Origin of the sequence: Dawidia cretensis (genome assembly GCF_018598175.1) — a bacterium.
GTDB classification, from domain to species: Bacteria; Bacteroidota; Bacteroidia; order Cytophagales; family Cyclobacteriaceae; genus Ohtaekwangia; species Ohtaekwangia cretensis.
This window is the reverse complement of record NZ_JAHESE010000016.1, coordinates 57,206-114,876: the sequence shown is the minus strand read 5'-3', so window position 1 is coordinate 114,876 and position 57,671 is coordinate 57,206. Positions and strand designations below refer to the sequence as shown.

Sequence of the window (57,671 nt, the reverse complement as noted above, 5' to 3'; positions counted from 1 at the left end):
CAACCTAACCCTGCAAGTACGTGCACACACGTTGCTGGCGGAGGTCTATACGCAGATGGGCCAGGGCATTCCCGCGGCACAGCAACTCAAGCGGGTAAGTATCTTAAAAGATAGTTTGTACAATGCCGAGAAGAGCCGGCAAATCCAGGAGATGCAATCGCTCTATGCACTGGAAACAAAAGATCGTACGATCGAAACACTGGCCCAGAAGAATATGGTCCAGAAGCACCGGGTGGAAATTCAGCGCATGCTGATGATTGTGCTGGGGGTCGGTGTTGTTTTGCTGGTGGTGGTTATCCTGTTGCTGGTGCGCCTGCGCATTTCGCAACAACGTGTTAACCAGGCGCTGGCGGAGCGCAACCTGGCCATTGAACAACAAAAAGAGGAGGTCGAGTCACAGGCGGAGTTTCTGCAACAGCTTAATCAATTAAAGTCGAAACTGTTTTCGGTCATCAGCCACGACCTGCGCGGGCCCGTTGCCAACCTGCAGTCGCTGCTGCACCTGCTGACGGCAAACATCATGACGCCGCAGGAATTTATCGCGGTATCCGACAAACTGAAAACCAACCTTAACAGCACCCAGCGCACCTTAGAGAATTTGCTCAGCTGGTCGCTAAGCCAAATGGACGGCATTCGCACCGAAAAGAAGACCCTCGCCGTACAGCAGGCAGTCGATGAAGCCTGCGCGCTGCTGGCGGAATTCGCCGAACGCAAGCACGTGACGCTGGAAAAACAAATCGGAGAAGGGTTGGACATTCTCGCCGACGCTAACCAACTGCAGCTTATTCTCCGCAACTTGTTGCATAACGCAATTAAGTTCTCCAAATCGGGTGGCACCGTGGTGGTCTCGGCCGTGGGCCAGGGCACGATGTGCGCGGTGCGCGTGCGCGACTATGGTATCGGCCTTACTGCCGATGAAAAAGCGCGTTTGTTAAACAGTCACGAATATTTTACGAAGTCGGGCACGCAACAAGAAAAAGGCACGGGATTGGGCTTTTTGCTATGCCAGGAATTTATCAGCCGCAATAACGGCACCCTTCACCTTTCGAGCACACCCGGCGAAGGCACCGAGGTGAGCATCAGCCTGCCACTTGCTCCCTGCCGTCCCGGCATGCCGGAACCGGAATCGGTTTTATAGAACCCGAAACCCCTTAATTTCGTTTGTTATTATGTCGAATTGGCAGACCTTAGGGTTTGGCGCAAACCTTGATGCTTAGCCTGTTTGAGTAAATAGAAATAACCTTTTTAAATCAATAGAATACACATGGGAGCTTTCGTTATTGGTATTTTCTTCATGATCATTGGCATGATTGTCAGTGCCCGGATGAAAAGCAAGTTTGCAAAATATTCACAGACGCATCTCACGCGCGACCTGACCGGTGCGGAAGTGGCACGACTGATGCTGGCTGACAACGGCATTCACGATGTCCAGGTCATTAGCGTAGAAGGCGAGCTGACGGACCACTATAACCCGGCGACAAAAACGGTAAACCTGAGTGAGGGTGTATACCACGGTCGCAACGCCGCCGCAACGGCCGTATCCGCGCACGAATGCGGTCACGCTGTGCAGCACGCACGCGCCTACAGCATGTTGGAGTTTCGTTCGGCCATGGTGCCGATCCAGAACATCAGCGCGCGCGTGATTAACTTCTTGTTTATGGTGATGATATTCGGATCTATGTTTGCCTCGCACGTCCTTCCCTGGAACCTGGCGTTGCTGATCATCATTGCGTGTTACGGTGTGTTTGCACTGTTTGCGCTGATTACTCTGCCGGTGGAATTTGACGCCAGCAAGCGCGCACTGGCGTGGGTGCAATCCCGCGGTATTGTAAACAATGCCGAATATGATATGGCCAAAGATGCGCTGAAATGGGCCGCTATGACGTACGTAGTAGCCGCCATCGGTGCGCTGACAACGCTGTTTTACTACGTGATGCTGTTCCTCGGTCAGCGCGACGAGTAATATCTTATCAAGACTATACTATCCAAAGCCCGGGTCTTCCGCCCGGGCTTCTCTTTTTTCGGCGTTCTGCCTATAAAGAAAAAGAAACACACAGTATATTGCCTGTCTATCATTAACCCATACGCTATTATTTTATGAATTTTCAACTTACTGAAGAGCACCTGGCGGTACAGCAGGCAGCACGCGATTTTGCACAGAATGAGCTTCTACCAGGGGTCATCGAACGAGACACCGAACAAAAATTTCCGAAGGACCAGATAAAAAAAATGGGCGAGCTCGGCTTTATGGGCATGATGGTTGACCCGAAATACAACGGCGGCGGCATGGACAGCATTTCGTATGTGCTGGCCATGGAGGAAATTTCGAAAATAGATGCGTCGGTGTCCGTATGTATGTCGGTTAACAATTCCCTTGTTTGCTGGGGACTGGAAAAATACGGTTCAGAAGAACAGAAAGAAAAGTACCTGAAGCGCCTGGCAACAGGCGAGCTGATTGGCGCCTTCTGTCTCTCCGAACCCGAAGCCGGTTCCGACGCTACCAGCCAACGCACAACGGCCGAAGATAAAGGCGACTATTACCTCCTGAATGGCACCAAGAACTGGATCACCAACGGCAACAGTGCAAGTGTATATATTATCATTGCACAGACCGATGCTGCGAAGAAACACAAAGGCATCAATGCGCTGATCGTCGAGAAGGGCATGCCTGGTTTTGTGGTGGGCAAGAAAGAAGATAAGATGGGCATTCGCGGGTCGGACACGCACTCACTGATGTTTACCGACGTAAAAGTGCCAAAGGCCAACCGCATTGGCGACGACGGTTTTGGCTTTAGCTTTGCCATGACCACGCTCAACGGTGGGCGTATCGGTATTGCCTCGCAGGCGCTGGGCATTGCTGCCGGTGCGTACGAGCTGGCACTGAAGTACTCGAAGGAACGCAAAGCGTTTGGCAAGAACCTGTCGGAACACCAGGCTATTCAATTTAAGTTGGCGGACATGGCTACCAAGATCGATGCAGCACGTTTGTTGGTACACCAGGCGGCGTGGCGCAAAGATCAAAAGCAAGATTTTGTAAAGGCCGCCGCCATGGCAAAACTGTTTGCTTCGCAGATCGCCCAGGAGGTAACATCGGAAGCTGTACAGATTCACGGCGGTTATGGCTATGTAAAAGAATATCATGTAGAGCGGCTCATGCGCGACGCCAAGATCACACAGATCTATGAAGGCACCACCGAGATTCAGAAAATGGTGATCTCGCGCGAGCTGTTGAAGTAAGTAATCACGCTATCACTATCATGCGACTTCTCCGTCCTATCTTACCAGCAGTTCTGTCATTTTACGGGCTGCTGGTTTTTACTGTTTTTGTGTTGCCGGTAGCATTCAGCGCATGCTCGCGCGATAGCGCCTGGTGTACATTTATGTATTGGATGACCGAGTCGGGCGGCCAATGGGGCACGACCATCATTGTACTGTTGGCAGCAATCTTATATGCCGGTTCGTTTAGCTCGCTGACGCAAAAGGCCAGGGTATTTTTTCTGACGGTGTTAACGCTTGGAGCAGTGCTCGCGTCGTTTGCTTATCTCAATGAGAACGTGATCAAGACGCTCATTCGCGTACACCGGCCAAGCCATACCTATATTTTACGCGAGTCGAAATCTACCGCCGACCTGGATTCGCTTTATTCATTGACGGAGCCCGAGCGCCGGAAGTTTTATGAAGACCTGATCTTGCCGGATACTGTTACTTTCCGGAACATGGATCCGCGTGTCGTGGCGCACTGGATTAACGAGGTAGGGTATTCTTTTCCGTCGGGGCATTCCTTTAACACCTTCCTACTCGGTACGATCCTCGCATTCTTTCTCTATCACCTGGCTGGAAAACGATTCCGTTGGCTGCATGTGCTTCCGTTGGTTTGGGCTATGTTGGTGGCAGTGTCGCGCGTGGCTATGGGGGTGCATACAGCGCGGGATGTTAGCGCCGGCGCGGCCCTGGGCATACTGCTGGCGAGCCTGGTGCTATCGATACCGGTGGTGCGTGGAGCAGTGTTGAAAAAAGAAAGTGACACGGGAGGGTTGCCGTAACGTCCCTCGTTCGGTAACATTGCCGACATGAAAATTATCGATCTCTCCAAGACCATCCAGTACAACCCAGGCGACCCTTTCTTTATGAAGGTCAGGATCAAACACAAGCCGCACCGCAAAGCGCGTTGGCTGATCCGTTACCTGGGGTTACCGTTCCGCTTGTTCCCCAAGAACTTTATTGGCTGGGCTGACGATTCGATTCAACAGATGGGTGTTCATTCCACCACACACCTGGATGCGCCGTGGCACTATGCGCCTACCAGCGAAGGCAAGCCGGCTAAAACAATAGACCAGGTGCCGCTGGAGTGGTGCTATGGAGACGGCATTGTCATTGATATGAAACACAAGGCCGACTTCGAGGCCATCACGGTCGAAGATATACAGCAATTCCTTTCGAAGAACAACCTGTCGCTAAAGCCCGGACTGATCGTACTGATCAAAACCGGTCGCGACAAGCATATGGGCACAAAGGAGTTCTTTGAGCGCGGCACGGGCATGAGCGCGCAAGCAACGGCCTGGCTAATCGACCAGGGCATCAAGGTGATGGGCATCGACCAGTGGGGTTGGGACCTGCCGCTGCGCTACATGGTGCAAAAGGCCAGGGAGAGCGGCAATGCCGAGCTCTTCTGGGAAGGCCATCTCGTGGGCCGTGACAAAGAGTATTGCCACCTCGAGCAGCTTACCAACCTCGATGCGTTGCCCTACCAGGGTTTTAAAGTGGCACTCTTTCCGCTAAAGATCAAAGGCGCGTCGGCGGCGCCGGCGAGGGTGGTCGCGATTATGGATTAAAGGGTATAGGCAACGCCAAAACGCACGGTGTATATGTCCTGGAAGAACGTATGCTCCGTGCCCGCGTTGGTCTGGGCTCTCAAGGAAGCACCTGGATTGTCAATGCGCTGTTTACTTCTGTAGATGTCGAATACATTTACAGGAACATTCAACTCCAGGCTGAGTCTATCCGTCAATTGGCAGCTCACGCGGGGAATGATGTTGATCGTTGCTCCTGTGATCTGTACATTTCGTTCGAAAACATTGCGCTCGTGCGGCTTAAACTCCATATTGATGTGGTATGGATTGACGGCAAGGCCGAGGTTCAGCACAAACCGTTTGGTGACGTTGGTGATATCCTGATTAATTTCATAGCGAAAGGAATACGCGCTGATCACATCGGTTGTCAACGCGCTGCGGCTTAACCCAAAGTTTCTTGGGAATTGAATACCTTGTGCTGATCGATCGATCTGCGGTACGAAGAGCTCAAACTCGTGATGAAACCCACCGCGGAGGGATATGATGCTGAAAGCCACTGAAAATGTACCCGTCGTGAAATGCCTATCCCCACTCTTCTCATCCGGGACAGCGCTACTCGGGCGTTGATATACTGTTTCCAGCGAAGACGTATGCTGGTACAGTTTGATCCGATACTCGTGCTGGGCGAAGGCACCGGCGGAGATCGTTAAGAAGGCAAGCAGAACTATAAAGCGACAGAGGAAGGTTAGGGATTGGGTCATCTTTAGTTGGGTGTTATCAAATTGTTAATGGGGTTTAGTTTTCTATCTATACTCCAAACCTATTCACGGGCGCAATATTGTCGTATTGACACTGCAATGTCAACTATATCTGCATGTTATTTAGGGAAATGTTATGAATGGTTTTAAATTCCCCATTTTTCCACAATGTGTGGTATAGTATATTTCCTCGAAAACCTTTGCGGTCGAACTGTGCTGTAGAGGGAATTACCGGGCCAGTGGGGAAATAGCCGTATGCGCTCTCGCTTTCACACTCACTCTGTTTTATGGTACATGTAGTCGACCGTGACGTTTAGCATGGCTCTGAGGCCGGTAAGCATGCCGCGTTCGTCCATCATGAAGTCGGGGGTGTGATGTGAGGGAGCCTTGGCGGGGTCTGTGTCGGGCGGGCAGGCGCCTACAAAGAAGAAAAAGCCAGGGATTTTCTGCTGATAGTAGGCGAAGTCCTCGGCGCCGGTGTCGGCGGGAATGCGGGCTACATTTTCTTCACCGGCGGCTTTTACGAGGCTGGCGACCATTTTCTCGGTCAGGGCGGGGTCGTTGAATGTTACCGGGGTCTTGCGGTCGATCGTTACCTCGGCGGTGGCACCGGCACTTTCGGCGATGAGCGTAGCGGTGCGCTTGAGCCTCTCGTGTATATCTTGTTGCATAGCGGGGTCGAATGTGCGGATCGTGCCGCTCATTTCGGCTGTTTCGGGAATGATGTTCTGACGCACACCGGCATTGATCATGCCGACAGATATAACGGCCGGTTCTTTTGTCAGCTGGGTTTGCCGGCTCACAATGGTCTGAATACCGTTGATGATTTGCGCTGACACAACGATGGGATCTATACCGAGCCACGGTGCAGCACCGTGTGACTGTTTGCCTTTTACTTTGATGGTAAACCAATCGGAGGCGGCCATCATGCCGGCGGGTTTATAGGCGATCTGGCCAAGCTTGCGAATGCCCTGGATGTGCAGGCCGAAGATTACCTCTACCTTGGGATTGTCGAGCACGCCTTCGCGCACCATGAGGTCGGCTCCCCCCTCCTCGCCTTTGGGTGGTCCTTCTTCGGCGGGCTGAAAAACAAACTTAATGGTCCCTTTGAGGTCGTTTTTATTTTTGCTGAGGATTTCGGCCACGGCCATGAGAATTGCCACGTGCGAGTCGTGACCACACGCGTGCATGACGCCGGTCTCCTGGTCATTAAAGATGGCTTTCTCTTTGGAAGCAAATGGCAGGCTGTTGCGTTCCGTTACGGGCAGTGCGTCCATGTCGGCGCGCAACGCGATGACGGGTCCGGGCTTGCCGGTGCGCAGCAGCGCCACCACGCCGGTGTGGGCTATACCGGTCTGTACTTCGAGACCCAGCTTGCGTAGGTGCTCAGCGACATAGGCGGCGGTCTTTATTTCGCGGTTGGACAGTTCAGGATATTGGTGCAGGTGGCGGCGCCACGTGATGACGGACGGTTCGAGCTGGCGGGCTTGTTGTTCGAGCTTAGCCTGCAGCTTGGGGTTTACCTGGGCGATGGCGCCCGAGGCAAGGGCTAGTAAAAGTAGACTACAAACGCGTATCTTCATCATAGGATCGGATGTGGGGGAGACAAGATATTGATTCCCGGTCTGGCAACCAACGACAAAGAATATGGAGTGGATCAAAATCTTTTCCAACACCGTGGAGGCAAGAGAAAAATTACTGTCTGGCAAGCCGCGGTTGCTCGTAGTGTATGGTCGGCGCATTACACTGGTGCATTATGGCGACGACTTTTATGCCGTGCAAGATGCCTGTACCCACAACCAGGAGTCGCTTAGCAAGGGGCACGTCAACCATTTGGGAGAGATCATTTGCCCGTGGCACAATTACCGTTTTGAGCTAAAAACCGGCCGGGCGATGGATTCCAGCTGCCGCGCCCTGGCAACTTATCCGATTAAAACGGACGAAACAGGTTTTTTTATTGGTATTTAAAATACATTCGTCGCTATTTGCGTTTTTAACCCATGCTGCCGATGCCCCCTGTGACCAAGGACCTGCGCTTTCTGTCTGCGTGTTTCCTGCTTGTTTTGTATACCGGCCTGTTTCAACCCGCCGCTGCCCAAAGTTATTTTACCCCCGACAATTGGATCGACCGGCTGAACCTCACCGGCCCACTGCCCGAGAAGCTGTTGGCTACACGCACGGCGGTCTTTCACGACTATACCCTCACGGAAAAAGAACTGCTGGTCGCTCAAGAATATTTTCAGCGGTCGGGCATCGACGCAGTGGCATACTTCGACCTGGATATGCTCATGGCCGGCAACGACATTACCCGCGCGTTTGGCAATTACCTGCTGAAGCGCGAGTTCTCCAACCTGGTGTTTATCGAGAAGGACAGTATACGTTATCGCATCACGATCACGGTATTCAATGGCAAGGAGACGGTGCTCGATGGTAAGCAATCAGCGTGGTCGGTGACGAATAGCAACCTTACGGAAGCGCTGAAAACGTTATACCGCACCAGCTCCAGCGGTTTAAAGAAATTAAATCTGCTGATCAATGATCAGCCCGAGACGGGACTGACGGTGAACCCTATCCTGGGTAAGCGCAATGAGTTCTTTGCCATGGACCTGAAAGTAGATCCCCTGGCGGTGCCGAAGTTTGGCGACGAGGCGCTGGATAAAGAACTGGAGCAGATCTTTAAAGACAACTATACCCTCAAGTATAAAATGACGGAGCCCGGTGTTTCCGAAAAGGATCTGCGCAAGCAGGGCTCGTTGTATGTGCTTTGTATTGTGCGTACACGCGGCAGCGTGGCCAAGGAACTGCTGGGCTATGAGGTGAAACCCGGTGAGACTGCATTGGTATCGGTGGCGTATCCTGGTCCGCAGCAAGAGCTCAGAAATATTCCATCCGACGAGATCGTGTACAAGATATATTTCAAGCACATCGACTCGGGCAATGTGTTCCTGGGCACCAAGTGGGATGCCGATACAACGTGGCAGCAGGCACTCTTAAACCAGCTGCGCGGCATGAAGGCCGAGCTGCGCCTGAACTGACAAGATAAAAAAAGGAGCTCCTGTAACGGAAACTCCTTTCTTCGGACGGGCTATTTCTTTGCGCTACGCGTCTGAATATATTCTAAATTCTCACTGCACCATTTTAGCGATCTGTGTTACGGGAATGGTGTTGGCCAACCGCAGCACATCGGCTTCGTTGCTTTCGTTTACAGTAAAGGTGAGCAGCGCGGAGTTCAGCGGCACCTGCAAAGTAAAGTTCTCTTTGTTCGTTTCCGTGTCCGTGCTCTTTTGTAAGATCCCTTTATAGCCTTGTACTTTCACAACCTTCTGCGTACCATCGCTTGAATTTCCCACGAATGGTATGGATAAAATGGCATTAACGGAACCGATAAGCGGCGAATTGCTCATGATGTCGACTGTTGCGTTTTTTGTGCCGGTTCCATACGTGCGTTGAACCTGCGCGCCTGCTATACCGGTGTTAGCCGTTACCTGATCTTCTTTGGGGTTGGAAGCGAGGGCATCCATCTTCGCTGGCAATATTTTGATGATCTCTTTTCCGACCAGCACGTCTATATCGTTCAGCATTTGCTGCATGGCGAAGCGGGCGTCTTCGAGCTTGCCGCCGCTATAGGCTGTGCGTGCAGAGGCAAGGTCTTTGTTAAAGTCCTGTGCGTAGGCCACGAGGGGCAGCAACGCGACAATTAGTATCGTTAGTTTCTTCATGAGAATCGTTGTTAAAGAGGTTAATGAACGGGCTATTGTTCGCCCAGGGTCTTGATGAGACCGTCTATGTCAAACGCATTGGCGGCGGTCATGACCTCTTGTTCAGTGGCGAAGTTGACAGCTTCCCATACAATGAGCGATGTTTGCCCCAGCGGTACGCTGAGCTTGTAACCACTCGACTCATCGTATTCAATCACGGCGCGATGGCCTTTTACTTTGGTTTGTTTCCAGTTCTGCTCGCCGCCGGTGGTTTGCGCATAGCCACCGTTGGCCAGGTAGAGGTTGATGGCCGACATCCACGCCGAGTTGTTGGCAATGAGCGTGCGCAGTTGCTTATCGTCTTTGAGGTATTCGCGTTCGATGGTGAGACCTACCCATCCCCAACCGGTAGAGGTCACTTTGTCGGACGGTTTCTGGAAGGGAAGACCACTGACGGTCTCGGGCAGCGATAACAAGACTTTGTTACCGATCTCCATTTCCACGCCAAGCATGGCTTGCTGTACGGCATAACGTGCTTCGCCATAGCTTGTCGCTTTGAACGCTGTTTCGGCTTCGGCCAGGTTTGCTTTTACGTCGGGGGGTGTTGTCACCAGACCACCACCGCCTTTATTGCTGGGATTGCCGGAGCTGCTGCTACCAGACGAGCTCGTGCTTTGTGTGTCTGACCAGCCACCGGTGTTTACGCCCGTCTTCTCCTGTGCTTTTTTGTCCAGCGCTTTCTCGGCCGCTTGTTCAGCCTTCTGCTTGAGCTTGTTCATGAGCCCCTGCGCGCGCACTGGCATGGTCCACGCCAGGGATGCTGCGCCCAGCAGCCCTACCAGTAAAATTTTTGATTTCATAGAGTGGGATGTTTGAAAGCTAAACAACGAAGAAAGCAGGCTGAGGTTTCGGTTTCACAGGAGCTCCCCCATGCTTATGGGGGAACTCCCGACGTAAGCTGGTCCAATCCAGTTTGAGTCGAAAATTCGTTTCATAAAAACTTTCCGCCTGACTATACCTGTATGAGAGACACATTGCCAATATTTGCGGGCGTATGGAATTGAAGTTACAAACCGGCTATCGGTCTATTTTGGGCATGGCGTTACCGATCACGCTTTCGATGTTGGTACCGCAGATCAATTTCATTACAAACAACATCTTTCTGAGCGGGCTGGGTGAACAAGAGCTCGCCAGTGCCGGCATTACGGGTGTGTACTATTTGATCTTTGCGGTGATCGGCAGCGGCTTGAACAACGGTCTGCAAGCACTCATTGCCCGCCGGGCTGGTCAGAATCTACCGCATGAAATAGGCCGGCTGTTCTTGCACGGGGTGTGGATCGCCCTGGGCATCGCCGGGCTTGGCATTCTGATCACGTATATGCTGGCACCGACGGTGATGCGGACTGTAATTCACAATCCAATCATTGCGGAACAAGTGATCGACTTCCTTCTGATCCGCATTTGGGGGCTGCCGCTGTTATATCTGTATGTGATGCGCAACGCATTACTGGTGGGCACCAACCAAACGCGTTTTCTGGTGTGGGGCACGCTGAGCGAGGCCGTCGTGAATATTTTTCTCGATTATACTTTAATCTATGGCAAGCTCGGTTTTCCGGAACTTGGGTTTAACGGGGCGGCCTATGCCTCGATCATCGCAGAAGGCATAGGCCTGTTGGTGATCTATGCGGTAATCCGACTGAAAGGTTTACACCGGTCGTTTGCCTTCTTTGACGACACTTCGGCCAATTGGCCCATGACAAAACTTATCCTGACGCAGTCGCTGCCGTTGATTCTACAGTATGCGATCAGCATTGCCAGCTGGGAGTATTTTTACCTCCTCATCGAGCACCACGGCGCACGTGCGCTGGCCATCTCCAACACCATGCGCAACATCTTTGGACTGTTTGGCATCTTTTCGTGGGCTTTTGCATCCACAACCAACACGATGGTGAGCAACATTATCGGGCAAGGAAGAACCCCCGAGGTGGTGCCGCTCATCAAACGCATCTCAGGCATCAGCTTTGCGATCTCTTTGGTGATCTTTATCTGTTTAAACCTGGTACCGCACTGGTTCCTGTCATTCTATGGACAAGGTGACGACTTTATACGTGAGGCTATACCAGTGGTACGTATTGTTTCGATCGCGTTGCTGCTCATGTCGGTTGGCACGGTGTGGCTGAATGCTGTAACGGGTACCGGCAACACCGTGGTGAACCTGCGCATCGAGTTTATTACAATCTTTATTTACTGCGGGTATGTATACATCGTGCTTGAATATCTCAATCTGCCCATTACCTGGGGGTGGGGCTCGGAGTGGGTGTACTGGACGTCGATGTTCAGCATGGCCTTCTTCTACATCCGCTCGGGCAAGTGGAAAGCCAAAACTATTTAGCGGCTTTTTCGTCGCGACGCTTGTAAAAATATAAATAAGTCTTCTTGCCCGGGTTGCGCTCGCTGAGGGTATAAAAGCCGGAGCCATCGCGGCGCCAGGTCATGGCTTCCCCCTGAGGCTCTTCTTCGTACGGAATGATGGAAGGATCCTGCTTTAATAATTCTTCCAATGGCTTATGGGTGGGATTGTCCCAATAGAACACCCGCCGGTAATTTTTCAACACCACGGAACCGTCGGGACGGATGTCACCCCCAACGATCATGGTCAGGGGTAACTCGGCCACGATGGGCACCACCAGTGTATCGGCGTTGTCGTACGGATATTTTAAAGTATAAATGTGTACGGGATTCTCGCGCTTGGAGACGACGTATAGGTTTTTTGTGGTGGGATCCAGCAACAAGGTTTCGGCATCTTTTACGCCATCGGGAAACCGGAATACGATGCGGGTCACATCGCTTACGACGAGTTGGCCGCGTTTGGCGTCGGCCAGCAAGGGCTCTTCAAAGCGATAAATAATTTTGTAAGGGAACAACGCCAGGTTGTCGCCGATCTCGGCCACGTAGAGGTACGACTTGCCGGGCTCGGGGCCGGGACCTACAGCAATATCCTCCCAATCGCGGTTGACGAGCTTTTTCCCAAAGCCGACGATGAGCTTGATGTTGAGGCTGTCGTTCATAAGCAACACTTCGGCCGGGTTGCCGCTGTCGTTCAAGCCCCACAGGTAGCCGGGGTTGCGGATGCTGGCAGCAATGCCAGAGATCTCTTGCAGCTTGGGGGCCTTGGATTCTGCCAGCCGCTGGCCGGGCAAAAAGAAGGTGGTGTCATAAAAGCTATGGATTTGTGCCGGGGCTACCCAGGGGGTGCCTAGCAACAGCAGAAGCAAGAGCTTTTTCATGTCGGAAGGTTGAGAGGATTTATTTGCGCGCGTAGAAGTACAGGTACGTTTTTTTCTTGCCTTTCGTTTCACTCAGCGTGTAAAATCCGTGGCCGTCGCGACGCCAGGCAATGGACTCGCCCTGGGGCTCTTCCTCGTATGGTATTTCCTGTGGCAGCTCGGCCAGGGCCGACACCGGTGGCAAGTGGGACTCGTTAGGCCAGTAGTATATCTTCTTGTAGTTTTTTAGTACGATCTCGCCGCCGCTGCTCAGGATGTCGCCGGCCACCAACTGGGTTAACGGTAGGGCTGCCACATTGCGGGCCACCAGCGTATCGCCGCCATCGTAGGGATATTTCAGCTGGTATACATGCACGGGCTCTTCCCGTTTGGTGATGACGTAGAGGTCCCTGGTGGCGGGGTCGAGCAGCAGGGTTTCGGTATCTTTCTTTTTGTCCTCCAGCCGGAAGCATAGCGTGGTGAAGTCGGTTATCTCCACCCGCGCTTGTCCGGAGGTGAGCACGGGTTCTTCAAACCGGTAGATATACTTATAAGTATGCTTGGCGAGGTTGTCGCCAATCTCGCCCACGTAGATATAGTGCTTCGTCGGATCGGGCCCCGGGCCTACGGCGATGTCTTCCCAGTCGCGGTTTTCGATATTCTTCAGGACGCAGGTAAGGCGTACGTTGAGGGCCGTGTCTATGAGGAATACCTCAGGACCCGAATTGCTGTCGTTGTGTGCCCACAGGTAGCCGGGGTTGGTAATGCTGGCGGCAAGGCCCGATACTTCCTCGAGTGTCTTATCGGTGAGCATGGAAACTCTGCGGGCCGGTTGAAAGGCATTAGACGGCCCTGGGGGTGTATGTTTTGAAAAACACGATGCTAAGATGAGCAGCACCGCGAGCAAAGCGATTTTCTTCATACAGATTGTTTTCGCTACGTGAAGAAAGAAATTTCACGCAGGTAAAGAAATGAATTTATGGAAAAAGGTAAAGGAGCGCTACGATTTGGCGCCAGGCTTACCCGGGCGTTTGGTGGATGCCATGTATGCGGCCGCATCAGAGGGGGTCGTGCTGATCTTTCCTTCGCGCACGAGCATGGCGGCGACGAGCTTAACCTGCTCGATGAGCATACGCCAGTTCTGCTGGTCGATGGTGCGGGCTATGTCGGCTACATCAAACGTACCTTTTCCACCGCGCTCTTCGGCGAGCTTTAAGATCGTTTTCCGGATGTCGTCAGCAAAGACCATATTGTATGTTAGGTGGTTTAAGTGGAACAAGCCAACAATCAGTAAGGTTTCAACGTCATACATATTTCCTGTAAAAAGTATGCCCGTACGTACTTCTACGGAGGGGTATTGATACGCCGCTTTCATTACCTTTGTGGCGATTATGATCGAAGAAGACGAGGTACCCCCCGGCGGACAGGAGCAGGAAGAAGATGATTCCCTCTTTGAGCATCACCGGTTTGTGGCCGATCGCAAGCAAGCACTGCTGCGCATCGACAAGTTTTTGCAAGCCCGGATGGCAAACGTGACCCGTACGAAGGTACAGAACGGCATTCATGACGGCTTTGTGAAAGTAAATGATAAGGATGTGAAACCTAACTATAAGGTGCATCCGAACGATGTCGTTACCGTTTCTTTTCCCGAGCCACCGCGTGATACGGAGGTTACACCTGAGAACATCCCCCTGAATATTGTTTTTGAGGACGAACACTTGCTGATCGTCGATAAAGCTGCGGGCATGGTCGTACATCCTGCTTACCAAAATTGGAGTGGCACATTGGTGAACGCCCTGGTATACCACTTCCAGAACCTGCCCGAAATGAAGGGCAATGACGGGCGTCCTGGTCTGGTGCACCGCATCGACAAGGATACCTCGGGACTGCTGGTGATTGCAAAAGACGAAGCGACGCTCTCCGGCTTGGCGCGGCAATTTTTTCACCATACAATCGAGCGCACCTATAACGCCCTGGTGTGGGGTGTACCGGAACCGCCGGCGGGTACTATTAACGTGAACGTTGGGCGCAGCTTAAAGGACCGGCGTATTACGGCGTCCTTTCCGGATGGCACCATGGGCCGTCATGCAATTACGCACTACAGCCTCTTAAAAGATTTGCGGTATGTTTCGCTGGTGGAGTGCAAGTTGGAAACAGGCCGTACGCACCAGATTCGTGCGCACATGAAATATTTAGGGCATCCGCTCTTTAATGACGCCATGTATGGGGGTGACCAGGTGTTGAAGGGCACCACGTTTAGCAAATACAAACAATTTGTTGACAACTGCTTTAAGTTGATGCCACGGCAGGCACTGCATGCGAAGACGCTGGGCTTTAACCACCCCGTAACGAAGCAGTTTATGCAATTTGAATCACCTTTGCCGCAAGACTTTGTGGATGTCTTAGAGAAGTGGGAGCACTACGTAAAATTTAATTAGTAGGGTATTCCCGTAAAGCGCGTATTTTTTAGAAGACAGACTTCCTGCTTCAGTTTTATACCGAAGTATTTAAAAAGGGTATGATTCCCTGCCGGGATGGTGACGATCCCGGTGTACGCCGTCAGAATACGTGGCGTTTAGAAATACGGTCGCATCTTGCGAGTACCACCCAATGCCTGGCGGATCTCTTTCATTGCTTCGCGCTTAAATTTCTGATGCGACATTTCTTCCGCCGAACGGTACGTCAGGCTTTTAATGTACGCCATCACCTGCTGGGTCTGTTCCTGATCCAGCGAATCTAACGACGCCAAAATCTTGTGTTTCTGATCAAAGTTCGTCATACATGTAGTGGTTGTTTGACACTACAATAAACGCAAATCACATGCCCCTTGTTTAGGCAATGATGCGTATATAACACAGTAGTAATATTTAGGGCGAAAAGGAAACAAATCGCTCATCGCCCGTACCCGTTGAATCAACAGAACGACAGGTTATTACGGCGTATTTACCTCATGAAAGGGTCCCGAAGCGGGGTCGGTCCAGCTCATGGGATAGTTGGCATCGAGGAACTCCAGGGAATCACTTGTGAGGAATAATGGCCTGAATGTGTCGATCATTACGGCCAATTCGTGGGTCTCTTTTACGCCGATGCTTTTCTCTACGGTGCCCGGATGCGGCCCGTGCGGCAGCCCCCCGGGATGAAGTGTAAACGAGCCACGTTCAATACCACGACGGCTCATAAAATTACCTTCGGCATAATATAAAACTTCGTCGGAGTCGATGTTGCTGTGGTTGTAGGGAGCCGGAATAGCCTGGGGGTGATAATCAAACAAACGCGGCACAAACGAACAGATCACAAAGTTGTGTGCCTGGAATGTTTGGTGCACCGGCGGTGGCTGATGTATGCGGCCCGTGATCGGCTCAAAGTCGTGGATGGAAAAGGCATAAGGCCAGAGGAATCCATCCCACCCCACCAGGTCCAGCGGACTGTAATCATATATATACTGATGCAGGTATCCTTGCTTTTTGATTTGCAGTAAATATTCGCCCGGGCGTGTATCGGTGATCAGCTCGTGTGGCGGACGAATGTCACGCTCGCAGTAGGGCGAGTGCTCCATGAGCTGTCCCAGTTGGTTTCGATAACGCTTCACTGTTTCGACTGGCGATGACGACTCGATGATGAGCAGCCGCAGCGGGCCTTCTTCAAACTCCAGCTTATAAATTACCGTGCGGGGTATAACGATATAGTCACCCTGACGGAGGTCAAGCTTGCCAAAGGGTGAGATGAGCGTGCCCTTGCCATCGTGTATGTACAGTACCTCGTCGCCTTCTGCATTTTTATAGAAATAGTCCATTTTGCGCTGGCGGGGCGAGCAAATGGAAATCGAGCAGTCAGCGTTGGTGAGCAGCACCTTGCGGGCATTCAGGTAGTCGTCGCCGGTGGTGGCAACCTTGGAGGTATTGAGGTGGGTTTGCCGCAAGGCGTAATCGTTGATGCGGGTCGGCCCGTATTTAACCGGATCTTTCAAGGCCTTGATGCGCGTGGGCGGGTAGGTATGATATAAGTTGGAGTAGATGCCGGAGAATCCTTCGGAGCTTACCAGCTCTTCCTTATACAGGCTGCCATCGGGTTGCCGGAATTGCGTGTGGCGCTTGGGAGGAATGTTGCCCAATCGGTAATAGTACATAGATCTTGTGGTTTATGCACCAAATTACGCAATCGTTACCAGCCTCTAAGCAGTTCCAAAGGCTCTTTTATGAAAAGAGGTTTTGCCGTTTTTTATTTGGCAAAACCTCTTTTTGCGAAGTATACTGCTTTGTTAAGGCTTAACGCGCAGGTATTTTTCGACGATGGTCTGGTTGATGTTGGCAGCTTCCACTTTCTCTTCGCCCGACTGGATAAGGCTGTCGCCTTTCACTTTCAGCGTGAAGGTGAACTCGTGGTTTTCCCACTCGCGGAAATTACAATACTCCAGCACTTCGGTGTAAATGCTATCGCGCAAGGTGTAGCTGCCGCCGCCGGCTACGAACACAGGGGCCGTCTTGGCAGTGTCGCCGGGTATGGGTGCCTCGTGGGTGAGGAAGGCGAAGTGGGTGTCGTTGATGATCTTGATAGTGCGCGTGCCTTCAATTTTATCGTGCTTGACGGTATCGCCAATGTATGTGGTCTTGGCTACAAGTTGCCAGGTGCCCATGGCGTTGTTTTTCGGGGCCTGGGATTCGGGTTGGTGCGCCGGCGGGCAGCCGGCGCAAGCGAGTGCCAATGCACCGGCGAGGATGTTTATTTTCATTCGGATTGGGTTGTACGGCTATGTTTTACTCGTTTCGCAAGGCATTCAACGGGTTTGCCGAAGCAGCCTTGAGCGACTCGAAGCTTACGGTGATCAGGGCAATGATCAACGCGATACTTCCAGCGTAAACAAATATAAGCACATCGATGGAAATCCGATAGGCAAATCCTTGCAACCACAGGTCCATGAGGTACCACGACAAGGGCACCGACAGGACCAACGCTACCAATACCAGTTTAATGAACTCGGAGGACATGAGCGTGACGATTTGTTTTACGCTGGCACCCATGACCTTGCGCACGCCGATCTCTTTGAACCGGCGCTCCGCCATGTACGTGGAGAGGCCATACAAACCCAGGCAGGAGATCAGCACAGCCATGCAGGTAAATACGGTAATGATGCTCGACACGCGGCGATCGTCGTCATATTGCTTCTGAACATTCTCGTCCAGAAAGGAATATTCAAATGGTGTGTTGTCGACCTGTGCTTTCCAGATCTTTTCGATGCCGGCCACGGCCTTTTGGAAGTCACCACGGGAACGAAGACTGGCAACCATTACTTCGTAGCGTCCGATGGTGTCGGGCATAACAAAGATGAGTGGCTTGATCTCCTCACGAACAGAGATATGGTGATAGTCTTCCATGACGCCGATCACTTCGAAGGTATATTTTTTGCCCCAGTCAAAGTACAGATTTTTGCCGAGCATTTCCTCCGGCTCATAGCCGTATTGTTTAGCAGACGCTCGATTGATGACCACTTTGTTCTGGCTTTCCATTTTGCGGTTGCTGGTAAAGGTGCGCCCAGCCACCATCGGGATATCCAATAGCTCGATGTACCCTTGATCGACTTCGTTGCGGAAATTGGTCCGACCCGTTTCCATTGATCCACCCTCGGTATAAAATATCATGTCGCCAAAGACGCGGCTGCCGGGCATGAAGCGTGCGGCCGATACCTTTTCCACAGCTTCATACTTGAGCAGCTCATTGCGCAGGCCTTCGTAGCGGCCACGTGCCTCCGCGGTGCGAAGCGGCAGCACGATTTTGGCTTCGGCATCAAAGCCCAGACTCTTGTTCTGCATGTAACTCAGCTGGCGGGAGATAATGATCATGCCGGAAACCAGGGTGATGGCAATGAGAAACTGGAAGATCACAAGCGAGCGCCGTAGCAAGCCTGTGTTGTTACTCAACGCCAGCTTGCCCTTCAATACCTGCGCCGGTTGGAACGACGACAGGTAGAACGCCGGGTAACTGCCCGCTAACAAGCCCGTGATGACGGTGAGTATGATCAGCGCCACCGCAAAGTAGCCTACGTTGCCGGAATTGAAAGAAATAGTCTTGTTGGTGAGGTAATTGAAAAACGGCAGGGCTAGCTGCACCAACATTATGCTGATAACAATAGCCAATAATACAATAACCATGGCTTCGCCCAGGATATGCCGGATCAGTGTGCTGCGGAAAGCACCCATCACCTTGCGAATGCCGATCTCGGCGGCGCGCTTACCCGCCCGGGCAGTGGACAGGTTCATGAAGTTGATACAAGCCAGCACAAGTATAAACGTAGCGATAGAGGCAATGACATAGATATACTGGATGCGTGGGCTGCGACCGATGGGTGAATACAGGTACACGTCCCTGATCGGTTCGAGCATCAGGGTTTTCTGGAATCCCAGGGCTTTCATGTCTTCGCTGCCATATTTAATCAACACTGCGTTCATCTTAGCCTCCACCGTTTTTACATCGGAACCGGGCGCCAAACGAATCAGCCCGCCGAAAAAGTTCTCTCCTGCCCACTCGTCCATGAGTTCTTGCGAAACCAAGTCGCGGCTCAGACCATCGCTGGAAAGGGATGTGACAAAGTTGATGTGTTGAAAGCTTTTTTTCTGGTCTTTTATCACGCCGGTGACTTTAAAGGTAACGGGTGCACCTTGCCGGTCGATCTGGACGAGTTTGTTGAGTGCCGGCTCGTCATCAAAAAGCTTTTGCGCCAGGTGGTCGTTGATCACGACAGTGTTTGGATCGTCCAGCGCGTGATGCGGGTTGCCTTCCAGAAATTCGTACGTAAGAAGGTCGAACAAGGTAGAGTCGGCTACGATACCGTCGGACTCGTAGAATGTCTTGTCACCATAGATAAAAAGGCTTTGTTTGCCGGCGTCGACGTACCGGGCAGCCACCTCGATCTCAGGCACTTCGGCGCGTACGGCCGGTGCGATCGGGGGCGAGATCCCGTCTATGTCGGACTGGCCAAAGCCGATGTCCCTATCGAAGTGCGTATAGATTCGATAGAGGTCGCCCAACCGCTCATGGTGCTGGTCATATGCCATTTCATCCTGGATGTATAGCGCCAGGAGCAGACAACAGGTTATACCAAGGGAGAGTCCCGAGATATTAATCGAGGAGTAAACCTTGCTGCGCAGGATGTTGCGCCAGGCAAGAATGATATAATTACGAAGCATACGTGTACGAAAATAATCAAGGAAGACCACTAAACCAGTGCCATTCTATAAATACCCGCCAATAGCAAAAAATTATCACTATCGACCGGCCGGTTACGATCATACCTGAACAATAATGTCCGCGAGCGGGCACTTATCTCACATGTATGTGTAGTGTGTGATCGGTACATGGGCGAATCGGTCGTTGTTCACATCTGTACGTCGATTTGTTCAGGCGTGAACATTTCTCGGGAAGCAATCCGCTTTTCCGTGCGTGTAACCCGGTTGTTGCAACTGGCATCATAGTAGATATCGTAGTGCAACTCCTTAAACAACGTTTCTATGAAAGTACATTTTGCCAGTATTCTTGCCGCTGCTCTTGTTTGTTGTATACTATATACGCCTGCGTCGGCTCAATCTAATCAACACGGCGATGTCGCCGCACTACAAGCGACAATCCTCCACCGGGACAGCCGCTTCTGGCGCGCGTACAATACCTGCAACGCCGACAGTATGACACTGTTCTTTGTTGACGACCTGGAATTTTACCACGACAAAGGCGGCCCGACGCTGGGGCTGCAGAAGTTTGGCGAGACCACCCGCACGGGGTTGTGTGGCAATACCGCCAACTGGCAGCTGCGCCGTGAAGCGGTGCCCGGCACGGTCAAGTTCTTTCCGATGTATAACAGCGGAACGTTATATGGCGCCATTCTCCAGGGCGAGCATGTTTTTTATGTACAAGAGGCGGGCAAGAAAGAATACATGGACGGCCATGCGCGTTTTAGTCACTTGTGGCTCAACAAGGACGGAGTTTGGAAGATGGCGCGTGTGCTGAGCTATGATCACAAGCCTGCGGTCTATACCGCAAAGACGAAGATCATACCGGTATCCCCGGCGAAGCTCAGGCGTTTGAATGGAAATTATAACTCATCAAAAGCCGGTACCATTACTGTACAGCAGGAAGGAAACGCCCTAAAAATAACAACGTCGAGTTTCCAGGTAATGGCTTTTCCGGAGACAACCACGAAGTTCTTTCTCCGGAACCGCGATCTCCAGTTTGAATTTGTCGAAGAGAACAAGCAGATCGCCAGGGTTATTATATACGAACGAGGCGGTAAGGTAGAAGAAGCACCGCGCATGCAGTAGTGGACACTATAAAAAACTACGGGCAAAGAACATAACGTCCTCTGCCCGTGGTTGAGAAACTAACGTAGTAATCAGTATTTAAAAACTTTTCCGCCGGCCATCACCTCTTGTGTCTTTTCGTCGAAGGTGGCCTTCATGCCCGTGCGCACCGCGGCGTTAGTCATGATGGTGGCGATAGAATGTGAATAACCAGCCTCTACCGGTGCGTTGGTTTCCTGGCGGCTGCGCACACACTCCATCCAGTTGCGCATATGCGCGGAGGTAAGCGGGTCGCCACCCGTGTTGGCGGAAGCCACTACTTTCTCGGCCGTCATAGTCAGGTCCATGTCGGCCAGCAGGTTGGGCTTCATGCTCATCGCGGCCGCAGGGCCTTCTTTAAGCCCGCCGCGCGCCGACACTTTGTTGGTGTTCAGGTTAAGCTCGCCGCCGTTGGAGTAGTATATCTCGGCGGGGCTTTCGTCGCCGTTCATCATGCGGGACGTAAACTGTACCTGAAAGCCCTGTTTGTCATCGCCGTAGTCAAATACGGCGGTGGTGGTATCCCAATTTTTACGGCCGTCTTTCCAGAAGTATACGCCGCCGTTGGCTACAACGCTGCGCGGGTGCTTCAGCTCGCTGAACCAGTGTACGGTGTCGATTTGGTGGCTCATCCACTGGCCGGGCATGCCGGACGAGTATGGCCAGAAGAGACGGTACTCCAGATACTTGCGCGGGTCAAAGGCTTCGACGGGACGGTTCAGCAAGAAACGCTTCCAGTCGGTGTCTTGCTCGCGCAGCTCTGCCACCAGTGCCGGACGGCGCCAACGGCCGGGTTGGTTTACGTTCCAGCTTAGCTCTACCATGACAATGGGACCGAACTTTCCTTCTTTGATGAACTTCGCCGCCGCGTGGTAATTTTTACCACTGCGACGCTGCGATCCAATCTGCACGATCTTTTTCGATTCTTTTACCGCCTTCAGTGCAGCACGGGCATCTTCCATCGTTTCGGCAAACGGCTTTTCGGTATACGTATCGCAGCCGGCCTTTACAGCTTCAATGGTGTGCAGCGCGTGTTGAAAGTCGGCCGTGCTGATGATGACTGCGTCGAGGTCTTTGATCTTATAGAGCTCGTCGTTGTTGACGCACGCCTGGACGTCGTGTCCGAATTTTTCTTTCAGGAGGGCCTGGCCCTCTTCGCGACGTTTCTTCCACAAATCAGAGACGGCCACGATGTCGAAGTTCAGCTCCTGGTAGTGGTTCTGAAAAGCCGGGAACAAGGACTGCCGGAAGCGGTCGGAGAAGCCTACGACGCCTACGCGTACACGGTCGTTGGCACCGATGATGTTTGCATAACTTTTTGCACTAAAGGCCGCCGCGCCCAGGGTAACGACCGATGCTTTCTTAATAAAATCTCTTCTCGAGTGACTCATAGGATTCAGGGGTTGTTGGTCATTTTAAGGTTTTTGATCTTGATACTTCTATAGGACACGCGGTCGCCATGATCCTGTAACAGGATGTGGCCTTTTTCGGCCATGCCGAAGTCTTCCCACTGTGCATATTTGCTACGCGCCACCAGGGCTTTGTAGATGTTGTTGCCGCGCACGTACTCCACCACTCTGTAACCGTTCAGCCAGTGCTCTACGCGGTTGTCGGGATATACAATAACACGACCCAGGTTCCACTCACCGATTTTATGCACACCACGCGGGTTGCGATTGGCAGGAATGAGGTCGTACAGCGATGCCAGGGTGCGATTGCCTACGGCGCCCAGCTTGGCGTCAGGATGTTTCTCGTCATCGAGTACCTGGTACTCCAGGCCGATGGCCGAGCCTTGTGTTTTTTCCTTTTCGGTAACGAAGTATTTCACGCCGCTGTTCGCACCTTCCGTCAGGCGGAACTCGAATTGTAAGTCGAACGCTGCGTATTCGTCTGTTGTAACAATGTCACCACCATTCTGCGACTCCGCGCCGGCGGACTTTACAACGCTGAGGGTACCATCTGTAATCTCCCAGCCTTTTTCGGGAAAGCCATCTTTGCTTGTACCGCGCCAGCCGTTGGTGGTCCTACCATCCCACAGCAGCACGACGCCGTTTTTCTTTTCTTGTTCTGTCAGCGTGTTGGGCACAAAGTTTACGACGTAAATATTGTCGATGGGTGACGGTTGCAGGTTTTCGGTCTTGATGCGGATGTTTTTAAACCATACATGTTTACCGGCCGTCTCGCCTTTGCCGACGGCGTGTACCTGCAGCGCGATCAGGCCTTTCGGCGTCATGTCGTCCACCAGGTTGGCGCACGGTATACCGTTAATCCATGTGCGGACGCTGTTGCCAATAGCTTCAATGCGTACGCTGTTCCATTGGGTATTGCGATAGGCGCTTTTCGCCGCTGTGTTATAGTCCAACGGGTAGAGCCACTGACGACGGGATTCGTCGTATATACCGCCGCACCACTTGCGCGGGCTGGGATCAAAGTCCAGTTGATAGCCAAATACCTTACCGTCGAGGTAGTCGGGTTTGCTTTCACTGCGGAACTGTACACCCGAGTTGGTGCCGTCGTCCATTTTAAAATCGAGCTCGAGTATGAAGTCGCCGAACGTCCCATCGGCCATCAGGAAGGAATTTGGCGAGCCGTCTATCGTCGTGCCGACGATCATGCCGTTTTCAACCTTGTAGGGCGCTTTGCCATTGATCTGTTTCCAACCCGTCAGGTCTTTACCATTAAAGAGCGGCCGCCAGTCTTTATCCTTCTTCTGGGCATAGCCCGCCAGGGTAGAACAGGCGAACAGCCATACGATAAGTCGTTTCATGCTACGTTGTTATAGGTTTAGTCGTTTAAGTTCTTTTACGGCGTAGTCACACGCGCGGGCCGTCAGCGCCATATAGGTCAGCGACGGATTAGCGCTCGCGTTAGACGTCATGCACGCCCCGTCAGTGACGAATACATTCGGCACGGCATGTGCCTGGTTAAAGGCATTCAACACCGAGGTCTTTGGGTCTTTGCCCATGCGGGCGGTACCCATCTCGTGGTTGGCGTTGCCAGGATACGAGGTCTTGACGTACGGTCTTACATTTTTATAGCCCGCCGCTTCCAACATTTCGGCTGCCGAGTTGGCCATGTCTTGTTGCATAGCCTTTTCGTTGTCCTTAAAGGAGCAGTCGATTGTAAGCGTGGGGCGTCCGTACACGTCTTGTACGGAGGTATTCAGCGTTACCCTGTTTTCGGCGTAAGGCAGGCACTCGCCGTAGCCATTGAGACTGAAGTGCCACGGGCCGGGCGTCTGCGCTTTTGTTTTGAGCGCGGCGCCGATTACGTCCTGCCCGTTCAGGTCGCCCCAGCCTGCGCGCGATGCTCCACCTAAATAACCAAAGCCACGGATATAGTCAGTCCGTTGCTCGTGTAGATTCCTGTACCGCGGCACATACAGCCCATTGGGACGCCGGCCGATGTAGTAACGATCTTCAAAGCCTTCGACATCAGCATATGCGCCGGCGTGTTTGTGGTGATCCATCAGGTTTCGTCCCACCTGGTCGCTGTCGTTGCCCAGCCCGTTCGGGAACCTGCCGGACGTTGAGTTCAACAGAATGAACGTGGTGCCCAACGTGGACGCATTCAGGAAAATAAGCCGTGCGTTATATTCCGTTACGGTACCGGTAGTGGAGTCTACCACTTCCACGCCGGTGGCTTTTTTTCCTTGCTCATCGTACAGCACGCGGTTAACCAGTGACTGTGGCCGCAGCGTAAGGTTGCCGGTGGCAAATGCTGCGGGCAGCGTGCTGGCGTTGGTGCTGAAATAAGCACCGTACAAACAACCGCGGTGGCAAAGGTTGCGCGACTGGCATACACCCCGGCCTTTTACGGGGGCGGTGAGGTTCGCTACCCGGCCGATGGTGACAAGCCGCTCCGGAAACTTCTTCTGCATTTCCGCCCGGAAGTGTTGCTCAACGCAATTCATTTCCATGGGCGGTTGAAAATTGCCGTCCGGTAAAGTGGGCCACTTTTCCGCCTGGCCGCTGACGCCGATAAACGACTCGACGTAGCTGTACCACTGCGCAAGATCCTTGTAGCGCACCGGCCAATCTACACCGTGGCCATCGTTGGCATTGGCGGAGAAATCGAGGTCGCTCCACCGGTAGCTTTGGCGTCCCCACAGCAGGGAGCGGCCGCCGACGACGTCGCCGCGCACCCAGTCGAAGCGCTGAACTTCGGTGTAGGGGTTTTCGAGGTCATTTATATAGAAGTGTTTGTTGTCACCCCGAAACGAGTAGTGTCGTGCCTGCACATGGCTTTTTTCTTTTTCTGCCCGCGTCAGCCGCCCGCCATACGCAATTTCCCACGGATCTTTGGCCGTGGTGGGGTAGTTGGGGTGCTCGACGTTGCGGCCGCGTTCCAACATCAACACTTTCAGTCCTTTTTCACACAGTTCTTTTGCCGCCCATCCCCCACTGATACCCGATCCCACTACGATGGCATCATAGGTGTTTGCTGCGCGCGCCCTCAGGTTCAAATTCATAACACTTCTTTTCGAATCAAAAGATGTAAAAAACCTACTGAACGATGAAAATAAGTTTTTCAAACGGTAACAGTGTCGGGTTGCCTCCGGCCGAACTCATCGATATGACGGCATTTGGCGGCTCGCTCCCCTACAGGGAATATTTAATCTGGCCAATCCCTTTACGATTCCATGCCATGTTATATTTTTGCGCAATTTTGTACATCCCATTCCACTACGATAATGCCAAGAGACAGAAGTATTCGCTCCGTACTGATCATCGGTAGCGGTCCTATTATCATTGGGCAAGCCTGTGAATTCGATTACGCCGGCTCGCAGGCCTCCCGTTCACTCCGCGAGGAAGGTATTGAAGTTGTTTTGATCAACTCCAATCCGGCCACGATCATGACTGACAAAGTGACGGCCGACCACGTATATCTGAAGCCGCTTACCAAGAAGTCAATTCGCGAGATCCTGGAGCGCCATCACATCGACGCCGTTCTTCCGACCATGGGTGGTCAGACCGCGCTGAATCTTTGCATTGAATGCGATAAGGCGGGTATTTGGCAGCACTACGGTGTGCGCATCATCGGTGTTGACATCAAGGCGATCGAGACAACCGAAGACCGCGAGAAGTTCCGTCTGAAAATGCTGGAGCTGAATGTTGGCGTTTGTGAAGGTGGTACCGCAACGTCTTTCCTACAAGGCAAAGAGATTGCGCAGGACATCGGCTTTCCCCTGGTTATTCGTCCCTCGTATACATTGGGCGGTACAGGTGGCGCATTTGTAAATGCCCCCGAAGATTTTGATGAAGCGCTGAACCGCGGCTTGCACGCGTCGCCGATTCACGAGGTGCTGGTCGAGCAAAGCATCATGGGTTGGAAAGAATACGAGCTCGAGCTCCTGCGTGATAGCGCAGGCAACGTGATCATTATCTGTTCGATCGAAAACTTCGATCCAATGGGTATTCACACCGGCGACTCTATTACGGTCGCACCGGCCATGACGCTGCCAGACACCGTATACCAGAACATGCGGAACCTGGCCATCAAGATGATGAACGGCATTGGCCAATTCGCGGGTGGCTGTAACGTGCAGTTCTCACTGAATCCTGACGACGACAAAGATATTATCGCCATCGAAATCAATCCGCGTGTATCACGCTCGTCGGCACTGGCTTCGAAAGCTACGGGATATCCTATCGCCAAAATTGCCGCCAAACTGGCGATTGGCTACAACCTGGACGAATTGAAAAACGCCATCACGGGCACAACGTCGGCTTATTTTGAGCCGGCGATTGACTATGTGATCGTGAAAGTACCGCGCTGGAACTTCGATAAGTTCCCCGGAACAGACCGCACGCTGGGTCTGCAAATGAAGTCAGTGGGCGAAGCCATGGGCATTGGCCGCAACTTCCAGGAAGCGCTGCAGAAAGCCTGCCAGTCGCTGGAGATCCGACGCAACGGTCTGGGTGCAGACGGCAAGGAGCTCACAAACCAAGACGAGCTGCTGTATAGCCTGGAGCATCCGAGCTGGAACCGCGTGTTCCACATCTACGATGCGATCAAGCTGGGCATTGCCATGAAGACCATTCAGAAGCTAACGCGGATCGACCGCTGGTTCCTGAAACAGATCGAGGAGCTGGTAGACCTCGAAAAAGAAGTCACAACGTACGAGCTGTCAACGATTCCCACCGACCTGCTGCGCAAGGCGAAAGAAAAAGGCTTTGCCGACCGTCAGATCGCACACATGCTGGACTGCTACGAGAGCGAAGTATTTAAGAAAAGAACCGAGCTCGGCATCAAGCGTGTCTACAAGCTGGTAGATACATGTGCCGCAGAGTTTGAAGCAAAGACACCTTACTACTACTCGACATTCGACAAAGAAAACGAATCAACAGTATCGAACCGTAAGAAGATCATAGTCCTGGGTTCTGGCCCGAACCGCATCGGTCAGGGTATAGAATTTGACTACTCCTGCGTGCACGGTGTCCTGGCCGCAAAAGAGTGTGGCTACGAAACCATCATGATCAACTGTAACCCGGAGACGGTTTCAACAGACTTTGATATTGCTGATAAACTATACTTTGAGCCGGTATTCTGGGAACACCTCTATGACATCATCGAGCATGAGAAGCCGGAAGGTGTGATCGTGCAGCTGGGCGGTCAGACGGCACTGAAGCTGGCGGAGAAGCTGGAGAAATACGGCATTAAAATCCTCGGCACCTCGTTCGAGGCACTGGACCTGGCAGAAGACCGCGGGCGGTTCTCAAACCTGCTGAAAGATCTCGGTATACCATACCCGGAATTTGGAGTAGCCAACAATGCCGAGGAGGCACTGGAAGTATGTAAGACCATTGGCTTCCCACTACTGGTCCGCCCTTCGTACGTACTGGGTGGCCAGGGCATGAAGATCGTAATCAACGAGAAAGAGCTGGAGCACCACATCATTGATATCTGGAAGCACCTGCCCGACAACAAGGTGCTGTTAGATCACTTCCTCGACGGGGCGATTGAAGCAGAAGCCGATGCGATCTGCGATGGCGAGAATGTGTATATCATCGGCATCATGCAGCACATCGAGCCGGCGGGTATTCACTCCGGGGACTCCTACGCGGTACTGCCGCCGTACAACCTGGGTGACCTGGTGATCAAACAAATCGAGCATTACACGAATAAGATCGCGGTAGCGCTGCAAACGGTTGGTCTGATCAATATTCAGTTTGCGATCAAGAATGACAAGGTATATATCATCGAAGCTAACCCGCGCGCATCGCGTACAGTGCCGTTCATCTGCAAGGCCTACGATGAGCCGTATGTGAACTACGCCACAAAAGTAATGCTGGGTGAGAAGAAGGTAACAGATTTTACATTCAACCCGACCCGCAAAGGCTATGCGATTAAAGAGCCCGTGTTCTCTTTCCATAAGTTCACCGATGTGAACAAGGAGCTTGGTCCTGAGATGAAGTCTACCGGTGAGTCGATCTACTTCATCGACGATTTGATGGACGATTATTTCATGAAGATTTACTCGGAGCGGAATTTGTATCTGAGCCGCTAGGCGCCGATACACGTACCCTGATAAAACAAAAAAAAGAGGTTCTTGCTTATGCGAGAACCTCTTTTGTTTTACACTCCTCTTTCTATACTTCGTAAAAAGAAACAGGCTGCTCCTCACCGGGCAGCCTGTTTTCAGGACATGACGTTCGTCTGCGTCTTATTGTATTACAATCGTAAACGTTTCGATTGTCTCGAGTTCATACTGCACGTCCACGTCGCACGTACCGGCGCAAAGTTGTCCGGATAACATATATAATTTTTAGGTTTTAAAATGCAATCGCAATAACGTATGGTCTACACTATCAATTATAAGAGAACGCCGGACACGCTACCATGTAGGAGAGGCAAAAACCCAATTTTCCGGTATATCTATAAACTAATAGTGGCTTGAATTCGTCTCTATAAGTGAGACGTTTGATCGAGAGAGCTGCTCCGTGTGCGCACCAGTCGCAATTTTCTGACGGTTGGGGATTTGGCGGCGAACCTCTACCTTTACGTTTCTGTTAAGCTTTAATAACAGCAGCTATGTTTCGATTCCTTTTAATAATTGGCATCATTTCGTACGTTTTCTACAAAATAGGCTCATTCTTCTTCCGGGCCGGCGCAGCGGCGCAGGAACTGAAGAATTACAAAAACCAGCAAAAAGACGCCGATTCGTACAAAAAAACGAAGAAACGTGGCGTAAAAGGCGGCGACTACGTAGACTACGAGGAGATCAAATAATCCCGTTCCGGGAGGCATTCATGAGACTTCATTTTTATAAATACCAGGCAACTGGAAACGATTTTATGGTGGTGGACAACCGTGCCGGCAACCTGCAACTTACCCAGGAGCAGATCGCACGCCTGTGCCACCGGAAGTTTGGCGTAGGTGCGGACGGGCTGATGCTGATCGAAAAACACCCCTCCCTGCATTTTCACCTGGAATATTATAATAGCGACGGCTCTCAGAGCCTCTGCGGCAACGGCAGCCGCGCCGCGGTGCACATGGCCGCGCAGCTCGGTCTGCTCGACAAGGCGGCCACCTTTCAAGCCTACGACGGTCCCCACGACGCCGAGCTCCTGCCGACAGGCATTATCCGGCTGCGCATGGGCGACGTGGCCAGCCACACCCGGCACGGCGACGACTACTTTATTCACACCGGCTCACCGCACTATGTGCGCTTTGTCGACGACGTAAAGGCTTACCCCGTGGTAGACGAAGGGCGGAAGATCCGCTACAGCGACGCATTCAAACCGGGCGGTACAAACGTCAACTTTGTACAACGGTTGCCGAACAACACGCTTTTTGTCCGCACGTATGAACGCGGTGTTGAAGACGAAACACTATCGTGTGGTACTGGCATTACAGCGGCGGCATTGGCCGCAGCGCTGAAGGGTTATTCTTCACCTGTCGCAATCAAGGCGCTGGGCGGCGAGCTATCGGTAGAGTTTACCCGGGCAGGCGATGGCAGCTTTACAAATGTCTATCTCATCGGCCCTGCGCAATGTGTCTTTGAAGGCGATGTAGAAATCTAGCGCTTTCAAAAGCTGACATAATTTCCCATTTCCCCAAAAACCGTCCGAGTATAGGAACATCGGCGTCGGCATGCCGGTCCCCTTGGCATGTTTCCGATTTTTTTCTTGTCATTCCTGCCAAAATGATCTTTAAAGAAGCGTTGGAACTGTTATTGCTCCCCCTGAAATCTCAAAAAACAATTTAACTTTAAGCCCCCTAAACAGGGCTGATCGCTCTTTATCATCCGTTTTTTCTACCACCGGTTTAGCTGTGATACGCTGCCGCGGGTGAACAACGGCAGGCGCAGAGCGGTGAAAGTATAACGACCATTATATGCTGAAATTCATTGCCAAGATCTTCGGAACCAAGTCAGAGAAAGACATCAAGCGCATCATGCCGTTGGTGGAGCAAACCCAACAGGAAGGTGAGAAGTTAAAATCGCTTAGCAACGATGCTTTACGGGCCGAAACCAAGAATATCCAGAACTTCATCAACCAGGAGCTGCAAAGCATCGACAACCAGCTGGCGGCGTTGCACCAAAAGATCGCCGACAATCCCGACCTCGAGATCCAGGACAAGGAGGCCATCTTTATGCAGATCGACGAGCTGGAGCTTACACGGAACAAAGACCTCGAAAAAGTATTGATGAAGGTGCTCCCGAAGGCGTTTGCCATTGTGCGCGAGACCGCACGCCGCTTCAAGGAGAACGACTACCTGGAAGTTACCGCCCAGGATTTCGATATACAATTTTCTGCCGGCCGTGAGCACATCCAGATCGACGGTGACAAAGCCCGCTGGGCCAACCAGTGGATTGCCGCCGGCACGCTGCAGAAATGGGAGATGGTGCACTACGACGTACAGATCATCGGTGGTATCGTACTGCACGAAGGCAAGATCGCGGAGATGGCCACAGGGGAAGGTAAGACGCTGGTCGCTACCCTGCCGGCCTTCCTGAACGCCCTGGCCAAACGCGGCGTGCACATCGTTACCGTAAACAACTACCTGGCCACCCGCGATAGCGAGTGGATGGCGCCGATCTTCCAGTTCCACGGCATCAGCATAGATTGTATCGACAAACACGAGCCCAACTCCAGCGCCCGCCGCAACGCATACCGTGCCGACATCACGTACGGCACCAACAACGAATTTGGCTTCGACTACCTACGCGACAACATGGCGCGCGAGCCGGAAGACCTCGTACAACGCAAGCACCACTACGCCATGGTGGATGAGGTGGACTCTGTACTGATCGACGAAGCCCGTACACCCCTCATTATCTCCGGCCCGGTGCCCCGCGGCGACGAGCACGAATTCTATGACCTCAAGCCCCGCATCTTTAAGCTCGTAGAAGCCCAGAAGAAGCTGATAAACGAATACCTCAACACCGCCCGTAAGCTTATGACCGAAGGCAATGAAAAGGACGGCGGCCTGCCGCTGTTCCGCGCGCACCGCGCCATGCCCAAGCACAAGCCACTGATCAAGTTCCTGAGCGAGTCGGGCAACAAAGCCATTTTGCAAAAGACGGAGAACTACTACCTCCAGGACAACAAGCGCAATATGCCGGAGGCCGACGCGCCATTGTATTTCGTCATCGACGAAAAAGACAACAGCGTGGAGCTAACGGAAAAAGGTATCGACCTGATCACAGGCGAAGGCGAAGACCCAAAATTCTTCATCCTGCCGGAGATCGGCACCGAGCTTTCAAAGCTTGAAAAAGAAGTCGGCCTGGACGATGCGACACGCCTGCAACGCAAGGAGGAGCTCATCCGCGATTATCAAACCAAGACACAACGCATTCACAGCGTGAACCAGTTGTTAAAGGCTTATACGTTGTTTGAAAAAGATACAGAATACATCCTGGTGGATGGAAAAGTAAAGATCGTAGACGAGCAAACCGGTCGTGTACTCGACGGTCGCCGTTACTCCGACGGTCTGCACCAGGCGATCGAAGCAAAGGAAAACGTAAAGGTGGAAGACGCCACCCAGACCTACGCGACCATTACCCTGCAGAACTACTTCCGTATGTATCACAAGCTGGCCGGTATGACCGGTACGGCCGAAACAGAAGCAGGCGAGCTGTGGGATATCTATAAACTGGACGTAGTCGTAATCCCTACAAACAAACAGGCAGTACGGAAAGATTACGACGACATGGTATATAAAACCATGCGGGAGAAGTTCAACGCGGTAATTGACGATATCGTCAAGCTGACAGGCGAAGGACGCCCGGTGCTGGTGGGTACAACGTCTGTCGAAATCTCGGAAGTTGTCAGCCGTCTGTTGCAGATGCGCAAGATCAAGCACCAGGTATTGAACGCCAAGCAGCACCAACGCGAAGCAGAGATTGTAGCAGAAGCCGGTAAGCCGGGTACGGTAACAATCGCCACCAACATGGCCGGTCGTGGTACCGACATCAAGCTTACGCCGGAATCCCGTGCCGCGGGTGGCCTGGCCATTATTGGTACCGAGCGTCACGAGTCGCGTCGTGTAGACCGCCAGCTGCGCGGTCGCTCGGGTCGTCAGGGTGATCCCGGTACGTCGCAGTTCTATGTGTCGCTGGAAGACAACCTGATGCGTCTGTTCATGCCCGAGCGTATTGCCCGCATCATGGACAAGCTGGGCCTCAAAGAAGGTGAAGTCATTCAACATTCGATGGTGACGAGCTCCATCGAACGCGCTCAGAAGAAAGTAGAAGAGAACAACTTCGGCACACGCAAGCGTCTGTTGGAATACGATAACGTCATGAACTCGCAGCGGGAGGTTATCTACAAGCGCCGTCGCAACGCCTTGTTTGGCGAGCGCCTGGAGCTGGATATCCTGACGATGCTGAATGATACGTCAGAGGACATGGCAATCAATGCCAAGAACGGCGCGGACTACGAAAGCCTGCGCCTGAGTGCCCTAAGCACTTTCGGTTTGGACTACGACGTAACCGAAGAGGCCTTTAACAAGATGACCGAAGCGCAGCTCGGCGACGACCTGTACCACAAGGCCCTGGAGCGTTATCATACTAAGAACAAGCTGATGGCTGAGCGCGCCCTGCCGGGCTTCACGCAGCTGCACCGCGAGCGCGGTGCCACCATTGAAAACGTGATGGTCCAGGTTACCGATGGTCAGAAGCAGATTGGCGTCGTTGCCAACCTGAACAAATGCATTACCTCCAACAACGGCGAGTTTATCAAGGCGATGGAGAAGGTCATTACACTGAGCATCATCGACCAACAGTGGAAAGAGCATTTGCGTGAGATGGACGATCTGAAGCAGTCCGTACAGAACGCGGTATACGAGCAGAAGGACCCGCTCCTGATCTATAAGTTCTCGGGTTTTGACCTGTTTAAGCGGTTTGTGGCCAAGGTGAACGAAGACACGATTGCCTTCTTGTCAAAAGCTGATTTCCCGACACAAGAGCAGGAGCAGCAAGTACAGGAAGCCCGCATACAACGCAACAAGGTGCGCCTGAGTGAGCAGAAGGAAGAGTCACGCTCACTGCTGAGCGGCAGTGGCAACGGCGAGGCGCGCGATGGCGGCACTGCCGGCAATGGCCGCGCCCAGGCTCCCTACGAAAGACCGCAGGAGAAGGTGATGCCCGTCAAGTCAGACAAGGTAGCCAACCGTAACGACAAGGTGAGCGTTCAATACCCTGACGGCCGCGTACTGCGCGACGTGAAGTATAAGAAAGTAGAAGAAGACATCGCGAACAACCGCTGTATCATAATTGAATAGCATGCACCTGTTAAAAGGAATGATCTATACGTCTTGCATCCTGCTACTGGCAGGGTGCAAGACCACTCAAAAAACGACCAGCAGTACCTCACAACAGAGCAAGTATACGGAAGACCTTTCCGTATGGCGTCCGAAGGTAGAGTCGACTACTGCCCCTGTTACCACTACAGCCCCTCCCGCCACCGGAACCCCGGAAGACCGCAAGACACAGCCCTACACAGAGGCGCGATTTTCCGTGAACCGGCAGCTGGACACCGTATTGGACAGCATCGACCGGAGCAACCTTAACCGTCGCTACATTGACGGGTTCACCATTCAAGTGTACTCCGGGCGCCGGGAAGAGGCGCTGAACGCCAAAAAACAATTGACGACTTCCCTCCCCAGACTGGAATCCGAGGTGCAGTTCACCGAACCGATCTTTCGTGTGAAGGTGGGCAAATATTACAGCCGCATGGAGGCTCAGCAGGACTATACAGCCGTAAAACGCTATTTCCCGGCTGCTATCCTTATTCCTGAGAAAATTGCCCTGAGCGAATAGTGATGCCCCTGTAGGGTCCGCCGGACTGACTTTACTGCTTTCTATCCGCCTGTCTTTCTGTGGTTTGAATTTTGCCATGTATTTTTGGCAAAACATTTTTTAAGCTTTTGAAGACAGTCCGGAAAATATTTTTTTACCTCGTTCTAACCCTTGTCGTGCTTTTACTTTCCCTCACGGCATCGGTGTTCCTGTTCAAGGACAAGATCATCCGTCAGTTCATCGAGGAGGCGAACAAAAACCTGCAGACACCGGTCAAGATCGGCCAGATGGACGTCTCCGTGTTTGAGAAGTTCCCACAAATCTCGATCGTGCTTCGCGACGTCTATATCGAGGATAGCCACCCCGGGCAATACCCGCTGCTGACGGCCTCCACCCTTGCATTTCAGTTACACCCCCTGGAGCTCTGGCGCGGCAAGTATACCATTCGCGGAGTACAGATCCACAACAGTGAAACGAACCTGCGCATAGACGCCAGGGGGCAAAACAACTATACCATTTTTAAAGCCACCGAAGGCGACAACGGAACAGGAGGAGGCGGAGTAACCTTTGAGCTGAGCCACGTAGACCTGAAGAAGACGCGGTTTCACTACGTCGATCTGCACGACCATAAGAACATGACGTTCACCAGCGAGGCGCTGGATGCTTCTATACGCTCCGTGCAAAACACCTACCACGTCAAGACGCACGGTCAGCTGACCACGGAAACGCTCGACATCAGCGGCTCGGCCTACCTGGCAGGAAAGAATTTTACGATCGACAGTGACCTGACCTACGACGACCAGAACCGGCTGCTCACCATTCACCCCTCTACGTTGGAACTAAAGAAATCTTCGTTTGCCGTGCGGGGTAGTTATGGATGGAAGGATGACAACGTAGTAGACCTGACGGTGGACGGCCAGGATACAGACATTCAAACCATTGTTTCCTTGCTGCCCGAGTCGGCTACACACGGACTGGAGAAGTATCAGAGCAAGGGGGATGTATATTTCTCGTCGACGTTGAAGGGTGTGATCAGCCGGCGTAAAAGCCCTGCGTTTTCAGTGAAGTTTGGGTTTGACAACGCTACGATCTATCACCCCGAGTACAAGTCACGGATCGAAGAAGCGACGATGGAGGGCTCGTTTGCCAGCGCCGACATTAGCGACTTGTCAGCGGCTACGCTGGTATTGAAAAACGTGCACGGCAAGCTTAACAACGAAGCCTTTGTCGCCAACTTCGTGCTCCAGAACTTCAACGATCCGGAGGTGATCTGTGATTTTAAGGGGCGTATTGACGCGGGCTCGCTGCTGGACTTTTACCCGGTAGAAAATATCTCCGATGTCGCGGGCCATCTCCTGGCCGATGTGTCTTTTGAAGGGAAGGTAGGACTGCTCAAGCGCCGGACCACGGCACAGAAGGTATCGACGCAGGGCACGATCGAATTGCAAGATATTCACCTGAAATTTGGTGCAGGCAAGATTCCGCTACAGGACATGCGCGGCAACCTGCAGTTTAGCAACAACGACCTGGCGTTGAGCAACGTGTCGGGCAAGCTGGGCAACAGCGACTTTTTGCTCAACGGCTTCTTTAAGAACATCATCACCTTCCTGCTGTTTGAGAATCAGCCGATCGGCATCGAAACAGACCTCAAGTCGAACTATATTGACATGAACCAACTGCTCGCCATTGGCTTTGGCCAGCCCACCGGCAAACAGGAACAGGAGTATGCCTTCAGCATTTCAAAGAATATCAACCTGAACTTCAACTGCGATGTGAAGGCGATGACATATAAGCGTTTTCACGCCGCCAACCTGAAGGGGGACCTGCTGGTAAAAAACGAAATGGCCGTATCGCGAAACATCACATTGCATGCGATGGGCGGAGACATGATGCTGTCGGGCATTATTGATGCCAAGAACAAAAACGCGATCGATGTAATAAGTACGTGCAAGGTGAACGGCGTATACCTCGACAGTGCCTTTTATGTTTTTGAGAACTTTCAACAGAGCTTTATTGAAGATAAACACTTGCGCGGGCGCGCCTATGCCGACGTGAACCTGGAGATGGCATTGAAGCCGAGCCTGCGGTTGTTCCCCGAGACGTTGATTGCCGATATCGGTGTGTCCATTAAAGGTGGGGAGCTAAACAACTTTGAGCCCATGCAGAAGTTGAATCGGTATGTGAATGATAAGGAGCTGAGCCATCTGCGGTTCTCGGATATCAAGAATGACATTCATATTGAAAATAAAACGATCTATATACCGCAGATGGAAATACGGACCAATGTCACCAGTCTGCGGGTGAGCGGTACGCATACATTTGACCAGCAGATTGACTACCGGGTCATTACACCGCTGCGTTTGGCCCGGCAGCGCGATCCGGAGGCATTGCAAGCCGTAGAGGAAGATGCTTCGGGCAGCAAGCTATACTTGAAGATTACCGGAACGGCAGATAATTATCGCGTGCAGTACGATACGGATGCAGTAAAAAAGAAGATTGTTTCGGATCTGAAGAACGAGGTAAAGGAACTAAAGGACGCGTTTAAGAATAAAGGCACGCAGAAGAAGAAGGAAGCGGAGCTGGCAAAGGATGAATATTTTGAGTGGGATGAATAACATCCTAAAATGGCTGATATTTACGTCACCCCCTGAAAATAGACAATGCGGTGTCCGCGGGGTGGCCCCTTGATGCCAATTTAATCTGGGCTCTTGCCTCCCTGGATTCAGGCCTGACACAGGCATGTTCTAATCCTATATAGTGTAGATCATCCGTGGTTCATCCGTGGAACATCTATGGAGGAAGCCTGTGGCAGACTCGAAGGGTCCCCGGCGAAGAAGGCCTTTTTCCCGTCCCGGCTCCGACCCTCCACGCAATTCCTTCCCCCCTCCGTGGAACCCTAAATTCCATATTTTCAAACCAACGAAAATTATTTCAAAACCACCTGTCAAACCTGATCCAACAGGTGATTAACACGTGATCTAGTTGTCTGAGAAGTTTACTGTCAAATAGCTCGCTATCCCCACGCGAAAGCCATAGTCATGATACTGACCATCTTGAAATGACACTGCTCCTTCCAAACGGAAGAACCGCAAAATACCATCAATAGAATATCCCACCTCTGTATAGTTCTTAGAAGTCGGCGTGGCAAGATAATTCACAAAGATGTTCTCACGAATCCCCATCATACGCACAAACGGGAAGCTGGTAACAAGAAAGCGACGGAACTGATAGTATACATTACCCGCCAAATAACGATCGGGCGTAGAATAGGTATAATAATCCAACAAACGAAAGCTTCCCACCGGATCCGTAGTACTAAATGGTGTACGGTTGCCGAGGAAGTGTTTGTAGTCCATAAAATACATACGACGGTCATTCAGGAACGTGCCGGCACGCACGGCGAAATGCAGGCGGCCGCGTACACCGATCGCAATCTGATGTTTCGCCCCTACTTCGAGCTGATCAAAGTCAACGTCGCTGCCGAGAACGTCGGAGATTCCTTTTCTATAGGTGAGGCTCAACGTCGGCGACGAGTTCTCCACTTCGTGGCGCTGGCGGTTGCGAATGCGATATTTCAACCATGGGCGTGTGACAACGCTAACAGCCGCGGTGAGAGCCTCATGATCGGGAAAGGATGTATCGAGCAGTTCGGCGTTCACCGGGATGTTGGAGGTATAATCCTCGATGCTCTTGCGATCTATCCATTTATAGTTCGTGGTATTCTGCAGCATGTGGCGGCGTTGCCAGGATGCCGTGCCTTCTACTGATACAAAATCGCTCAGGTTGCGGCGGTATAGTACGTCTACGTAGCGGCGTTCGTATAGCTTCATGAGGTTCTCTTCCAACAGCAGCGTCATGAAGTCGTTGACGATCGGCAAGATGGGTTGGTCTGCATTGTACTGACGCACATATCGGCCGCCTTCTACCTCGAATCGGTATATCTTGTTACGCAATACAAATTTTAGATTGCCGGAGGCCACCTTGCGCGAAAAAGCGTAGCGGAAGGCGGGCGTAATACTGAGGCGCGTTTTGTTGGTGTCTTGTAGGATCGTACCGAACGACACTTTGTATACCAAATTCCAGCCCTCGACCGTGTTGAAGCCGGGCATGGGAAAGTGTATTTTAACGTTGGAGTGCTTGGAGACTTTGTAGGTGTCGCCGATCAACAGATCCCACGGCTGGAAACCGGCGTGTTTGGATTGCTTCAAGGTATCACCGGCTTCTTTGCGGGCTTCAATTTCGGCGGTGCTGTCGGACTTTTGATAACCTTTTACTTCTTCCGGTGTCAGGGGTACGGGGCGCATAGACGCCCAATAGGTCGAGTCCTTCTTAAAAGCACCGCTGTCGATCTCGAATACCGTTTCAGAGAGGACTTCAGGCTGTTTCTGCTGGCGCAGCTCCTGCTTCTCATAGTCCTTCATGATCGTCTTTAATTCCTTGCGGGTAATCTCTTTGCCGGACTGCAGTCGTTCTTGCAATTGTTTGGCGTTATCGGGCTGGCGACGTGGGGCCGTGGTCTTCGCCTGCCGTGCTTCCTGCTTTTGGATCTTCTCGTCGATCACCTCCATTTTATCGGTCTGGACGTAGAGCGCAGAATTGAGTTTGATTTTGTAGTCGCTCACCGTGGCCAGATATTTATACTCAAACTCAAAACCAAAGACCTTTCCATCGATGCGGAACTGGTGCGACACCGGCAGCCACGCTTTGTCTTCAATGGGTGCGTAGACTGCCTTGATATAGATGTCTATCCCCAGGCGGGTGGTGTGGATGTCCATGCTGTGAATGCTCCACCAGTCTTCGACAATGTTCATGACGCCGTCCACAACGTTGTCGCCTTTGACGCGGGGAATGACTTTGATACGGCTTACGGCGTAGTCGCGATCTTGGAAGGTACCGAGATATTCAAATTTATAGTATGAAAAAGCACGGGGTGACATGGGCGAAACAGTCTCGGCAACTTCGGGCTCATAGAAGCTGCCGAAGATGTATTGGTTGGGCGAGGTATTATTGTCTTTGCCGTCGCTGCGAATGGAAATCACCTTCTCCTCAAACTTCTTGGGGCGGGTATATTTTACATCGCTGACGGATTCCGAAATATACACGCGGCCTTTTTCGATGCCTTCTTTTTGCAGGGTACGCTTGGCCAGCCAGGGATAATCTTTTAGTTTGCCGGCGCCTTTTATGTATACGCGGGCGGAGTAACCATCCAGTTGCTGAGTATGATATTTGGCTTTGGCGATGGCCCTGCGCATAATGGTGTAGGCGGGGTCTTCTTTGCCGTCTTGTACCACGACGGTGGGTAGCACGGTGGCCTGGGGCTTGAGGGAAACGTTTACTTCGCGGAAACTCTTGTCGACGTCGATGATGCGCACGGCGGTTTCGTAGCCCAGGTACTGGTATACAATCTCATAGTGACCCGAGTCGAGCGCCACTTCGTACAAGCCGTTTTCATTGGAGGTGGTGCCGGTACCGATCTGCCGCACAAAAATGGTGGCATAAGGCAAGGGCTTGCCGGTCTCGTCTTGCAACGTGCCACGTATACCTTGCGCATACCCCGACAGGGAAAGCACAATGGTGCCCGCCAGAAGGCAAAGGGTTTTATAGCAGGCCAGCCCTTGATCCATAAAACGACGGGGCAGCGGGGGTAGAAAAGACATACAACTGGGGTTATTAGTGCTCCTGGTAAAATCCTTTTGCGCGAATCATTTCCTCCACCACATCCGGCACCAGATAACGAATGGATTGTTTGTTTCTGATGCAATTCCGAATGAAAGTAGCCGAAATATCCAACAGTGGGGCTTCCACGAAGGTAATGTTAGGATGCGTAACCGGCTCCGAAAGTTGCACATGGGGGCGGCGATACACATATAAACCGTAATCATTCAGGATACGCTCGTGGTTCTTCCATTTGGTGAACGACGCGAGGTTGTCTTCGCCCATGATCACTTTGAACTCAGTGTCGGGATGCCGCTCGCGTAAGTGCACGAGAGTGTGTATGGTATAGCTGGGTTTGGGAAGGTTAAATTCTACGTCGGATACTTCCAGTGAATAATTGTCGTGGATCGCGGCCCGCACCATGTCGTACCGGTCGAATTCATGTAACAGGCCTTTGCTGGACTTGAACGGGTTGAGTGGCGACACGACAAACCATACTTTCTTCAGGTCCGTAGACCCCACCAGGAGGTTGGCAATGATGAGATGTCCCATGTGTATGGGATTGAAGGAGCCAAAGAAGAGTCCGATCTTCACCGGCTTTTAGTTGGTTTTGAAATCGTCGTAGAGTTTTTGGGCTTCGCGCAGCGAGGTGTCGAGGGTTTCGTTCACCAGCACCTGGTCGAATTTATCCTGGAAGGACATTTCGAACTGTGCTTTGAACAATCTGCGGGAGAGGCTTTCGGGAGATTCTGTACCGCGGTCGTTGAGACGGGTTTTGAGAATTTCCAGGGAGGGAACTTTTACAAAAATAGCAAGGGCTTTGTCGCCAAAATATTTTTTCAGCGCGAGGCCGCCTTTTACATCGACATCAAAGATGACGTCTTTGCCTTCTTTCCAGATGCGCTCGATCTCTGATTTGAGGGTACCGTAGAAATTACCTTCGTATACTTCTTCCCATTCAATGAACTCGTCGGCGTCGATGCGCTTTTTGAACTCGTCAGGGGATAGGAAGTAATAGTCCTGGCCATGTGCTTCGGTACGGCCGCGTTTATCGCGGGTGGATGCCGAAATGGAGAAACCCAGGGATGGATTGTTGGTGAGCAGGTGTCTTACAATGGTGGTTTTTCCCGAGCCGGAGGGGGCACAGAAGATCAACGCTTTGCCTGCCATTAGCTAGACAATTTTTCAGTACACTTGCTCTTGATGCTTTCGATAAGATCCTGCGGAGCTTCCTGGCAGCATTTTGCTTTTAACAACTGGCGGATAGCCACTTCGAGGTGATAGTTTTTATAGCAGGGTAAACATTCCTCCAGGTGGTGTTCCAGAAAATCGGTTCGCTGCTCGGGGGTCGCTTCGCCGTCCAGAATAGCCTGGAGCTTTTTAAGACATTCGTTCTTTTCAGGACAGTCTTGCTTCATATAACTCTTATCTGAATCCATTTGATTTTAGACGGTTTTGTAACCCATTTCTTTCGCGTACTCACTTAGTTTTTCCTTCAGCAGATTACGGGCTCTGTGAAGTCTGCTACGAACGGTTCCGATTGGTATATCCAGTATCTTCGCCATTTCCTCGTACTTGAAACCTTCCAGGTCGCATAGTATAATGACCGTCCTGAAATCAACGTCAAGAGCATTCAACGCATTGGAGATCTCATCGCCGATCATGTCCTTCAGCGCCTCCACACGCAGATCGGGCGTAATTTGCCTATCTACCTCCTCAGAGTTATAATAGCTCTCAACTTCCTGATAGTCCACCTTAGAAGGTTCTTTACTCTTCTTCCGGTAGTCATTAATGAAGCTGTTCTTCAAAATCCGAAACAGCCATGCCTTCGCATTAGTTCCTTGTTGAAATGAATCTAAAAATCGATACGCTTTTAAATACGTGTCCTGCAGCAGATCTTTTGCATCGTCACCGTCTAATGTCAGACGATAGGCAAAGTTGTACATGGCGTTTATGTGGGGCATAAACTCGTCGTTGAAGATGTGCTGTCTTTCGGCGTCTGTATATTGTTGTTTCGGGAGTTCTTCCATATGCGGTCTTAAAAATAGCAAAAAAGCACAACGTGTGTACCTTCTTGTGATAACATTCAAAACGCCGTGTTTTTTTTACTATTTTTCAACCCCATGCCGGAGGCCACCCATTATAAAAATAGTACCGATGACACCCTGGTGGCGCTGTATCGAAAGGAAGGCAGCCTGGACGTGGCCGGCGAGCTTTACAACCGGTACATGCCCCTGGTGTATGGCGTCTGCCTGAAATACCTGAAGGACCGGGAGGAAAGCCGTGACGCCGTCATGCAGCTGTTTGAGAAACTGGTCACCGTGCTGCGCGAACACGAGGTCGCCAACTTTAAAAGCTGGCTGTATGTCACGGCCCGCAACCATTGCCTGATGCAGCTGCGAGCCCAGAAAAGCCGGCAGCAGAAAGAAATACCAGGTTTTCTTATGGAAAATGCGCTGGCGACGCATCCGGAAGAAGCACCAGAGACGGAAGCAAATCTCAATAAATTAGAGAAATGCATCGAAACGCTGGCCCCTGAACAGAAACAGTGCGTACAATTGTTTTATCTAAAGCAACTGTGTTATAAAGAGATTGTGCTGGCGACGGGCTTTGAGGATAATCGCGTAAAAAGCTACATCCAGAACGGCAAGCGGAACCTGAAGATCTGTATGGAACAACATGGCTAACGACCATCACGATATCGAACGATACCTGAACGGCGAGCTTTCGCCGGCGGAAATGCATGCCCTGGAGAAAAAGGCACTGTACGATCCCTTCCTGGCCGAAGCGCTGGAAGGTGCGGCGCAGCTTGTCCCAGCCGACCTGTCGGCCGACCTGCAGCAGTTGCAGGCCTCGTTGCGGCAAGCCTCCCAAAAAACCACCCCTGGGATATCACTACGCGTATGGGCGTTGCGCATTGCCGCCACGCTGCTGTTGCTGGCGGTCGCTACGGCTATTATTGTGCGCATGGTATCGACCCCGGACGAACGACTGGCCCTACAAACGCCACCGCCAGCGCGCCAGGAAGCCGCCGCCGCTCCCGCCCGGCCACAGACTGACTCCGTCGTGACATCTCCTCCCAAACCAGGCGTTGTTGCGAGCAAGCCCGGAGATCCTACCGCAGATGAATCTGGATCTCTCCGTCTTAACCGCGCGCCGGAACCTACGTCAACGCCAGGCCAGGTAGCGGATGCCGGGGAATCAACGGACCATTTTGAAGAACAACAACCTGTTGTAGCCGAAGTCCAGGAGGCTCCACCGGCAGCACCAGAAGCTGAACTCAAGACCGAACCGGCCGATGACCGGGAAGACGATACGCGCAAGCGCAAGTCTCTCGCGATGCAAAGCGCGGACAAAGACGTGGAGACGAAAAAGGAGCTGGCATACACACCTTCAACTCTTTCGGGCCGTGTAGCCGGTGTATCAATCACGCGCACTGCCGACACACTGAACGACGTCACCCCGCCGCCGACGAAAACCGTTCATGGTAAAGTAACGCTCTCAGACGACGGCACTGGTATCCCCGGCGTGAATGTAATGGTGGCGGGTACCGATCAGGGAACCGTGACCGACATCAACGGCAACTACCACATTCGCGTGGAAGATGAAAAAAACACCATGCTGGCGTTTTCATTCATCGGCATGCAAAGCAAAGAAGTGCCGCTCGGTGATACTGAAAATGTAGACGTACAGTTAGATCAGGACGTGTCGCAATTGAGTGAAGTTGTCGTGACCGGGTTTGGTACCGACAATGGTCCGTTGAAAGAAGACCTCGCCACCTTCCAGCTGGCGGTTCCCGCCGGCGGCCGTGGCGCGTACAAACAATACCTGGAAACCAACCTGCACTATCCCGAGCAGGCACTCGCCAACGAGGTAGAAGGCAAGGTAACGATCCAGTTCACCGTAGAATCCTCCGGCCGGATTACGGACTTTAAAGTACTGAAAGGGCTCGGTTATGGTTGCGACGAAGAGGTGATTCGCCTCATTAAGAACGGGCCCAAGTGGCAGCCTTCTAAACGTGCGGACGAAGCGGTCAGGGACAATGTAAAAGTGCGGCTGAAGTTCCGCCTGCCTAAAAAGAAGTAGGCGCTAGATAAAGCGCTTCTCGACAAGCTCCATGAATTCATGAAACTCTTCGCTGTCGCGATCCCAGGTAGACGCGTGCTCTTCTTCAATGTAGCGCAGTGCCGACTGGATGGTGTCGAGCTGGTCGAGGCGATCGATAGCTTTGCTGAACAGTTCGAAGTCACCGTGAAAGAGCACTTTGGTGAACATAAACTTCTGGTTGATCGTCAGGCTGTCTTTGATACGCGAGATCTTGTGCAGGTTATTTCCCAGCGACGAGCGGCTCTCGCGGCTATGCTTTTCGTTGAGCGATGCGGCCGCGCCGGTAGGTGCCGGGGGACGCATGGTGTTGTGTTGCTTGGGCTGTGGCGGCGCCTGCGAAACAGGCGGAGTCGAAACCGGCGGCGTTGACACCGGTGGCGGGGGTGGCGTAGGGCGACGTACTTCGGCTGGAGGGGGTGGTGGCGGAGCCTGCCTTACCGGCGGTACAACGGGGGCTGTCGACACATAGAAGCTCGCAGGGTCCAGTGGCACGACCGCCGAAAATTGTTCTATATAATCGTCTACGTCTTCGGGCGTAAAATTCACCTCTTCGAGAATCTCGTCGAGTACGGCAAAGGCCTCGTTGCCGGCCAGCTCCGTCATGTTGCGCTGCTCCATGCGCAGCAACATTCTATCGAGCGGGGCCTTGTTGACCTTCATGTATTTGATCTCGTCGCGGAAGGAAGCTACTTCAAGCTTGTTGTTTTTACCGGTCAGAATCATGACGTAAAAGTCATAGGGATCGAAGATGGCCATCAGGGCCTGGCTCGAGGCCTTCTTTAACAGCGGGGCAAAGTGCTGCCGGTCAATGGAGATCTGTTGGGAGAGCGTGCCCATAAAATTATCCAGCGCCTCGCGCACGTCGGGGTGCTCGTAGTCGAAATAGGGGCTCTTCAATTTTTTGGCTTCATCTTTCCAGCTTCGCAAAAGCTCGCGGATCACAAACAGGTTGACCTGGTGTACGTTGCACAGCTTCAGGATATCAGGTCCGGTGATCTTGTCCCTGGATGCGAAGAATCCTTTCAGTACAGCATCGGCATACATATCTCCATAGAGGGCAATCGCTTCCAGACTGATCTTTTCGTCCATGAGTTCGTTTATGATTTTTACGGCTTTCTCTGGCCTTAAAGTTAATGGATATTCAGTGAATCGCCCACACGCGGTGTAGGTCGTATGTGCAAAGTCTCTTAATTTTAGCGCATGTTTATCGAACCACAGCTGGGAAGACGCGGCGGATGGATTGAAGTCATTGCCGGGTGCATGTTTTCCGGCAAGACTGAAGAACTGATTCGTCGGCTAAACCGCGCCATTATCGCTCGCCAGAAGGTAGAGATTTTTAAGCCCGTGATCGATAAGCGCTATCACGATCAGCATATCGTGTCGCATAACGAACGGACCATCCGCTCGACGCCGGTGGATTTTGCCAGTGACCTTTTACTGCTGGCAGGGCATTGCGACGTGGTCGGTATTGACGAAGCGCAATTTTTCGACCCGGCTATAGTAGACGTCTGCAACGCCCTGGCCAATGCCGGCAAGCGGGTGATTGTCGCCGGGTTGGACATGGACTTTGAAGGCAAGCCCTTCGGGTCGATGCCAAACCTGCTGGCCGTGGCGGAATTTGTTACAAAAGTTCATGCCATCTGCGCACAAACGGGCGAACTGGCTTCGTTCTCCTTTCGGCTCACCGAAAACGAGCAACAAGTCATGCTGGGGCAGCGCTCCGAATATGAGGCACGAAGCCGCCAGGCGTTTATGCAAGGCTTGAAAGAACGAAAAAAAGATCCGGACCGATAGAATTTTCTGGGGATGAAAGACTTCCGCTACTTCTTTTGCTGGGCCGCTGTTTTGCTGCCGACCCTCTGGGCCACGGCGCAAGACATCCCCCTGGGCACCTGGCGTGTGCACGCCTCCTTTCATGCCATCGCTGCGATCACGGCCGACGACGCGCACGTATACGGCGCCTCCGCCAACGCGATCATGATCTTCGCGCGCGAGGACAAGAGCCTTTCGGTCATTTCGAAGCTCGACGGCCTCCACGGCGGCACAATCACCGCCATTCAGGCCGACGCCACCACAAAACAGCTGCTCATCGCCTACGACGACGGCGTAATCGATATACTCTGGAACAATACCCTCAAGACCCTCGACCCGCTGCGCCAGTCGACCATTACCGGCTCGCGACGCATCAACCATATTTTAGTGCAAGGCAGTCTGGCCTATCTCTCCACCGACTTTGGTGTGCTGGTGCTAGACCTGCCGCGTGCCGAAGTAAAAGAAACGTGGCGCGACCTGGGCAACACCGGCAACACCTTGAAGATCAACGCTGCCGCTGTGCGCGAAGACAGCATTTTCCTGGCGACTGAAAAAGGTGTTCTGGCAGGCCGTGTGAGCTCCAACCTGCTGGACTTTAGAAACTGGCGACACTTCGACAGCGGTGAGCTTAACGCAGCCGCGAAGACTGTGGCGATTTTTCAAGGATCGCTATATGCGGCGCTGGACACACACGGCCTATACCGGTATACCGCCGGCAGTTGGATAAAAGAAAGTATTTTTGCTGGCAGTACGTTTCAGGCTGTGTCGGCCACGAGTGAAGCACTGCTCGTGATTGAAAGCGGAAAAATCTGGCGCTTTACCGGTACCGGCGAACCCACACCCATTACCGACGTCCTTATTCAGCAGCCCTTAACCCTGGCAGAAAACCGTGGTAAATATTGGATCGGTGACGGGCTTAACGGCTTACTCTCCGACGACACGGGGGCATTTCAACAATACCTGCCCAATGGCCCGGCAGGACCGCCGGCATCGCGACTGACATATGCGGGGGGTGTGATCTATGCGGTGTCAGGAGGATATTCCGCCGCACGCCAGCCGCTGAACCGCGCCGGTATAATCAACAAATTTGAGCAAGGTACCTGGTCGGCCACAACGGCCACGCTGCCCGACATTACCGATGTGGCCGTCGACATCCACACCTCCACGGTATATGCGGCATCGTTCCAGGGTGGCCTGGAAGTAAACCAGGGAGGAAACATCAAGGTATTGGCGGCCGGCAACAGCCCGCTGAAGAGCGATGGCACGGCCGTGAAAGTCACCGCGCTGGCGCCCGCAACAGAAGGGCTATGGGTAGCGAACTACGGCACCAGCACGCCCCTGCATTTACTCAAGCCTGACAACACGTGGGAGTCGGTGACGGCACCCTTTGCGGCGGCGCGTTATCCGATCGACCTCGCCCTCGACCCCTTTGGTTACGTGTGGGCTGTGTTGGATCCGGAAGTAGACGGCGGTATTTTGGTGTATGACCTGGCCACCGGTGGCTCGGAGTATATTACAGAAACAGCAGGGTCCGGTGCTTTGCCGAACCGCAGTGTCCTTACCGCGGTGACCGACCGCGACGGCCTCGTCTGGACCGGAACGGCCGCCGGTGTATCCTATTTCTTTGACCCGACCAACGACGCCTCGCGGCCTATTTTCGAAAGCCGCTTTCTGTTGCGCGATGACCAGGTGACCAGCATTGCCATCGACGGTGGCAATCGTAAGTGGATGGGCACCAGCCGCGGCGTCTGGCTGTTTAATCCCACGGGCGAAGCCCTCGTGCATCACTTTACGACCGCCAACAGCCCGCTGCTTTCCGACAACATCCTGGACATCGAAATCAATGCCCAAACCGGCGAAGTATTTTTCGCCACCGATAAGGGCCTGGTCTCGTTCCGCGGTGATGCCACCGAAGGCACGGCCGTATTCCAGCAGGTCAAAATATTTCCCAACCCGGTCACCTCGGCGTTTATGGGTACCGTGGCCATCAATGGTTTAGCGACCGACGCCGTTGTCAAGATCACCGACATCAGCGGCAAAATGGTCTGGCAGACCCAGGCACAGGGGGGCACGGCCTCCTGGAACGTACAAGATTACCACGGCAAACGCGCCGCTACCGGTATATACCTCGTTTTTGCCTCTACACCCGATGGCAGCGAAAGCGCCGTGGGTAAAATCGCCGTGATCGACTAACATGCTGCATAAAACACACGGCGTTGTTTTCCGGTTTACCAAGTATGGCGAGACGTCCATTATTGTCAACATCTTTACCGAGCTGTTCGGCATGCAGGCGTATATCGTCAACGGTGTGCGCAGCAAGTCGGCCCGCAGCCGCATTGCATTATACCAACCGATGACATTACTGGACCTTGTGGTCTATCATAAAGAGAACGCCGGTATCATGCGCATCAAGGAGATCAAGTGTCTCTACCCCTATCAATCTATACCGACCGATGTACGCAAGTCGACCATTGCCATGTTCCTGAACGAGATGATCAACAAGACCATCAAGGAGGAAAGCCACGCGCAGGAGCTGTGTCAATTCCTGATCCGCTCGTTTATAGCATTGGATCGTCAAACGGAAGGCGTCGAGAATTTCCACCTGCTCTTTCTCTTAAAGCTAAGCCGCCACCTGGGCTTCGGCGCGTATAACAAGAACGAAGTGGTGGGTGGGCGTTTTGCTACGGAAGAAACGGAGGGACTATTGGAAACGCTGATTAAAACGGAGTACGATGCCCCGCTGCAGCTCACAAACGTTCAACGCCGTGAGCTGCTGGAGCTTATTCTAAAATTTTATACCGATCACATCGAGACGATCGGCGAAGTTAAATCACTTCCCGTGTTGCGGGAGGTGTTGAGTTAGTAAGCTTTGCCGGGAATGTCGTTCTGAAATGTCTCCATCCCCTTCCGGTCTTGCAACGTAATATATACATGCTTCCCCCCGGCACCACCAAATACCAGGTTGCTACATTTCTTCCCTTTCAACACCACCTCGCGAATAACCTTCCCTTGCGGGGAAAGTACCACGACAACACCTTTTCCATAGCGGGTAGCATACAGGTTGCCTTTCTTATCGCATTTCATCCCATCAAACCCAAAGTCCGGAAACTCAGCAAAGAGGCGCTTATTGGAGATGTTACCTTGCTTATCAACATCAAATGCCCAGATTTTCTTTTGTACGCTTTCGTTTACGTATAGGATCTTTTCGTCGGGGCTGAGCTCGATGCCATTGGTGGTGCCCATCTTGTCGGTGAGCAACACGGGCTTACCACCCTTGTCTATGCGCCAGAGTTTGCCGGTGCTTTCTTTCCAGTTGGGATCAGAGGCGAAGATCTGGTCGCGGCGGTTGATACAAATATCGTTGGGTTGATTGAAGTCGTCGGTGTGTGCATAGACACGCACGACCTTCGTTTTCATGTCTATCTGTAACACGTTATGGCCGGCGAAGTCGGCGAGGTACATGGTGCCATCGCTGCCAAACTGAATGGCATTGGCCGTGCTACCGTCGGGTAGTTTTACAAAGAGCGATACTTCACCATTGGGCGCAACCTGACCGATGGTGCCGTCTTGCTGAAAGTTTACGACGTACAGTTTACCGGCGGCGTCAAAGGCAGGGCCTTCGATGTTTTCGGTAAAGAGGTTTTCGGCGGTGAAATCGCGGGTTTGAAACAAGTCGGTAGATTGCTGTGCATAGCATGTGCCAAAAGCACACAGCGCCAGTGTCAGCATGGGGATTATTCGCATGGGCAGTTGTTTTTTAGTCTATACAATTTTACACAATACGTGCCAATGTTGCCCAACCGTTCATAAATACTGTTCAATATCACCCAACCCCTGGCGGATGATGGTCATAGGATCAGTGGTACAGTCGACGACGGTGGAGGGTACATTGCCGCCGATACCGCCGTCTATGACCACGTCAACCTGGTGTTTAAAGTCTTCGTATATCTCCTCGGGGTCGGTAGTATAAGCCTTGATCGCGTCGTCGTCTTTGATAGATGTTGTAATGAGCGGGTTCTGAAGTTTTTCTACCAACATGCGCGGAATGTTGTGATCGGGAATGCGGATGCCGACGGTCTTTTTGTTTACATCCAATATTTTCGGCACGCGGCTGCTGGACTCAAGGATAAACGTATACGGTCCGGGCAGGGCTTTTTTGAGAATTTTAAACACCGGCGTGTCGATGCGCTTGGCGAATTCGGAAATGTGGCTGAGATCGTTGCAGATGAACGAAAGATCGAGCTTGTGCGGTTTGATATTCATTATCTGGCACAGCCGTTCGATCGATTTCCGGTTCATGAGGTCGCAACCAATACCATAAATGGTGTCGGTGGGGTAGATTATGATGCCGCCGCGCTTTAATACCGCTACTACCTGTTCGATTTTACGGGGTTCGGGGTTACGGGGGTGTATGCTTATTAATTCGGCTGCCATGCTGGAAAGATAACCATTCCTGCCCGGGCGCGGTTCCGGGGCATTTTAGTATTTTTGCAGCTCAAGAGTGTTATGAAAGCGAATAAACGTATTGTTGTTTTTCTGGTAGTTTCCGTCCTGGGTATTTCGTTTGCGTATTACGCCTATCAGATCGTGTACACGCCAAACATCCTGGTGCAGATGGATAGCAAACTCCTCGTTGTCGACGAAAAAGACAACTTTAAAGATCTCCAGGCAAAGCTTCACAAGGGAAGGTATGTTAACGACCTCATTTCCTTCAGTTTTCTGGCCAAATTGACCGGCTACGCCAACCAAATCAAGGCCGGTCGCTACGTGCTCCGCAGCAACATGACCAACCTGGAGGCCTTGCGCATATTGCGGGCGGGTAAGCAGGAGCCCGTGAAGATCACGTTTAACAACGTACGGCTGGTGAAAGACCTCGCCCAACGCATCACCCGCAACCTGGGCATGACGCCCGAGGAGTTTGAAGCAGCGGTAGTCAAGTTTACCATGAGCAACCGCAATGGCTTTACGAAAGACAACGTACTGGCCATGTTCATTCCCAATACTTACGAAGTGTACTATAACATTTCACCCGATGGCCTGGTAAATCGCATGCACGAGGAGTACGATCGCTTCTGGAGTGCCGAGCGCGTCGAGAAAGCCAGGAAGGCCGGCCTCACGCCCATGGAGGTTTCCATCCTGGCATCTATCGTACAAGCCGAATCCATTCGCAAGAGCGAAGCTCCCGTCATCGCCAGCTTGTATCTGAACCGCCTGCGCAAAGACATTGCCCTGCAAGCCGACCCCACGCTGGTCTTTGCGGTCGGTGACTTTTCGCTGAAACGCGTACTGAACGGCCACAAAGAAATCGACTCGCCGTACAATACCTATAAATATCCCGGACTGCCACCGGGGCCGATCAACATGCCGGAGATCCACTCGCTCGACGCCGTGTTGAATTATACCCCCACCGATTATTACTATATGTGTGCAAAGGAGGACTTTTCGGGTGAGCATAATTTTACCAACAGCTACGAAGAGCACATGCGTAACGCCGCCCGTTACCAAAAAGCGCTTACCATCGAACAGAAAAAGGGCGAAGCCCTGAGAAGACAACAGCAGTAAGGAAGTATGTATCGTTCCGAAACAACCGTGCGGGTACGCTACGGCGAGACCGACCAGATGGGCTATGTGTATTATGGCTACTACGCCATGTACTACGAAGTAGCCCGCGTAGAGGCCATGCGCCAGCTGGGCATGAGCTACAAGGCGTTGGAAGACATGGGAGTGATGCTGCCGGTACTGGAAAACCACGCCAAATACCTGGCGCCGGGCCGTTACGACGAGCTGCTGCGCATTGTCACAACCATTCGCGAGAAGCCCGGCATTCGCATCAAGTTTGAATACGAGATCTTTAACGAGGCCAATAAGCTGATCAACCAGGGTGAAACACTCCTGGTTTTTGTCAACAAAACGACCACCCGGCCTTGCCGCCCGCCACAGGCGATGGAAGATCTGCTCGCACCGTACTTTTAGGCTTTTGTTATTAGCCGCCAGTCGTTAGCTTTAACAACCGTAGCACATCGTATACGGGCAAATGCACAGCACACGATGAAGTATAAACACAAACGCATTATCCTCCAATGGAATCCGGGCCGGCGATTCATTACCCGGCTTCGGAAAATACGGCTAAAAAAACACGAGAACGTTTCGTTGTATAAGATCGTCAAGCTGTTCTTTCACAACCTGGCAGAAGATGAGATCATGGACCGGTCCAACGCGGTGGCCTATAACTTTATCCTGGCTATTTTCCCCGCCATCATCTTTCTCTTTACGTTGATCCCCTACCTCACCCGGTTCTTTCCGGACATCACCAACGAAAGCATTCTGGGGTTTCTGGGCGACATGATGCCCACCAGTATGTACGATGTGATCTCCCCTACCGTCATGGACATCGTCAGCAACCAACGCGGTGGTCTGCTGTCGTTGGGCTTTGTGTTTTCGATATACCTCTCCACCAACGGCACGATGGCCCTCATCCGCGCCTTCAACGCCTGCTACCGCACGGTCGAGCGCCGCAGCGGCCTCAAGACCCGGCTCATCGCCACAGGACTTACCTTTAACCTCGCGTTTGTGGTGTTCCTGGCCATCATCCTGCTGGTAGTGGGTCAGTTGGTGCTGGAATACTTCGAGCAATTCTCCTGGCTGCACCTCACCAGCTTTACTGTATTCCTGCTGTTTTTCCTACGCTTTGTGGTTATCTTCATCGTATTCTTTATCGCCATCTCGGCACTATACTATTTCGGCCCGGCGATCCACTACAACTGGCGTTTCTTTTCCATCGGCTCATTCATCGCGACCCTGCTCACACTGGGAGTCTGTTATGGATTCTCTTATTACATCACCAACTTCGCCACATACAACAAGGTCTATGGCTCCATCGGCGTGTTGATTGCTATTATGGTATGGGTACAGTTGGTTACAGTCGTGTTGTTGATCGGCTATGAAATAAATGCCACGCTACACCACGCTATCCGTCAGCAGGCACTCTGGAATGCCCGCAAGTTTCGTGATAAGCTGAAGCAGGAGAAACTTGGAAAGAGCTTCCGGTGATAGGAAGGTTTTGCTGCGCCAGCAAACACTGGCGTCTGTAGACATTCCCCAAGATCTGATATCTCCTTAAAAACAAAAAAGGCCGCCTCGATGGAGGCGGCCTTTCAGTATCAAAAAGCGTATGCTTTACGCCGCAACCGGCTTGGGCTCGGCTTGTTTTTCTTCGGGTGAGAAGTCAACCAGTACCGGGGTGCCGATACAGAGTGACGAATATGTACCAATCAATACACCAATCAACATGGCAAACGTAAAGCCTTTGATCGTTTCGCCTCCAAAGAAGAAGAGGATCACCAGTACGAACAGCGTTGACATACCGGTAATGAGGGTACGGCTCAGCGTGTCGTTCAAGGCATTGTTTACCACTGAGGAGGTGCTTTCAGAGCTTTTCTTCAGCGACAGGAACTCACGCACGCGGTCAAACACCACCACGGAGTCGTTGATAGAGTAACCAATTACCGTCAGGATCGCAGCGACGAAAGCCTGGTCGATTTCCATGGTGAACGGCATGATCGGCTCTAACAGTACGAAGAGCGAAAGCACGACTAACACCGTGTGGAACAAGCTCACTACCGTACCGAGGGCGAACTGCCACTTGCGGAAACGGATCAGGATGTAGAGGAACATAAGCACTACGGCAATGAGCAGCGAATAAACAGCAGACACCTTGATGTCGTTTGCAATTGTCGGGCCTACTTTGTAGAAGCTCAACACTTCTGCCTTATTGTCGCCAATCGTCGCCAGACCTTCTTCGAGTCGCTGTTCTGCTTTTACAGTAGCTTCATCAGAATCGTCGTCTACCAGGTAGCTGGTGGTTATTTTGTATTTCGTTGTACCCCCAAAGGTTTTTACTTCCGGGGTTTCTTCGAACGATTTGGTCAGCGCACCGCGTACGTCAGAAGCCGAGAGTGATTTCTCAAAACCAACGATGTATGTACGACCACCTTTGAAGTCTACACCGTAGTTAAAGCCTTTGAAGGCAATCATCACGATGCCAGCTACGACAATGGCACCCGAGATGGTATAATAGATCTTACGGTTGCCGATAAAGTCGAAATTGATACTGCGGAACAGTGTCTTGGACCAGCCGCGTGAGAAGCTGATCTTCTTGCCACGACGTGTATAGTATTCGAAAATAACACGGGTAAAGAACACCGATGTGAAGAACGAACACACGATACCGATGATCAGGTTCAACGCAAAGCCATAGATAAGACCGGTACCAAAGGTCAGCAGCACAAGACCTTTAATGAAGGTCGTTACGTTCGAGTCGATAATGGCCGAGAAGGCACCCTTATAACCCGCGCGAATAGAAGCTTCCAGGCTCTTACCAGAATTCAGATCTTCTTTTACACGTTCGTTAATCAGTACGTTCGCATCTACCGCGATGGCCAATGACAACAAGATACCGGCGATACCGGGCAGTGTGAGCGCTGCGTTTAACGACGCCAATACACCCAACAGGAAAATCAAGTTGAGGATTACCGCGAGATCAGCTACCCAACCAGAGGTATTATAGACCACCAGCATGAAGAAGATGATGATCAGGAAGCCTACGATGATCGAAAGGATGCCGTTGCGGATTGACTCAGCACCCAGTGTAGGTCCAACCGATGATTCTTCAACGATCTTCGTCGGTGCCGGCAGTGAACCAGCTTTCAGGACGTTAGCAAGGTCTTTCGCTTCAATGTCGGTAAAGTTACCGGAGATCTGTGAGTTACCGTTGGGGATTTCACCATTTACCGAAGGAGCCGAGTATACCGTGTTGTCCAGCGTGATGGCGATTCTACCTTTCGGTGATTTGCTGGCAGCTTCTGCTGTCCATTTTGCCCACGTGCGTGTACCCTTCGCGTTCATTTTCATGCTCACCGCGTGGCGGGCATACTCGTCCAGGTCGCTGTGTGCATCGGTGATGACTTCACCCGTCAGGCGAGACTTACCGTCGCGGCCGATATCGAGGAAGAAAAGCTCGAGCGACTCCTGGTTGCCCACCTGGTCAGGCTTGTTCGCCCAGAAAACACCTACCGTGCGGGGCAGCAGGTTACGAATGTCGTGACGACGGAAGATGTCGTTGATTTTAGCAGTGTCTTTCAGCGCATAGCGGAATGCGCTCGGAGGATTGCTCAAGGAAAAAAGAGCCGACACATTTGCCATGTTCTGCAGCGAGTCCAGGCCTTTTTGGGCAGCAGCAGAATCAGCCGAAGCAGTTTTGGTGCTATCGCCGAGCAGGGAAGAAAGATCATCGCTGTCAGCAGCAGTAGTATCGGCGCTCGTCGTTGCACCGGCAGCTACCGCCGGCTTGGCTGCAGCTTTTTGTTCTTTTACCAATACGTCGTTGATGGCGAGCAGTTGCGTGTTCAGGGTGTTGGGTTCAATCACATCCCAGAATTCGAGACGTGCCACACCTTGCAACAGCTTGCGTACACGCGCCGGGTTGTCAGCACCCGGAATTTCTACCTGAATACGGCCGGTGCCCGGCAGACGCTGAATGTTAGGCTGCGACGTACCAAACTGATCGAGACGGTTGCTGAGGATCGTAAAGGAACGATCGATGGCGCTCTCTATTTCGCTATCGACCACGTCGATCACTTTCTTGTCGTCGTCGTTGGTAGCGATCTTATCACGCGTAGAGGAGTTTGCGAAAATAGAAGCCAGGCGTTTGTCGGGGTTAGCTTTACGAAACGCGCGGAAGAACAATGTGCTGTAGTTGTCGCGGCTGGTCTTTTGTTCTTTAGAGGCTACGCGCAGGGCACTCAGGAAAGCAGAGTCCTGGCTGTTGCCGCTCAAGCTTTTGATGATGTCGGCTGGCGATACCTCCAGGGTAACGTGCATACCGCCTTGCAGGTCAAGGCCAAGGCTAAGCTCAGAGTCTTTTACCTCTTTAAAGGTAAATTCTGCACCCAGCAAGTTGTACACCGGTGTAGTCCACACGGAGTCCAGGTAAGCCTGCTTTTTATTAATGTCGATGTTACCGCTCGCATCGGTGGCGGCGGCTACTGCCTTGCGTTGTACGTTGTAGGAGACGAACGTAAACGACAGGTAGTAAAAACACAGTAGTGTGATCACTACCGCGAGAGAAATTACTAATCCTTTGTTTTGCATATGGTTTGGTAAAAAGTAAAATACAGGAGAAAAGAATAGCTGAAGTCCTGCCGGCTCAAACCGGTCAGTTCAGGCAAGTACCAGGAAGCTGAAGCCTTAGGGTGCGTTCGGAGAAATGATGGTCCTGAAAAGCGTTCTAAAAAACCGGCTGGGTGTCGGCGAAACGCTGCGATCAGGTGCGGATGTCTCTACCGTTTTCACCAGTACAGTGAAAAGACAGAAAACCTGTTGCTGAAAAACGACGTGGGAGGATGACGGCAAGGTGCTCGACGGCAAGGTGATATAAGTACCATCGGGCGTAGACGAATCCTGCTGTTCGGTCTTTACTTCTTTTTTGGAATGATGGGCAGCCGTCTGAAAGTAAAAAAGCTGCGAAACAATGACGATCAGGGCCGTTAAAACGCCCGCCGCCAAGGTTCCAAATCGTATGTCAGCTTTTCCTGCCATGTCTATACAAGGGGTACAAAAGTAGACATTTGCCGGCAATGTGCAAGATTTCGTTTGAGGACGCCTGAAAACAGCGTTTTTGCCGGTCAGGCAGACATTTTTGATAGCTGGATCTACGATTCCAACTGGGAAATGCGGTGCTTCAGGGCCAGGGTGAGCAGGTCCAGCGCACGCTCGAAATGGTGATTGTTGGGAATGACCAGGTCGGCTTTGTGCATCAGCGGCTTGATGTAGGCTTCGTATATCGGCATGACGTGGTGCTGGTAGCGATACAGCACGTCGTCCAGCGGGTAGCCCCGCTCCTCGCTGTCGCGCCGGATGCGTCGGCTGAGCTTCAGGTGGTCCTTGGCTTCTATAAAGAGCTTCAGGTCGAGCTCTTGCTCAATCTCCGGAAAATATTGTACAAATAGCCCCTCGATGATCAGGAGAGGCGCCGGGGTAAACTTCAATATAGTGGGATTGGCATCGACATTGTTAAACACATATTCCTGCTTCAACAACGTCTCGCCGCGCTTAAGCTTCAGCAGGTCCTCGTGAAAGGCCTCCCGGTCGATGGCCTCGGGCAGGTCGAAGTTTTCGATGCCCTCGGTGTCGCGCACCTGCAGATGAATGGGTTTGTAGTAATGATCCTGCGAGATGAGGCAAATCTCGTTCGGCTGAAACCGGCCGGCCAGCTGTTTTATAAAGTGCGTTTTACCGGAGCCACTGCCGCCGGTAATGCCGATGGTGTAAACAGGTTTCATGGTCGCTGCCGTGCGTTATCGGCCTTTGAGATAGTCGGCCAGCTTGCGCACCGCGATGGCGCGGTGGCTCATGGCATTTTTCTCTTCCAGGCTCATTTCAGCAAAGGTACGACTGTGGCCCTCGGGAACAAAAACCGGGTCGTAGCCAAATCCCCCGGTGCCGCGCCGCCCGGCAATGATAGTGCCTGGTATGATACCCTCAAAGTATACAGGCTTTTCATCCAGGCCTACCAACGTAATGACGGAGCGAAAGCGCGCCCGCCGGTTGGTGTCGCCGTACAGGTTTTTGAGTAACAGGTCGATGTTGTCCTCGTTGCTGCGATGGTCGCCCGCATAACGCGCCGAGTATACGCCGGGGGCGCCTTTTAAGGCTTCTACCTCCAGGCCTGAATCGTCGGCAAAACAAGGAACGTGATAATGATCGAGCACGTAGACTGCTTTTTGTAAAGAGTTGCCCTCCATCGTATCACGGGTTTCGGGCAACTCTTCAAAGCATTTAATATCGTTCAGACTTAACAGATCAACGTAACCTCCCACCACCTGGCTGATTTCCTCAAGCTTGTGTTTGTTATTGGAGGCAAAACAAAGTTTAATCATTGACTAACGGCAATCACTTCGATGTCGACAATAATGTTGGAATTGGCCGGAATGACGGTCGTACCAGCGTTGTTGGAAG

Annotated in this window: 51 protein-coding genes (2 of these 51 running past the window's edge); 24 read left to right on the top strand and 27 right to left on the bottom strand. The window is 52.3% G+C overall.

Going from position 1 to position 57,671, the window contains the following annotated elements; all coding sequences use genetic code 11:
* The 5 genes from KK062_RS16365 to KK062_RS16345 form a co-directional block, all read left to right on the top strand.
* Positions 1 to 1,138 carry the 3' portion of a tetratricopeptide repeat-containing sensor histidine kinase gene (locus tag KK062_RS16365; RefSeq protein ID WP_254085400.1) on the top strand. 791 nt of this gene lie to the left of the window's left edge, so 1,138 of the gene's 1,929 nt are visible here — the last part of the coding sequence; the start codon falls outside the window, past its left edge; it ends in the stop codon at positions 1,136 to 1,138.
* Between the two features lie 126 nt (positions 1,139 to 1,264).
* Complete coding sequence (locus KK062_RS16360) at positions 1,265 to 1,963, top strand: zinc metallopeptidase (RefSeq protein WP_254085399.1); 699 nt, start codon at positions 1,265 to 1,267, stop codon at positions 1,961 to 1,963.
* 134 nt (positions 1,964 to 2,097) lie between these two features.
* On the top strand, positions 2,098 to 3,237 hold the full coding sequence (locus KK062_RS16355) for an acyl-CoA dehydrogenase (RefSeq protein WP_254085398.1): 1,140 nt from the start codon (positions 2,098 to 2,100) through the stop codon (positions 3,235 to 3,237).
* Positions 3,238 to 3,257: 20 nt separating this feature from the next.
* Positions 3,258 to 4,043: a phosphatase PAP2 family protein gene (locus KK062_RS16350; RefSeq protein ID WP_254085397.1), complete on the top strand. Its 786-nt coding sequence runs from the start codon at positions 3,258 to 3,260 to the stop codon at positions 4,041 to 4,043.
* Between the two features lie 27 nt (positions 4,044 to 4,070).
* Positions 4,071 to 4,832 (top strand): cyclase family protein, encoded by a 762-nt coding sequence (locus KK062_RS16345; protein WP_254085396.1) that lies wholly within the window; start codon positions 4,071 to 4,073, stop codon positions 4,830 to 4,832.
* Here the strand turns inward: KK062_RS16345 and KK062_RS16340 are convergent.
* Entirely contained in the window at positions 4,829 to 5,551 is a 723-nt protein-coding gene (locus KK062_RS16340) for a hypothetical protein (protein WP_254085395.1), read from the bottom strand. The two genes, KK062_RS16345 and KK062_RS16340, sit on opposite strands and share 4 nt — an antisense overlap.
* A gap of 272 nt (positions 5,552 to 5,823) precedes the next feature.
* Positions 5,824 to 7,134, bottom strand: coding sequence for an amidohydrolase (locus tag KK062_RS16335; protein WP_438836050.1), 1,311 nt, complete (start codon positions 7,132 to 7,134; stop codon positions 5,824 to 5,826).
* A gap of 61 nt (positions 7,135 to 7,195) precedes the next feature.
* Between KK062_RS16335 and KK062_RS16330 the strand changes: the two genes are divergently transcribed.
* Positions 7,196 to 7,516, top strand: a complete 321-nt coding sequence (locus KK062_RS16330; RefSeq protein WP_254085394.1) for a Rieske (2Fe-2S) protein — start codon at positions 7,196 to 7,198, stop codon at positions 7,514 to 7,516.
* A 41-nt stretch (positions 7,517 to 7,557) separates the two neighbouring features.
* The gene (locus KK062_RS16325; RefSeq protein ID WP_254085393.1) at positions 7,558 to 8,583 is read left to right on the top strand and encodes a hypothetical protein; all 1,026 of its coding nucleotides are present in this window, start codon (positions 7,558 to 7,560) and stop codon (positions 8,581 to 8,583) included.
* A gap of 90 nt (positions 8,584 to 8,673) precedes the next feature.
* Here the strand turns inward: KK062_RS16325 and KK062_RS16320 are convergent, their stop codons facing one another.
* Both KK062_RS16320 and KK062_RS16315 read right to left on the bottom strand, forming a co-directional pair.
* Positions 8,674 to 9,267, bottom strand: a complete 594-nt coding sequence (locus tag KK062_RS16320; RefSeq protein ID WP_254085392.1) for a hypothetical protein — start codon at positions 9,265 to 9,267, stop codon at positions 8,674 to 8,676.
* Positions 9,268 to 9,299: 32 nt separating this feature from the next.
* A complete protein-coding gene (locus KK062_RS16315) occupies positions 9,300 to 10,106 on the bottom strand; it encodes a hypothetical protein (RefSeq protein WP_254085391.1) in 807 nt (268 codons plus the stop codon).
* Between the two features lie 194 nt (positions 10,107 to 10,300).
* On the opposite strand from KK062_RS16315, the gene KK062_RS16310 reads away from it, so the two are divergent.
* Complete coding sequence (locus KK062_RS16310; RefSeq protein ID WP_254085390.1) at positions 10,301 to 11,638, top strand: MATE family efflux transporter; 1,338 nt, start codon at positions 10,301 to 10,303, stop codon at positions 11,636 to 11,638.
* Here KK062_RS16310 and KK062_RS16305 read toward each other — a convergent pair.
* The 3 genes from KK062_RS16305 to KK062_RS16295 all read right to left on the bottom strand — a co-directional run bounded on the left by KK062_RS16305 (position 11,631) and on the right by KK062_RS16295 (position 13,761).
* Positions 11,631 to 12,533 carry a hypothetical protein gene (locus KK062_RS16305; RefSeq protein WP_254085389.1) on the bottom strand — a complete coding sequence of 301 codons (903 nt, stop codon included), beginning with the start codon at positions 12,531 to 12,533 and terminating at the stop codon, positions 11,631 to 11,633. The two genes, KK062_RS16310 and KK062_RS16305, sit on opposite strands and share 8 nt — an antisense overlap.
* A 19-nt stretch (positions 12,534 to 12,552) precedes the next feature.
* Positions 12,553 to 13,434, bottom strand: a complete 882-nt coding sequence (locus KK062_RS16300; protein ID WP_254085388.1) for a hypothetical protein — start codon at positions 13,432 to 13,434, stop codon at positions 12,553 to 12,555.
* A gap of 78 nt (positions 13,435 to 13,512) precedes the next feature.
* A complete protein-coding gene (locus tag KK062_RS16295) occupies positions 13,513 to 13,761 on the bottom strand; it encodes a DUF3253 domain-containing protein (protein WP_254085387.1) in 249 nt (82 codons plus the stop codon).
* Positions 13,762 to 13,903: 142 nt separating this feature from the next.
* On the opposite strand from KK062_RS16295, the gene KK062_RS16290 reads away from it, so the two are divergent.
* The gene (locus KK062_RS16290; protein ID WP_254085386.1) at positions 13,904 to 14,950 is read left to right on the top strand and encodes an RluA family pseudouridine synthase; all 1,047 of its coding nucleotides are present in this window, start codon (positions 13,904 to 13,906) and stop codon (positions 14,948 to 14,950) included.
* 137 nt (positions 14,951 to 15,087) lie between these two features.
* Here KK062_RS16290 and KK062_RS16285 read toward each other — a convergent pair whose 3' ends face one another.
* From KK062_RS16285 to KK062_RS16270, 4 genes are all read right to left on the bottom strand, one after another.
* On the bottom strand, positions 15,088 to 15,291 hold the full coding sequence (locus KK062_RS16285; protein WP_254085385.1) for a hypothetical protein: 204 nt from the start codon (positions 15,289 to 15,291) through the stop codon (positions 15,088 to 15,090).
* 153 nt (positions 15,292 to 15,444) lie between these two features.
* Positions 15,445 to 16,638, bottom strand: a complete 1,194-nt coding sequence (locus KK062_RS16280) for a homogentisate 1,2-dioxygenase (protein WP_254085384.1) — start codon at positions 16,636 to 16,638, stop codon at positions 15,445 to 15,447.
* A gap of 132 nt (positions 16,639 to 16,770) precedes the next feature.
* Positions 16,771 to 17,241, bottom strand: coding sequence for a hypothetical protein (locus KK062_RS16275; protein WP_254085383.1), 471 nt, complete (start codon positions 17,239 to 17,241; stop codon positions 16,771 to 16,773).
* A 25-nt stretch (positions 17,242 to 17,266) separates the two neighbouring features.
* The gene (locus tag KK062_RS16270) at positions 17,267 to 19,693 is read right to left on the bottom strand and encodes an ABC transporter permease (protein ID WP_254085382.1); all 2,427 of its coding nucleotides are present in this window, start codon (positions 19,691 to 19,693) and stop codon (positions 17,267 to 17,269) included.
* Positions 19,694 to 20,014: 321 nt separating this feature from the next.
* Here KK062_RS16270 and KK062_RS16265 point away from each other — a divergent pair, with 321 nt between their 5' ends.
* Positions 20,015 to 20,818, top strand: a complete 804-nt coding sequence (locus tag KK062_RS16265) for a nuclear transport factor 2 family protein (protein ID WP_254085381.1) — start codon at positions 20,015 to 20,017, stop codon at positions 20,816 to 20,818.
* 71 nt (positions 20,819 to 20,889) lie between these two features.
* Here KK062_RS16265 and KK062_RS16260 read toward each other — a convergent pair whose 3' ends face one another.
* The 3 genes from KK062_RS16260 to KK062_RS16250 are packed head-to-tail and all read right to left on the bottom strand — an operon-like array spanning position 20,890 to position 25,307.
* The gene (locus KK062_RS16260; protein WP_254085380.1) at positions 20,890 to 22,227 is read right to left on the bottom strand and encodes a Gfo/Idh/MocA family protein; all 1,338 of its coding nucleotides are present in this window, start codon (positions 22,225 to 22,227) and stop codon (positions 20,890 to 20,892) included.
* 5 nt (positions 22,228 to 22,232) lie between these two features.
* A complete protein-coding gene (locus KK062_RS16255; RefSeq protein WP_254085379.1) occupies positions 22,233 to 23,603 on the bottom strand; it encodes a 3-keto-disaccharide hydrolase in 1,371 nt (456 codons plus the stop codon).
* A gap of 9 nt (positions 23,604 to 23,612) precedes the next feature.
* Entirely contained in the window at positions 23,613 to 25,307 is a 1,695-nt protein-coding gene (locus KK062_RS16250; RefSeq protein ID WP_254085378.1) for a GMC oxidoreductase, read from the bottom strand.
* Between the two features lie 222 nt (positions 25,308 to 25,529).
* Between KK062_RS16250 and carB the strand changes: the two genes are divergently transcribed.
* From carB to KK062_RS16220, 6 genes are all read left to right on the top strand, one after another.
* A complete protein-coding gene (carB, locus tag KK062_RS16245; protein WP_254085377.1) occupies positions 25,530 to 28,346 on the top strand; it encodes a carbamoyl-phosphate synthase large subunit in 2,817 nt (938 codons plus the stop codon).
* Positions 28,347 to 28,870: 524 nt separating this feature from the next.
* The gene (locus KK062_RS16240; protein WP_254085376.1) at positions 28,871 to 29,068 is read left to right on the top strand and encodes a hypothetical protein; all 198 of its coding nucleotides are present in this window, start codon (positions 28,871 to 28,873) and stop codon (positions 29,066 to 29,068) included.
* Between the two features lie 20 nt (positions 29,069 to 29,088).
* Entirely contained in the window at positions 29,089 to 29,862 is a 774-nt protein-coding gene (gene dapF / locus KK062_RS16235; protein WP_254085375.1) for a diaminopimelate epimerase, read from the top strand.
* 313 nt (positions 29,863 to 30,175) lie between these two features.
* Positions 30,176 to 33,565, top strand: a complete 3,390-nt coding sequence (gene secA / locus KK062_RS16230; protein WP_254085374.1) for a preprotein translocase subunit SecA — start codon at positions 30,176 to 30,178, stop codon at positions 33,563 to 33,565.
* Between the two features lies 1 nt (position 33,566).
* A complete protein-coding gene (locus KK062_RS16225) occupies positions 33,567 to 34,103 on the top strand; it encodes an SPOR domain-containing protein (RefSeq protein ID WP_254085373.1) in 537 nt (178 codons plus the stop codon).
* Between the two features lie 155 nt (positions 34,104 to 34,258).
* Entirely contained in the window at positions 34,259 to 36,697 is a 2,439-nt protein-coding gene (locus KK062_RS16220; RefSeq protein WP_254085372.1) for a DUF3971 domain-containing protein, read from the top strand.
* Positions 36,698 to 37,060: 363 nt separating this feature from the next.
* Here the strand turns inward: KK062_RS16220 and KK062_RS16215 are convergent, their stop codons facing one another.
* From KK062_RS16215 to KK062_RS16195, 5 genes are read right to left on the bottom strand one after another with little or no spacing between them, the layout of a single operon-like run.
* Complete coding sequence (locus KK062_RS16215) at positions 37,061 to 39,739, bottom strand: DUF5686 and carboxypeptidase regulatory-like domain-containing protein (RefSeq protein ID WP_254085371.1); 2,679 nt, start codon at positions 39,737 to 39,739, stop codon at positions 37,061 to 37,063.
* 13 nt (positions 39,740 to 39,752) lie between these two features.
* Positions 39,753 to 40,331: a nicotinate (nicotinamide) nucleotide adenylyltransferase gene (gene nadD / locus KK062_RS16210; RefSeq protein WP_254085370.1), complete on the bottom strand. Its 579-nt coding sequence runs from the start codon at positions 40,329 to 40,331 to the stop codon at positions 39,753 to 39,755.
* Positions 40,332 to 40,337: 6 nt separating this feature from the next.
* Complete coding sequence (gene gmk / locus KK062_RS16205) at positions 40,338 to 40,907, bottom strand: guanylate kinase (protein ID WP_254085369.1); 570 nt, start codon at positions 40,905 to 40,907, stop codon at positions 40,338 to 40,340.
* Positions 40,907 to 41,176 (bottom strand): zf-HC2 domain-containing protein, encoded by a 270-nt coding sequence (locus tag KK062_RS16200; protein WP_254085368.1) that lies wholly within the window; start codon positions 41,174 to 41,176, stop codon positions 40,907 to 40,909. The genes gmk and KK062_RS16200 overlap by 1 nt, the downstream gene beginning before the upstream one ends.
* Before the next feature lie 6 nt (positions 41,177 to 41,182).
* Positions 41,183 to 41,767 carry a sigma-70 family RNA polymerase sigma factor gene (locus tag KK062_RS16195; RefSeq protein ID WP_254085367.1) on the bottom strand — a complete coding sequence of 195 codons (585 nt, stop codon included), beginning with the start codon at positions 41,765 to 41,767 and terminating at the stop codon, positions 41,183 to 41,185.
* 66 nt (positions 41,768 to 41,833) lie between these two features.
* On the opposite strand from KK062_RS16195, the gene KK062_RS16190 reads away from it, so the two are divergent.
* Together KK062_RS16190 and KK062_RS16185 are read left to right on the top strand one after the other, a co-directional pair.
* Positions 41,834 to 42,424, top strand: coding sequence for an RNA polymerase sigma factor (locus tag KK062_RS16190; RefSeq protein ID WP_254085366.1), 591 nt, complete (start codon positions 41,834 to 41,836; stop codon positions 42,422 to 42,424).
* Complete coding sequence (locus tag KK062_RS16185; protein WP_254085365.1) at positions 42,417 to 43,823, top strand: energy transducer TonB; 1,407 nt, start codon at positions 42,417 to 42,419, stop codon at positions 43,821 to 43,823. Before KK062_RS16190 ends, KK062_RS16185 begins: the two co-directional genes overlap by 8 nt.
* A gap of 3 nt (positions 43,824 to 43,826) precedes the next feature.
* Here the strand turns inward: KK062_RS16185 and KK062_RS16180 are convergent, their stop codons facing one another.
* Positions 43,827 to 44,933, bottom strand: coding sequence for a DUF8457 domain-containing protein (locus tag KK062_RS16180; protein ID WP_254085364.1), 1,107 nt, complete (start codon positions 44,931 to 44,933; stop codon positions 43,827 to 43,829).
* Positions 44,934 to 45,044: 111 nt separating this feature from the next.
* On the opposite strand from KK062_RS16180, the gene KK062_RS16175 reads away from it, so the two are divergent.
* The 3 genes from KK062_RS16175 to recO are packed head-to-tail and all read left to right on the top strand — an operon-like array spanning position 45,045 to position 48,519.
* Complete coding sequence (locus KK062_RS16175) at positions 45,045 to 45,638, top strand: thymidine kinase (protein WP_254085363.1); 594 nt, start codon at positions 45,045 to 45,047, stop codon at positions 45,636 to 45,638.
* A 12-nt stretch (positions 45,639 to 45,650) separates the two neighbouring features.
* Positions 45,651 to 47,849, top strand: a complete 2,199-nt coding sequence (porZ, locus tag KK062_RS16170) for a type IX secretion system anionic LPS delivery protein PorZ (RefSeq protein ID WP_254085362.1) — start codon at positions 45,651 to 45,653, stop codon at positions 47,847 to 47,849.
* A gap of 1 nt (position 47,850) precedes the next feature.
* A complete protein-coding gene (gene recO / locus KK062_RS16165; protein WP_254085361.1) occupies positions 47,851 to 48,519 on the top strand; it encodes a DNA repair protein RecO in 669 nt (222 codons plus the stop codon).
* On the opposite strand, the gene KK062_RS16160 is transcribed toward recO, so the two are convergent.
* Both KK062_RS16160 and KK062_RS16155 read right to left on the bottom strand, forming a co-directional pair.
* Positions 48,516 to 49,400, bottom strand: a complete 885-nt coding sequence (locus KK062_RS16160; RefSeq protein ID WP_254085360.1) for an SMP-30/gluconolactonase/LRE family protein — start codon at positions 49,398 to 49,400, stop codon at positions 48,516 to 48,518. The two genes, recO and KK062_RS16160, sit on opposite strands and share 4 nt — an antisense overlap.
* Before the next feature lie 60 nt (positions 49,401 to 49,460).
* Positions 49,461 to 50,090, bottom strand: coding sequence for an L-threonylcarbamoyladenylate synthase (locus KK062_RS16155; RefSeq protein ID WP_254085359.1), 630 nt, complete (start codon positions 50,088 to 50,090; stop codon positions 49,461 to 49,463).
* Between the two features lie 72 nt (positions 50,091 to 50,162).
* On the opposite strand from KK062_RS16155, the gene mltG reads away from it, so the two are divergent.
* The 3 genes from mltG to KK062_RS16140 all read left to right on the top strand — a co-directional run bounded on the left by mltG (position 50,163) and on the right by KK062_RS16140 (position 52,706).
* A complete protein-coding gene (mltG, locus tag KK062_RS16150; RefSeq protein ID WP_254085358.1) occupies positions 50,163 to 51,218 on the top strand; it encodes an endolytic transglycosylase MltG in 1,056 nt (351 codons plus the stop codon).
* 6 nt (positions 51,219 to 51,224) lie between these two features.
* Positions 51,225 to 51,629, top strand: a complete 405-nt coding sequence (locus KK062_RS16145; protein ID WP_254085357.1) for an acyl-CoA thioesterase — start codon at positions 51,225 to 51,227, stop codon at positions 51,627 to 51,629.
* Positions 51,630 to 51,704: 75 nt separating this feature from the next.
* Entirely contained in the window at positions 51,705 to 52,706 is a 1,002-nt protein-coding gene (locus tag KK062_RS16140) for a YihY/virulence factor BrkB family protein (protein ID WP_254085356.1), read from the top strand.
* A 126-nt stretch (positions 52,707 to 52,832) separates the two neighbouring features.
* Here KK062_RS16140 and secDF read toward each other — a convergent pair whose 3' ends face one another.
* From secDF to KK062_RS16115, 5 genes are all read right to left on the bottom strand, one after another.
* Positions 52,833 to 55,805 (bottom strand): protein translocase subunit SecDF, encoded by a 2,973-nt coding sequence (secDF, locus tag KK062_RS16135; RefSeq protein WP_254085355.1) that lies wholly within the window; start codon positions 55,803 to 55,805, stop codon positions 52,833 to 52,835.
* 96 nt (positions 55,806 to 55,901) lie between these two features.
* Complete coding sequence (locus KK062_RS16130) at positions 55,902 to 56,252, bottom strand: hypothetical protein (RefSeq protein WP_254085354.1); 351 nt, start codon at positions 56,250 to 56,252, stop codon at positions 55,902 to 55,904.
* A gap of 113 nt (positions 56,253 to 56,365) precedes the next feature.
* Complete coding sequence (locus KK062_RS16125; protein ID WP_254085353.1) at positions 56,366 to 56,995, bottom strand: uridine kinase family protein; 630 nt, start codon at positions 56,993 to 56,995, stop codon at positions 56,366 to 56,368.
* Between the two features lie 15 nt (positions 56,996 to 57,010).
* Entirely contained in the window at positions 57,011 to 57,592 is a 582-nt protein-coding gene (gene rdgB, locus KK062_RS16120; protein ID WP_262899234.1) for an RdgB/HAM1 family non-canonical purine NTP pyrophosphatase, read from the bottom strand.
* Positions 57,589 to 57,671, bottom strand: the final stretch of a protein-coding gene (locus KK062_RS16115; protein WP_254085352.1) for an FKBP-type peptidyl-prolyl cis-trans isomerase. It continues 862 nt past the right edge of the window; only the last 83 of its 945 coding nucleotides appear in the window; the start codon falls outside the window, past its right edge; its stop codon occupies positions 57,589 to 57,591. Before KK062_RS16115 ends, rdgB begins: the two co-directional genes overlap by 4 nt.

What these genes read in the sequence shown, in the direction of transcription:
- KK062_RS16360 (WP_254085399.1), top strand. Translation starts at nt 1,265, where the DNA reads ATGGGAGCTTTCGTTATTGGTATTTTCTTCATGATCATTGGCATGATT.
- KK062_RS16355 (WP_254085398.1), top strand. Translation starts at nt 2,098, where the DNA reads ATGAATTTTCAACTTACTGAAGAGCACCTGGCGGTACAGCAGGCAGCA.
- KK062_RS16350 (WP_254085397.1), top strand. Translation starts at nt 3,258, where the DNA reads ATGCGACTTCTCCGTCCTATCTTACCAGCAGTTCTGTCATTTTACGGG.
- KK062_RS16345 (WP_254085396.1), top strand. Translation starts at nt 4,071, where the DNA reads ATGAAAATTATCGATCTCTCCAAGACCATCCAGTACAACCCAGGCGAC.
- KK062_RS16340 (WP_254085395.1), bottom strand. Translation starts at nt 5,551, where the DNA reads ATGACCCAATCCCTAACCTTCCTCTGTCGCTTTATAGTTCTGCTTGCC.
- KK062_RS16335 (WP_438836050.1), bottom strand. Translation starts at nt 7,134, where the DNA reads ATGATGAAGATACGCGTTTGTAGTCTACTTTTACTAGCCCTTGCCTCG.
- KK062_RS16330 (WP_254085394.1), top strand. Translation starts at nt 7,196, where the DNA reads ATGGAGTGGATCAAAATCTTTTCCAACACCGTGGAGGCAAGAGAAAAA.
- KK062_RS16325 (WP_254085393.1), top strand. Translation starts at nt 7,558, where the DNA reads ATGCCCCCTGTGACCAAGGACCTGCGCTTTCTGTCTGCGTGTTTCCTG.
- KK062_RS16320 (WP_254085392.1), bottom strand. Translation starts at nt 9,267, where the DNA reads ATGAAGAAACTAACGATACTAATTGTCGCGTTGCTGCCCCTCGTGGCC.
- KK062_RS16315 (WP_254085391.1), bottom strand. Translation starts at nt 10,106, where the DNA reads ATGAAATCAAAAATTTTACTGGTAGGGCTGCTGGGCGCAGCATCCCTG.
- KK062_RS16310 (WP_254085390.1), top strand. Translation starts at nt 10,301, where the DNA reads ATGGAATTGAAGTTACAAACCGGCTATCGGTCTATTTTGGGCATGGCG.
- KK062_RS16305 (WP_254085389.1), bottom strand. Translation starts at nt 12,533, where the DNA reads ATGAAAAAGCTCTTGCTTCTGCTGTTGCTAGGCACCCCCTGGGTAGCC.
- KK062_RS16300 (WP_254085388.1), bottom strand. Translation starts at nt 13,434, where the DNA reads ATGAAGAAAATCGCTTTGCTCGCGGTGCTGCTCATCTTAGCATCGTGT.
- KK062_RS16295 (WP_254085387.1), bottom strand. Translation starts at nt 13,761, where the DNA reads ATGGTCTTTGCTGACGACATCCGGAAAACGATCTTAAAGCTCGCCGAA.
- KK062_RS16290 (WP_254085386.1), top strand. Translation starts at nt 13,904, where the DNA reads ATGATCGAAGAAGACGAGGTACCCCCCGGCGGACAGGAGCAGGAAGAA.
- KK062_RS16285 (WP_254085385.1), bottom strand. Translation starts at nt 15,291, where the DNA reads ATGACGAACTTTGATCAGAAACACAAGATTTTGGCGTCGTTAGATTCG.
- KK062_RS16280 (WP_254085384.1), bottom strand. Translation starts at nt 16,638, where the DNA reads ATGTACTATTACCGATTGGGCAACATTCCTCCCAAGCGCCACACGCAA.
- KK062_RS16275 (WP_254085383.1), bottom strand. Translation starts at nt 17,241, where the DNA reads ATGAAAATAAACATCCTCGCCGGTGCATTGGCACTCGCTTGCGCCGGC.
- KK062_RS16270 (WP_254085382.1), bottom strand. Translation starts at nt 19,693, where the DNA reads ATGCTTCGTAATTATATCATTCTTGCCTGGCGCAACATCCTGCGCAGC.
- KK062_RS16265 (WP_254085381.1), top strand. Translation starts at nt 20,015, where the DNA reads ATGAAAGTACATTTTGCCAGTATTCTTGCCGCTGCTCTTGTTTGTTGT.
- KK062_RS16260 (WP_254085380.1), bottom strand. Translation starts at nt 22,227, where the DNA reads ATGAGTCACTCGAGAAGAGATTTTATTAAGAAAGCATCGGTCGTTACC.
- KK062_RS16255 (WP_254085379.1), bottom strand. Translation starts at nt 23,603, where the DNA reads ATGAAACGACTTATCGTATGGCTGTTCGCCTGTTCTACCCTGGCGGGC.
- KK062_RS16250 (WP_254085378.1), bottom strand. Translation starts at nt 25,307, where the DNA reads ATGAATTTGAACCTGAGGGCGCGCGCAGCAAACACCTATGATGCCATC.
- carB (WP_254085377.1), top strand. Translation starts at nt 25,530, where the DNA reads ATGCCAAGAGACAGAAGTATTCGCTCCGTACTGATCATCGGTAGCGGT.
- KK062_RS16240 (WP_254085376.1), top strand. Translation starts at nt 28,871, where the DNA reads ATGTTTCGATTCCTTTTAATAATTGGCATCATTTCGTACGTTTTCTAC.
- dapF (WP_254085375.1), top strand. Translation starts at nt 29,089, where the DNA reads ATGAGACTTCATTTTTATAAATACCAGGCAACTGGAAACGATTTTATG.
- secA (WP_254085374.1), top strand. Translation starts at nt 30,176, where the DNA reads ATGCTGAAATTCATTGCCAAGATCTTCGGAACCAAGTCAGAGAAAGAC.
- KK062_RS16225 (WP_254085373.1), top strand. Translation starts at nt 33,567, where the DNA reads ATGCACCTGTTAAAAGGAATGATCTATACGTCTTGCATCCTGCTACTG.
- KK062_RS16215 (WP_254085371.1), bottom strand. Translation starts at nt 39,739, where the DNA reads ATGTCTTTTCTACCCCCGCTGCCCCGTCGTTTTATGGATCAAGGGCTG.
- gmk (WP_254085369.1), bottom strand. Translation starts at nt 40,907, where the DNA reads ATGGCAGGCAAAGCGTTGATCTTCTGTGCCCCCTCCGGCTCGGGAAAA.
- KK062_RS16200 (WP_254085368.1), bottom strand. Translation starts at nt 41,176, where the DNA reads ATGGATTCAGATAAGAGTTATATGAAGCAAGACTGTCCTGAAAAGAAC.
- KK062_RS16195 (WP_254085367.1), bottom strand. Translation starts at nt 41,767, where the DNA reads ATGGAAGAACTCCCGAAACAACAATATACAGACGCCGAAAGACAGCAC.
- KK062_RS16185 (WP_254085365.1), top strand. Translation starts at nt 42,417, where the DNA reads ATGGCTAACGACCATCACGATATCGAACGATACCTGAACGGCGAGCTT.
- KK062_RS16180 (WP_254085364.1), bottom strand. Translation starts at nt 44,933, where the DNA reads ATGGACGAAAAGATCAGTCTGGAAGCGATTGCCCTCTATGGAGATATG.
- KK062_RS16175 (WP_254085363.1), top strand. Translation starts at nt 45,045, where the DNA reads ATGTTTATCGAACCACAGCTGGGAAGACGCGGCGGATGGATTGAAGTC.
- porZ (WP_254085362.1), top strand. Translation starts at nt 45,651, where the DNA reads ATGAAAGACTTCCGCTACTTCTTTTGCTGGGCCGCTGTTTTGCTGCCG.
- recO (WP_254085361.1), top strand. Translation starts at nt 47,851, where the DNA reads ATGCTGCATAAAACACACGGCGTTGTTTTCCGGTTTACCAAGTATGGC.
- KK062_RS16160 (WP_254085360.1), bottom strand. Translation starts at nt 49,400, where the DNA reads ATGCGAATAATCCCCATGCTGACACTGGCGCTGTGTGCTTTTGGCACA.
- KK062_RS16155 (WP_254085359.1), bottom strand. Translation starts at nt 50,090, where the DNA reads ATGGCAGCCGAATTAATAAGCATACACCCCCGTAACCCCGAACCCCGT.
- mltG (WP_254085358.1), top strand. Translation starts at nt 50,163, where the DNA reads ATGAAAGCGAATAAACGTATTGTTGTTTTTCTGGTAGTTTCCGTCCTG.
- KK062_RS16145 (WP_254085357.1), top strand. Translation starts at nt 51,225, where the DNA reads ATGTATCGTTCCGAAACAACCGTGCGGGTACGCTACGGCGAGACCGAC.
- KK062_RS16140 (WP_254085356.1), top strand. Translation starts at nt 51,705, where the DNA reads ATGAAGTATAAACACAAACGCATTATCCTCCAATGGAATCCGGGCCGG.
- secDF (WP_254085355.1), bottom strand. Translation starts at nt 55,805, where the DNA reads ATGCAAAACAAAGGATTAGTAATTTCTCTCGCGGTAGTGATCACACTA.
- KK062_RS16130 (WP_254085354.1), bottom strand. Translation starts at nt 56,252, where the DNA reads ATGGCAGGAAAAGCTGACATACGATTTGGAACCTTGGCGGCGGGCGTT.
- KK062_RS16125 (WP_254085353.1), bottom strand. Translation starts at nt 56,995, where the DNA reads ATGAAACCTGTTTACACCATCGGCATTACCGGCGGCAGTGGCTCCGGT.
- rdgB (WP_262899234.1), bottom strand. Translation starts at nt 57,592, where the DNA reads ATGATTAAACTTTGTTTTGCCTCCAATAACAAACACAAGCTTGAGGAA.